The sequence below is a fragment of the Pseudorhizobium tarimense genome (assembly GCF_022968135.1).
Classification (GTDB): domain Bacteria; phylum Pseudomonadota; class Alphaproteobacteria; order Rhizobiales; family Rhizobiaceae; genus Neorhizobium; species Neorhizobium tarimense.
In genome coordinates, this window is record NZ_JALJRA010000003.1 from 111,069 (window position 1) to 166,405 (window position 55,337).

A 55,337-nucleotide genomic window follows, 5' to 3' on the forward strand; every position below is an offset into this window, starting at 1 on the left:
CGGCGGCGGCGCGATCCTGGTGCCGATCTTCTTCCACGTCTTCGGCATTCTTGGTGTGCCGGAGGAGGTACGCATGCATCTGGCGCTCGGCACCTCGCTCGCCATCATCGTGCCGACCTCGATCCGCTCCTTTCTTGCACACCGGCAGCGGGGGGCGGTGGACACCCAGTTGCTGAAGGGATGGATCGTCGCCGTGCCGCTCGGTGCGCTCCTGGCGGCGGCGATCGCGGCGGAAGCATCCAGCACGGAGCTCCGGCTGATCTTCGCCTTCATCGCGCTGGCGCTCGCCTTCCGGATGATCTTCAACCGTGCGAGCTGGCAGCTCGGCAAAGACTTGCCGCGCAATCCGTTCAAGTTTCTCGTCGGCGTGGGAATCGGGGTGCTGTCCGGCCTGATGGGGATCGGCGGTGGCGTGCTCAACAACACCTTCATGACGCTTTACGGGCGGCTGATTCACCAGGCAGTGGCGACGTCATCGGGCGTCGGTGTGCTTATCTCCCTGCCAGGACTGATCGGCTACATCATTGCAGGCTGGGGGGCGGCAGGCCTGCCGCCATTCTCCACCGGCTACATCAGTTGGCTGGCGGTGGCGCTGTTGATCCCGATCACGCTCTACATGGCGCCGCTTGGGGCGCGGCTGGCGCATGCCATGTCGAAGCGCCAGCTTGAGGTCGGCTTCGGGATCTTCCTGATCACCGTCTCGTTGCAGTTCTTCCTGACCGTCTTCGTCTGAGAGTCCGTCCGAGAATTCATGAGCGGCGTCCGATCCGTCTGACGAGGGTCATTATGGACGCGGCATAAAGGAAAGCCTTGGCGGACTTAATGGTCGCCTCCGGATCTTTCCAGAGGCGGCGGTTTCGGCTGATCCAGGCAAAGAAGCGCTCTACAACCCACCTCTTTGGATGCACGGCAAAGCCAACCTGATCCTTCGGCTTGCGGACGATCTCGACCTCGACCAGCGTTGCATTTTGCGGCCTGTCGCCTGAATAGCCCATGTCGGCGAATGCCTTTGCCACGAACGGAAAAGACTTCCGCGACAGTCGCAGAACAGGGATTGCACCATCGCGATCCTGAACGTCGGCCGGTTGAGGATCAAGCACGAGAGCGCGTCCATCCATGTCGACCATTGCTTGTCGCTTGCGACCTTTGATCTTTTTACCTGCATCATAGCCTCGCGGACCGCCGCTCTCGGTGGTTTTGACGCTCTGGCTGTCCAATACAGCAGCACTAGGAGAGGCCTGGCGGCCGGTCTGCTCCCGATCCATCATGACAAGGCGGTGATTGATGCGGGTGAAGACACCGGTGTCACGCCAGCGGCAGAAATAGCCGAACACAGTGCTCTTGGGCGGCAAGTCTTTTGGGATGAGTCGCCACGGAATTCCACCTCGTAGAACGTAAAAGATGGCGTTGATGATCTCTCGCAGGGGCCAAGCTGGCTTCCGCCCCCTTTGCGACGGCTGCGGAAGCAAGGACGCTATCACCGCCCATTCTGCATCCGTGAGATCGGTTTCGTATCGTGGCTGATTGCGACTATACTGCCGCCGGGTGGTCGGGTTCCACATGGCGCTTCCATTTAGGATTCAGACACCTCCTTGGAATCATCATCGGCCCGATCACTCAACCCTATTCTCGAAAAGGCTCTCAGCGCTCCTCTGTCTTGAAAAAATGGCCTGAAAGGGCTTCAACTTTAGGCATCAACTCGTTCGGTGCCAGCATGGCACCTTTTGTTGGACGGAAGAAGACTTGCCCTAGTAGACGCCCGTCTATTCCGAAGGGAAATATACAGGACTCAACCTCTTCAGATCGGAGACAGGAGAGCCCCTGTAAAGCGTCCGCCGGGAACATTTGGGGACTAGGTTTTGCATCCTCGAACGCCGAGAATACTGGATCCGGGACGGGAAGTTCGCCAGGAACTACGACGAGCAGCCGCGTTGCCGAGAAACCGTTTGTGGTAGGTCCACACAGTGCCTCTGGGATGGTTTTCCACCTGCAGTTTGAGGTCAAATTGTACCAGAAGCTCCCCAACCGATAGCGCCTTGGGCTTTCTTGGACGAACGCTGTCAATTCTCTTGATTGAGATTTATGGCGAGGATTCTTTGTAATAAAATTGCGGAGGGCATCCGGAAGGCCCGGCTCATCGAACTCAACCCCCACCGACCCTTCAATTGAAACGGAGAGCTTCACGCCATTCATCTCGACCGCCATTTTGGTGGGAAATTCGGCTCCTACGGTACGGTGGTCCCTAGCTTCGCCCGTCCTGCTAAACAGCGTTTTTACATCTTGAGCCACGTTGGGTGCAAATGCGAATACCACCAGAAGAAGGCCAACTGCTGCCAGTATTTTGAAGAGACCTTTCATTCAGGAGATGCTCGCGTTCGCATAAGATGTAGCTTTCGAAGCTGTGCTGGTCGGGCGGACTTTCCACTTATGCGTTGAGCCAACCGCTTTGACGGCAAAAGGTGGTCTCCAGTGACACCATTCTATCTCATCCTGAATGTCAGCCTGTGTCCGCTCCGTTAAAGTATCCGTCTTTGGATACCAACAACAACTGTAGTGCTTGATCGAGGGCGTTTTCCATCTGGTTGTCAATCAGCTACTAGTGACGTGATTACCAATTAGAGCCTTTCCGAGGACGGGGTCGAGTGATCGGGCCGATGATTATTCCAAGGAGGTGTCTGAAGCCTGAATGGAAGCTAAACCGACGCCTCTGGAGACCCCGAGGCGACCATTAAGTCCGCCAAGGGCTTCCTTTATGCCGCGTCCACAATGACACTCGTCAGACGGATCGGACGCCGCTCATGAATTCTCGGACGGACTCTGAGAAGGCCCCCAAGCTGGGCAAAACACACTGTTTTCGTTACGGGTATAGTCTCCCAGCCTGCCGATCCTATATTTGGCGCCACTTCCTTCAGTTCTTTTCGAAGATCCCCATGGCGCCCATCATATCCATTCGCAACCTGACGAAGACCTACGGCAACGGCTTTAAGGCGCTGAAAGGCGTCAACCTCGAGATTGAGGAAGGCGAGATCCTCGCCCTGCTCGGTCCAAATGGTGCAGGCAAGACAACGCTGATCTCGATCGTCTGCGGCCTCGTAAACCCGAGCGGCGGGCAGGTGCTGGTCGGCGGGCACGACGTGGTCAAGGACTTTCGCCAGACGCGTGCGATGATCGGCCTGGTGCCGCAGGAGCTGACAACCGACCAGTTCGAGACGGTCTGGAACACGGTGACCTTTTCGCGTGGCGTGCACGGAAAGAAGGAAGATCCGGCGCATATCGAGAGGGTCCTCAAGGACCTGTCGCTCTGGGAGAAGCGCGACAACATGATGCGCGAGCTTTCGGGCGGCATGAAGCGGCGCGTAATGATCGCCAAGGCGCTTTCCTACGAGCCGCGCATCCTGTTTCTTGACGAGCCCACAGCCGGCGTCGACGTCAACCTGCGGCGCGAGATGTGGCAGGTGGTCGAGCGGCTGCGCCAAAACGGCGTCACGATCATCCTGACGACCCATTACATCGAGGAGGCGGAGGAGATCGCCGACCGCGTCGGCGTCATCAACGGCGGCGAACTGCTGCTGGTGGAGGCGAAGACGGCCTTGATGAAGAAGCTCGGCCGCAAGGAACTGAGGCTCGAACTGACGAAGCCGATGGCGGCGCTGCCGGATGCGCTCGGCACCTACAACGTGGCGCTAGCTGAGAACGGGGGCGCGCTGATCTACGAATACCAGGGTGAAGCGGAGCAGGGCCGGATCGCCACGCTGCTGGGCACGCTCGCTGCCCAGGGCATAGAATACCGGGATCTTTCGACGCGGCAGAGCTCGCTCGAAGACATCTTCGTCGAACTGGTGGGGCAGAGAGCATGAATTTCGAAGCGATCAAGTCCATCTACCTGTTCGAGATGGCGCGCATGCGCCGCACGCTCCTGCAGAGCGTCGTCTCGCCGGTTCTGACGACGTCGCTCTATTTCATCGTCTTCGGAACGGCGATCGGATCGCGCATCGAGCAGATCGACGGCATTTCCTACGGCGCCTTCATAACGCCGGGGCTGATCATGCTGTCGCTTTTGACGCAATGCATCGCCAACGGCGCAATCGGCATCTACTTTCCGAAGTTCACCGGCACGATCTACGAGATCCTGTCGGCGCCGATCGCCATGACCGAAATTCTGCTGGGTTACGTCGGCGCAGCAGCGACCAAGGGGCTGATCATCGGGCTGATCATCCTGGCGACCGCGTCCTTTTTCGTCGACATCTCGATCGCGCATCCGGTGATGATGCTGGTCTTCCTGGTGCTGACGGCAGTCACTTTCAGCCTTGCGGGCTTCGTCATCGGCATCTGGGCCAAGAATTTCGAGCAGCTCAACATCATGCCGATGCTGGTGGTGCCGCCGCTTACCTTCCTCGGTGGCAGCTTCTATTCGATCGACATGCTGCCGCCCTTCTGGCAGACGGTCAGCCACTTCAACCCCGTCCTCTATCTGGTCAGCGGGTTCCGCTGGAGCTTCTACGAGATTGCCGACGTCAATCCCGCGATCAGCCTCGGAATGATCGGCCTGTTCCTCGTGCTCTGCCTGAGCCTCGTCGCCTGGATCTTCCGCACCGGCTACCGGTTGCGCAGCTAGTACGCCGTTAGAGGTAGTCCATAGACGCGGTTCTTCCGCGACGGCTTGATCTCTATCTGCTAACATTCGAGACCCACACGGGGGTGACTCGTTCGGCTGGAGCAAAGGCCGGCGGCACACCTGGGTTGCGGCGATGCCATGGAGAAATCGTTCTGCGATATACATACCCGAGTACCGGTGAGGTCAGCGAACCGGGCGTGACGAACAGCATGCGAAACGATCAGGAAACGAGGAGCTGACCGATGACGGCGGAGATCCGCAGGGGCATCGTGGAACGAGTGCTGGCGCGGCTGGAAGCGCGCGGGGCGCCGTTCGAGCGCGATCCGCAATTCCTGGCCCATATCGAGGACTGGGTTGATGGCAAGATCGACATGCAGGAGCTGCGCGGCCGGTATCTGGATTTCGCGCGTTCGCGGCGGGTGATGGTTGCACAGCAGGATGCTGACGACGAGGCCGCTAATCCGTAAGGCGCAACTCGTCCGTCTGGATCTGCAGCGAGCCGAGCGTCGACAGGAAGCTCATGCCCAGCAGGCTCTGATGGAGGCGGCCATCCTCGGTGACCATGGCGCGGACGCTGCGCCGTACGATCGGGCCGATGGCAATCTCATCCAACCGGACAGGTGCCGCCGTGGCGCGACCATTGGCGGTCTGGACGTTGATGGTGAAGGCGAGGCTTGTGGGATCGATGCCGATGCGCTCCGCATCGTCATAGGAAAGAACCACGGCGCTCGCGCCCGTGTCGACCAGCATTGATACAGGTTGACCGTTGATCGTTGCGTTGGTCGCAAAATGCCCGCCCATGCCGCGATGGATGATGACCGCGCTCCGGCCATCGACCGAGGTGACTTCCACGGCGCTGCCCGGCATCAGTCCGGCGGAAAGGCGTGCGCCGAAACCCTGGAGGTCGTAGCGGTAGAGGTAGACTGCGACCAGCGCCATGATGATCACCAGCCAGATCGCGATGTAGCGCAGGATTTGCCCGAGATTGCCGCGACGCCCGGCAAGAAGGCCGGCCGAAAGGAGGCCGGCGATCGGCAGGAGGTAGATCATCCGGCCGAAGTCCTCGTTGGCCATCCCGAAGGTCTGTCCGCTGTCGTGGTTGAAGACGAGCAGTGCGAGACCCGCGCCCAGAACCAGCAGCACGAAGGTTAGACCGTTCATGAGGAGGCCCGTTCCCGCGCCAGGCGCGTCCGCTTCGTTTCCCGCCGCGGCTTTCGCTCCACCGTTTCGAGGCGCGCCGGTAGCGTTTCCATGACGTCGCGGCGCTGCCTGTCCGTGAACGTTGTCCATGAGGCGATCTCGTCGCGGGTGCGCCCGCAGCCGAAACAGTAGCCGGTCCGATCATCGATGGCGCAGACGAGAATGCAGGGTGAGATCATGGCTGACATATCGGCGGTTCAGGCGGCAACCGCAAGGGCGGCGAGGAACACGATCTCGCCAGTCTGCTGCGCCGCGCCAATGGTGTCGCCCGTATGGCCACCGATGCGCCGGTCTGCGTGGCGGGTGAAGCCGTAGATGCCGAGCGCGGAAAGAGCGAGTGCGGCGAGCAGGGGCAGGAGCGAGACGACCGGCAGCAGCAGGAGGAGGCAGGCGAGGGCGGCGCTTGCGAGCGCGAACGTTCGCGCGTCTGCTTCCGGACGCCCGGCGCCTGCGGCCACGCCTCCTGCCCGCGCCGAGGCGAGCGCGTGCCAATGGGCAACCATGAGGGCGCGGCTGAATGCTGCCCCTGCCAGCAGCGCCAGCGGGGCGAGGCCGTCCGTGTACGCCGCAAGCGAGGCGAGCGCGGCGGCACGCAACCCGAACGACAGGATCAGTGCGATGACGCCGTAGCTGCCGGTTCGGCTGTCCTTCATGATCGCAAGCACGTGCTCCTTGTCGCGCCCGCCGCCGAAGCCATCGGCCGTGTCGGCCAAGCCGTCCTCGTGCAGCGCGCCGGACAGGAGCGTCAGGCCGGCGAGCGCGATCAGGGCAGCGAGCAGAGGCTCGGTTTCCCATTCCAACAGGATCCAGAGCAGGAGAGCGGGCGCCAGCGCCAGCACGAGGCCTGCCAGTGGAAACGCGCGCACCGCGCGGCTGACGGAGCCGTCATGGCCTTCAAAGAAGCGGGAGGGCACCGGCAGCCGGCTCAGAAAACCGAGGGAGCGGGCGAGGTCTGCGACAAATTCGGTCACGCTAGGCAGTTGTCCCTCCTTCAAGGCACGACTAAGAGTGCAGCAGAAAATCTTGATTTGCCGGCAAACACAAGCGCCGGAGCACGACGAGAAAGAAGATCCCGATGAGCATGAGCGGCCTGCCTTTCGACGACTTCCGCACCTTGCTGCAGAACCTGCCCGGGCCGGACTCCTGCGCGCTCGTTGCAGCACGCGAGCGCGATGCGCAGTTGACGAAGCCACCGGGGTCGCTGGGTCGGCTGGAGGAGATCGCCATGTGGCTGGCGGCCTGGACGGGGCGCCCACCAGCGGTGTCACGTCCGCTGGTGGCGATTTTTGCCGGCAATCACGGTGTGACCAAGCACGGCATCACGCCGTTTCCGCCGTCCGTGACGCAGCAGATGGTGGAGAATTTTGCCGCTGGCGGCGCGGCAATCAACCAGATCTGCGTGACCCACGATCTCGGGTTGAAGATCTTCGACCTGGCGCTTGACTATCCGACTGGTGACATCACCTGCGAGGCAGCTCTTTCCGAGAGGGACTGCGCAGCGACCATGGCCTTCGGCATGGAGGCGATTGCCGGCGGCACCGATCTGCTCTGCATCGGCGAGATGGGCATCGGCAACACGACGATTGCGGCGGCCATCAATCTGGCCCTTTATGGCGGCGAGGCGGAGGATTGGGTCGGGCCCGGGACCGGATCGCATGGCGAACTTCTGGAGCGGAAGATCGCTGCGGTGAAGACGGCAGTGGAGTTTCACAAGGACCATCTGAAGGATCCGCTGGAGGTGCTGCGGCGTCTCGGCGGGCGCGAGGTTGCGGCCATGGCCGGCGCGATCCTTGCGGCGCGGGTGGAGAAGATCCCGGTGCTGATCGACGGCTATGTCGCGACCGCGGCGGCTTCCATCCTCAAGGCCGCCAATCCGGCGGCCCTCGACCACTGCCTGATCGGCCATGTTTCGGCGGAACCGGGGCATCTCAAGGCCATCGAGAAGCTCGGCAAGACGCCGCTGCTGGCGCTTGGCATGCGGCTTGGTGAGGGCACCGGAGCTGCACTTGCCGCGGGCATTGTCAAGGCCGCTGCCGCCTGCCATTCCGGCATGGCGACCTTCGAGCAGGCTGGCGTCAGCGCGGGAGCCTGATCGTGGAGAAGGCGCCGCAGGAGAGCGGGATCGAGAAGGCAAGCGGGCCACGGCGGCTGCTCGCCGCGACGCGCTACTCCCTGCAGGGTCTCGCACGGGCCTGGCGGGAGGAAGCCTTCCGAACCGAGGCGGTGGCCTTCGTGTTCGGTCTCGTGCTGCTGATCGCGATTGGCGCCGAACTCATCGACTACCTCGTCTTCGTCATCCTGATGCTGGTGCTGTTTGCCGTTGAGGCGCTGAACACTGCGATCGAGGAACTGGTGGACCGGGTCTCCCCGGAAATCTCCACCGTCGGGCGTCACGCGAAGGACCTGGGATCGTTTGCCGTGTTCTGCGTTTCCTGTGCGGTGGGGCTGTTTCTGCTGTGGTGCGTTTGGACGCGGGTGCTGGGGTAGGTGCTGCGGACCCGATAAGCGTGTTATTGACTAAACTGTCTTCCTGTGGTTGTATTTTCGGCAGCAAATGGGGGCGTGAGATGTTGGCAATCTTCAGAGATCCCTGGCTCGAGGACCGTGAGACGCGACAGCGCGAGCAACGTGCGAAGCTGCTGGGAGAAATAGGGATACTTGGCGCAGGCTTCACTGCGCTTTTTCTGGTCCTCTCCCAGACGCCGCTTCACACAATCGGGATCGGCGGCCTAATATTAATGGCTGCCGCCGCTGCGGGAGCCGGCCTGGGCTTCCTCTAATCGGTTCCGCGGGTGCTCTCTGTGGGAGCAGCGGGTGCCCCGGGCGCCAAGTCGGCAATGCCCGTCGGTCTGCTAACGTCCGACACGAATTTAGAGAGAATATCTGAGTGGCTCACGATCATGATCGTCGCGGGGTAGGGCTCAGTCAGCTCACCTCGCTAGGGGAAGGTGTGCGCCAGTTCACAGCCTTCCTCGCCAGAGGTGGAAATTCGCAGGCGTTAGCTACTGCGGGCCCGTTCATCTTGGTCGTCGGGCTGGTTTCAGGCTTTGTCTTTCTCTACCTCTACACCCGCCTGTTTCTCTCACCGCTCTTCCTGCACGTTGAAAAGTTGATGAGCGATGTTGGCGACGAGGAGAACCTGATCGACACCGGAGAGATAAAGGAGATCGCGGAACGTCTCGCCGAAAAGAGCGGTAGTTCCTTTATGCGAAAGACTGCAGAGACCGACCGCCTGACGTTCGAGCAGACGATGCAGGTACTATCTGCGCTCCTGTACGAAAAGGACGGATATAAGCAGGTTCTCGAAATCGGTGAGAAGCTCAAAGATACTCATGCTTCAGAGATGGGGAGCTATTGGTTCCTCATGGCGGCGGCGAACGGACAGCGCTTCTCTAGCCTCCTAGAAGCGGGTACCGAACAAGAGAAATCGACTGCTCGTCAGGCAGTGCTCGACGCCAGCCGCCGCGCCGTCATGCTCGATCCGCAGTACAGGACTTACCTAGCTGAGCTCACCCGGGAACGGGGGAAGGACGATGATCTGAAAGCCTTCTCCGGCGACAAGGAATTCCTTCGAATAATTCGAAGTCGTTCCTAAGCAAACGTCCGGCGACGTCTCTCCACCGGGGCGGCGTCCTCGATGGCGGGCACGCTCTGGAGGATGCGGGTGGCGGGGAGGATGGCGATCGCCTCGGTGCCTTCGCGCAGCTTGGAGCGGAGCACGAACTGGCCGTCGTGCTTGGCGAGGATTGCCTGGACGATCGGCAGGCCGAGGCCGGTGCCCTGTTCGGCGCTCTTAATGGCGATGGAGCCCTGGCCGAAGGCGGAGAGCACGATCGGGATCTCCTCTTCAGGAATGCCTGGGCCGTTGTCCTTGATCGCCACATACTGCCCGCCGCCGGCCGTCCAGCCGACCTTGACGGTGACCTCGCCGCCCTGCGGCGTGAACTTCACGGCGTTGGACAGGAGGTTGAGGACGACCTGGCGGATCGCCTTTTCGTCGGCCCAGATCTGCGGCAGGGACGGTTCGAACTGCTGGTGGATGGTGATGCTCTTGCCGCTCGCGCGCAGCTGCACCATGCCGATGCAGTCTTCTGCGATCTCGAGCAGCGAGAGCGCGTCCTCGTTCAGCTCGTAGCGTCCGGCCTCGATCCGGGAAAGGTCGAGGATCTCGTTGATGAGGTCGAGGAGGTGCTGGCCGGAGCGGTGGATGTCGCCGGCATATTCGCGGTAGGTCGGATTTGAGAGCGGCCCCAGCACCTCGGAATTCATCACTTCGGAGAAGCCCAGGATGGCGTTCAGCGGCGTGCGCAGCTCGTGCGACATAGAGGCAAGAAAGCGCGATTTTGCGAGGTTGGCTTCCTCGGCACGGCGCCGTGCCTCGTCCGACATGGACTTGGCGACCTCCAGTTCGGCAATCAGATCGTCCTTCTCCGACTGGTAGGACATGAGCGTGAGATTGGAGCGGTACTGGCGGTCGGCGATATAGTGAAAGAAGACGACCGCGATGGCGGACATGGCGGCGAGGCCCACGTCGAGCATCTGCCGAGAGAGCGCTGCGGAGACCACGAGCGTCAGGATGAGCGGCAGGAAGCCGAACAGCACGCCTTGGCGCAACATCACGCCGTTCATGGCGCTGATGGAGATCGCCACGAGGATGACGGCTGCCTTGTAGAAATAGAAGCTGTCGCCCGAGCAGGTGGCGCAGGTTTGCAGCGAAAAGAGCGCCCAGCTGCAGCCGACCAGAACCTGTCCGGCCAGGAGGCGCCGGCGCCAGCGCACCGTGTCGGCGGCGGTGATCTCGACCCGGCTTGCCCGGCGCGCTGCCAGTACATTAATGGCATGGACGCTGAGGGCGAGCAGCGCCCAGCCGAGGAGGTCGGCGGCGGGATTGAGGTAAAGACCTATGGCGGAAACGGCAGCGACGAAGAGCGGGGTGACGAGCGCGCTCTGCAGCACGGCGTTGAGGTGCATGGCGAGGATGTCGCGGTCGAAGACCTTGGTGCTGCGACCGGTCGACTGCAGGCGCTCGCGCGTCGCGCGGACCGTCTTCGAAACAGCGCGATTGCGCTTGCTTCGCGACAGGTCGACGATGTTCTTGTCGGTCGAGGTGATGACGCCGTTACTCATAACCACTGGATCAAGGTCCCCAATGGTTGTGAGCCTAGGGCGCAAACCTTAAGAAGATGCTGCCGGGCAAGGATTTGTTTGCCATTTTTCTGAAGCTTCTGTTTCCGATTGAGGCGGGACCGTGACACCAATTTTCCGCAAGCTGCGCGACGCGGGTCTGCTGCTCGCCTTCGTATTCCTTGGCGCGCTGATCGCCAGCAAGCTCGACGAGGTCGCCTCGGTGCGCCTCGACGGTCCGTTTGTCGCAATCGACGGCGACACTTTGGCGGTAGGCGCCGAGCGGCTGCGACTGGAAGGGCTGGATGCGCCGGAGGCGCAGCAGGTCTGCCAGGACGGCAGCGGGCGCGACTGGGCCTGCGGGGAGGCGGCGCGTGAAGCACTCGAACGCCTTACTTCTGCCGCCTCGGTGGTGTGCAGCGGGGCGAGCCGCGACCGCTATGATCGGTTGCTGGTCCGCTGCCGCGACGGCGGGCTCAGCGTCAATGCGGAACTGGTGCGCCTCGGCCTCGCCGTTGCCTCCGGCGACTATGGGTCGGAGGAAGGTGAGGCGAAGAGCAAGGCGCAGGGATTGTGGGCCGGCTCCTTTGAGCGCCCGCGTGACTGGCGAGTGCGGCACGGCATGATGGAGGATCCGGCTGCTGCGGAAGGAATTCTGGCGTGGTTGAAAGGGCTGTTCGGCGGGTGAGGGCGGAAGAGGCATTCGATGTGCCGGCGGTGGCCAGCGAGGATGTGCTAGAGAACCTGCGCGCCACCATCGCGGCTTGCCGGATCTGCCGCGACGTGCCGGCGCGCGGAGCAGAGGACAGGCTGCCGCATGAGCCGCGGCCGGTTGCAGTGCTGTCCTCGCGAGCGAGGATCCTCATTGCCGGCCAGGCTCCGGGGCTTCGCGTCCACGAGAGCGGCTTGCCTTTCAACGATGCCTCGGGTGACCGGCTGCGTGACTGGCTCGGGGTCAGCCGCGACGCGTTCTACGACCGCGACCGGTTCGCCATCGTCCCGATGGGCTTCTGTTTTCCGGGATATGACGCCAAAGGCAGCGACTTGCCGCCGCGGCGCGAATGTGCGCCACTCTGGCGCCGGGCGGCGGTGGATACCATGCCGCAGATCGAACTGGTGCTGGCGATCGGGCAATATGCGCAGGCCTGGCATCTCGGGCCACGCCGCCGCAAGGGCATGACCGAGACAGTGCAGAACTGGCGCGAGTATTTCTTTGCCAACGACGGTCGAAAGATCCTGCCGCTACCGCATCCGAGCTGGCGCAATACCGGCTGGCTGAAGCGCAATCCCTGGTTCGAGGAAGAGGTTCTACCGGTCCTGAAGCAGCATGTGGATAGATTGACTCGTTAAAACAAAATACGCGAGTTCGTGTTAAAAGAGGCTATGCAGGAGAAAATCATTTCGAAGGACCGTGTGATGGATCGTCTCGACCGCAAAATCCTCCGTATCCTCCAGGAAGACTCGACGCTTGCCGTCGCCGATCTCGCCAAGAAGGTGGGGCTGTCGACCACGCCGTGCTGGCGCCGGATCCAGAGGATGGAAGAGGAGGGCGTGATCCGTCGCCGGGTTGCCTTGCTCGACCCGGTGAAGGTGAACACCAAGGTCACCGTTTTCGTCTCAATTCGTACGGCGAGCCATTCAATCGAGTGGCTGAAGCGCTTCTCCGAAGTGGTGGTGGATTTTCCTGAAGTGGTCGAGTTCTACCGCATGAGCGGCGACGTGGACTATCTGCTGCGCGTCGTCGTGCCGGATATCGCCGCCTATGACGCCTTCTACAAGCGGCTGATCGCCAAGATCGAGATCCGCGACGTTTCCTCCGCCTTTGCCATGGAGCAGATCAAGTACACGACCGAACTGCCGCTCGACTACATGGTGATCGACAACCAGAAGGCGGGCGAGGACTGATCTATTTCAGTCGGGCGAGGATCTTCTCGCTCGTCAGCTCGCGCACCGCATCCTTGCCGATCCAGCGTGCGGTCGGATCGCTGCTGGCAGAGAGCTTCTCCGCCAGAGATAGCGCCGGCCCGTGGCAGGAGCGGCTGCGCTTGCCGATGTTGCGCAGTGCCCAGTTGACCGCCTTCCTGACGAAGTTGCGCGGGTCTTCTGCGTGGCGCTCGATCAGCGGCAGGTAGGCGAGCATACTGTCGTCCGGTTCCTGCTTGTTATGCACGGTGGCGCCGGCGATCATGGAGAAGGCGGTGCGCCGGACGAATTCACGGTCGTCTTCAGCGAAGTCGTTCACGAGGTCGCGCCAGAAGGAGGTTTGGGTAAAGAGGTCGGCTGCGGTGTCGACAATCTCCCAGGAGTTGAAGTCTCCGGCCCAGCGGCGTGCCTCATCCTTTGTCAGCTGCTTCGGATCGGCCGTCAGGATGGCCGCCATGCGTGCGTCCCTGAGGCCGGTCGCCCACAGATCGAGCGCCCGCTGATGATCGCGCTTCACCTGGCGCGCGATCGTCTTCATCTGCGGGTTTGTGATGCCATATGCCGTCGTGGTGTCGATGCCGAAGCGGCTCATGCCGGCAATGTTGTCTTCGTTGCGCAGCGTCTTCAGATGCGCAACGATGTCTTCGGCAGATGATGACGGTGTCAGCGTCATTTTTCCAGGCGGGCCAGCAGCGAGGACGTGTCCCAGCGATTGCCGCCCATGCCCTGCACGTCGCCATAGAACTGGTCCACGAGGGCGGTGACCGGCAGCTTGGCGCCGTTGCGACGGGCTTCCGCCAGCACGATACCGAGATCCTTGCGCATCCAGTCGACCGCGAAGCCGAAGTCGTACTTGCCCTCATTCATCGTCTTGTGGCGGTTCTCCATTTGCCAGGAGCCAGCGGCGCCCTTGGAGATGACTTCGACAACCTTTTCAATGTCCAGGCCGGCTTTCTTGCCAAAATGAATCCCCTCCGACAGGCCCTGCACGAGGCCGGCGATGCAGATTTGGTTGATCATCTTGGTGAGCTGTCCGGCGCCGGCCGGTCCCATCAGCCCTACCATGCGGGCATAAGTTTCGATGACGGGTTTTGCGCGCTCAAATACTGGCTCGTCGCCGCCGCACATCACGGTGAGTACTCCGTTCTCGGCGCCGGCCTGGCCGCCGGAGACGGGGGCGTCGATGAAGTCGATGCCCTTTGCCTTCGCCGCTTCATGGAGTTCGCGGGCGACTTCGGCGCTGGCGGTGGTGTTGTCGATGAGCACACTCCCGGCCTTCATGCCGGCCAGCGCGCCCGTCTCCCCAAGCGTCACGGAGCGGAGATCGTCGTCATTGCCGACGCAGGTGAAGACGAAGTCGGCATCGCGGGCGGCCTCCGCAGGGGTTGCGGCCGATGCGCCGCCGAACTTCTTCACCCATTCCTCGGCTTTTGCCGCTGTACGGTTGTAGACGGTGACGTCGTGGCCGCCTTTCTGCGCCAGGTGTCCCGCCATCGGGAACCCCATGACGCCCAGCCCGATGAACGCTACCTTTGCCATGTCGCTTCCTCCTCGTTTTTCTGTTGCTGATGACCTAGCGGAAAGCTGATGCCGTCTCAATGGCGTCAGAACGGCTTGACGATGGCCAGCAGGACGACGACGACCACGGAGACCAGCACGATCGGCATGCCGAGGCGCACGAAGGCCGGCGGATCGAGATGCGGATCGGCTTCCATACGGCGCAGCCAGGCGCTCTGCATGCCGTGCAGCGCAGACAGCATGACCACGATCAGGAACTTGAAGCCGAACCAGCCGGTCGTGTACCAGCCGTACCAGACGGCGAGGATGATGCCGAAGAGCCAGGCGCCGCCGAGTGCCGTTGTGGTGACCCGGCGATCATAAGACCTCAGGGCGGAGATGACGCCGGTGCGGATGGTCGGCGGGACCATGGCGATGACGAAGGCGTTTATCAGCATGCCTCCGACCCAGACGATGTCGGAGATTATGTGCAAGGACTTCAGGACGAAATATAGCATTCTCAACTCCAGATGAGGGCTTCGGTGAAGCCCAGTTCGGCAAAGTCGGCGCGGCGCAGCGCCTGCTCCGACGGATCGGCGGGAAAGAATTCGTCGAGTTGCGGAGGCTTGACGCTCGTGCCCGACAGCATGGCGTGCACCTGACCGCGATGGTGGATCTGGTGCTGGAAAAGATGCATCAGCACCCGGTCATTCCGCTCGACCTGCACATGGGTTTCCCGAGGGATGCGTACTTCGGCCGCGAGCATGTCACGGTCGAGCAGCCGACAGTGGTCGATGAGACGGCGGTCTGCGGCATGCTGCTCGCGCTCCAGATCGACGATGCGCGGGAAGGGGATCTCCGGCTCGAAGGCCGCACGGCCCATGCAGTTGCCCTCGAGCGCGCTGATGTAGAGCCAGTCCACCGTCAGGATGTGGTTCAGCGTGTGGATGATGGAAGGAAAGAAGCCGGTGCGGGGTGCTGGAAGCTCGGCCTGCGGCAGTTGGCGGCAGGCGTTCAGCAGTCGGTGATTGGCCCAGGCGCTGTTATAGGCCTGGGCAAGAAGATAGCGCTGCGGCGTCATCGGGAGCCCTCCTGACGGAGAGCCTAGCCTTTGTATTTCGCGATGACCAGATGGCCTGGGCTCGGTTGCCCGTCCTGCATGCGCACGTTGATCTCCGTGATCTCCAAGAGTTCGAAACCGGTCTCGGTGAGGCGACTGCGGATATAGGTTTCCGAATGCAGGAAGCGCTGGTGCGGGCCGACGATGTAGCTGCGACCATCGTCCGCGGCCAAGGTTTCCGAGGAGAAGAGGAAGATCCCGCCGGGCACCATGTTCTCCGCTACCCCGAAAAACAGCGGCTCCAATGCGCCGAGATAGGGCAACACGTCGGTCGCGGTGATGAGGTCGAACGCCTCGTCGTCGTTGTCTTCGAGGAAGTCCTCGACCTCCGCGACATAGAGGGTCTCGTAGAGATCCTTTTCGTGGGCGATCTCCACCATGTTTTCGGAAATGTCGATGCCGGTGATGTCGTCGACCATGTCGCGCATGGTGCCGCCGGTAAGGCCTGTGCCGCAGCCGAGGTCCAGCATGCGCTTGAACGGGCCGAGCTTCAGGTCCTGCAGGCGCTGGCGCACCATGACGGGAACGGCATAGCCCAGCTGCTCGACGAGGATGTCCTCGAAGCTTTCCGCATGCTGATCGAAGAGGGTTTCCACATAGGCGTCCGGCGCCTTGGGCGGAGTTTCCCCTCGGCCGAGAGCGGCGATGCGCACGGCGGCGCCGCCATGGTCCTCCGGATCGATCTCCAGCACTTCGTGGTAAGCGGCAACGGCTGCGTCAACGTCGCCGGACTTTTCCAGCGCCAGGGCGCGGTCGTAAGCCTCGGCCAGTGCTTCCTCGTCGATCTTCTTCATCGGGCTACTCCGTTCCTGCGAGCGCTTTAGGCGCGTGGCGGGCATTTGGCAACGCCGCGGCATGGAACGGGCGAAGGTTCAATGCCGTTGAAGATGCACAATCGGCGTGCCTTGAGGCGCGCGGGAGGATCTCTATGTCCGCCACTCCGCAGCAGACAGCACTGGAGGAGAACATCGAGCGGCGCGCGCCGTCGCTGCCGATCACCTCGGCCGAAAAGGCCAACATGATCATCCACTACTATCGTGGCGAAATGGGGCGGATGACGAGCTGGCGCGATCGCATCGACCGGACGACGAACTGGGCCATCACCGTTGTTGCCGCATTGCTTTCCGTTTCACTATCGACGCCGACATCGCACCACGGCGTGGTGCTGTTCGGGATGCTGCTCGTCTCGCTGCTGCTCCTGATCGAGGCGCGACGCTACCGGTTCTTCGACGTCTACCGGGCGCGCGTGCGCAAGGTGGAGCGGCATTATTTTGCGCAGGCGCTCTATCCGCAGGCGGAACTGAAGCCGGACTGGGCGGAAGCGATTGCCAAGAGCTTGCGTAACCCCTGCTTCCTGATCAACTACCGGGAGGCGCTGTTCCGGCGCATCCGGCGGAACTATTGCTGGATGTACCTCATCCTGCTGATCGCCTGGGCGCTCAAGATCTCGACGCCGAAACTCCTGCCGGACGAGCGGAGCGCCGATGTCGTCTTTTCCTGGCGAGAGGCGGTGGAGAATGCGACATTCGGCCCGCTTCCCGGGTGGAGCGTGCTAGCGGGCGTTCTGGCACTCTACGCCTTCATCTTCTACGCCTCGATGCACCGGGCCTCTGACGAGGGCGAACTGGCGCATGGCGACGTGCATGTCTGACCGGCTCTAGTGCAGAATGAACTCGCCATTCAGCGCGCGCCATTCGCCGGCCGAGATCATCCTGCGGTGGACATAGCGGACGGAGTGCAGCGGCCCGTCCAGCTTCTCCTGCCAGAACTTCAGGAAGCCCTTCATCTCCGGGAAGTCCGGCGCCAGGTCGTATTCCTGCCAGACATAACTTTGCAGGACGACCGGATGGCCGGGGAGGCGATAGAAGATCTGGGCCGTGGTCAGCCCATAGCCTTTCAGCATCATTTCGATGTCGTTGGTCATATTCGTTCCCGCACTTGTACTTGTTGGCGACGCAGTTGCGTCATCCACAGGAGAACATCGCGCAGTTAACGAAATCTTAGAAGGCGAGCCTCTACAAGCTCTGCCCCCCTCACGTTCGGTGAGCGGTGTCAGCGATTCAAATGCCGGGTGAGGCGAGCTTCGAGCAGGCTCCAGACCTGGCGTAGCGTCTCGACGATCAGGAGATAGAGGATCGCGGCCCAGAGGTAGGTCTGGTAGTCGTAGGTCTGCGAAAAAGCGCGCCGCGTCTGTCCCATCAGGTCGTAGACGGTCACGATCGCGACGACGGCCGAACCCTTGATCATCAGGATGATTTCGTTGCCGTAGGGCCGCAGGGCGACGATCAGCGCCTGGGGCAGGACGATCTTGCGGAAGGTGACAGCCTTGGAGATGCCGAGTGCGGCCGCCCCCTCACGCTGTCCGCGCGGAACGCTCTCGATGGCGCCGCGCAGGATTTCCGCCTGGTAGGCGGCGGTGTTCAGCGTCAGCGAAAAGAGCCCGCAATACCAGGCCTCGCGAAAGAACCACCAGAGGCCGACCGTCTCCAGTTGCGGCCGAAAGCTGCCGAGGCCGTAGTAGATGAGGAAGAGCTGCGCCAGAAGGGGCGTGCTGCGAAAGACATAGACGTAGGAATAGGCAATCGTGTTCAAAAGGCGATTGGACGACATGCGGGCAAACGCGATCGGCAGGGAAAGCAGGGCGCCGAAGACAATCGACAGCCCCACGATGGAAAGCGTGGTCCACAGCCCGTCGAGGTAGCGCGGGGCGTAACGCTGGAACTTGGCATAATCCCAGCCCTCGATCATCATCAGAACGAGCGCGGCAGCAAGCAGCAGCCAAAGCGCGAGTATGCCGATGCCGAGCGCGCGGGAGGCGGGGTGCCGCCTTTCGGCACCAGCCGGTGCCGGGCGCGGGGGAATGAGGTCCTGAACGGCGCTCATCTGACAGTCTCCGACCGCTTGGCCCAGCGCTCGACAAAGCCGAGGCCGAAGGAAGAGATCATCGCCAGGACGAGGTAGAGCAGGCAGGCGATCCCGTAGAAGAAGAAGGCTTCCTTCGTCACGCGTGCGGCAACTCCCGTTTGCCGCACGATGTCCGCCAGACCGATGACCGAGACGTAGGAAGTGTCCTTTAGCAGGATCAGCCAGAGATTGGTGAGGCCGGGCAGAGCGATGCGCACGAGCTGCGGCAGGATGATCAGCGTCATGGTGCGCGTGCGGCTGAGGCCCAGCGCATCACCGGCTTCGTATTGGCCGCGCGGAATGGCACGGAATGCCGACAGCAGGACTTCTGATGCATAGGACGAGAAGACGACGGCAAGTGCCACCAGGCCAGCCAGGAACGCGTTGATCTCTATGCCTCCATCGTAGCCGACGGTTGAAAGGATGGACTGGATACCGAGCTGTGCGCCGTAATAGACGATGAAGAGGGTGAGCAGTTCGGGAAGGCCACGAAAGATCGTCGTGTAGATGCCGACCGCCGTCCGCAGGAGCTTGTCCTGCGATTGTGCGGCGAGCGCAATGAGGAAGCCGAGCAGCAGACCGACGGGCAGCGTCGCGAGCGCCAGCGTGATTGTCACCTTGACCCCGAAGGCAATCTCGTCGCCCCAGCCGGCGTCGCCACAGGCGACCAGGCTGTTCTGGCCGAAAAGCGAGAAGATGCCGACCGGACCGCAGAGCGGATCGAGGGCCGTGGTGAGGGCGGAGAGCCATCCGCTCATCAGACTGTTTTCCCCTGGCGGCTTGGCCGCCTGTTATCGTTCGTCCGTTTAAAAGAGAAAATCGGCGGGAGGGCAACCCTCCCGCCGATCTGATAACGCGCAATCCTGCGATTACTCGCCGCCGTAGACGTCGAAGTCGAAGTACTGGTCGTTGATTTCCTTGTAGGTGCCGTTTTCGCGGATGGCGGCAATTGCATTGGTGAAGCGATCAGCGAGATCGGTTTCGCCCTTGCGCACCGCGATGCCTGCGCCCTGGCCGTTGATCTCTTCGTCAACCGGCAGCGCACCGAGCACCTTACAGCAGGCGCCGGCATCGGACTTCACCCACTCGGAGAGGACGACTATATCGTCGATCACGGCATCGATACGGCCGTTCTCGAGGTCGAGCTTGTATTCGTCAGCCGTTGGATAAAGTTTCAGGTCCGACTCTGACATGTGCTTCTCGGCATAGTTCGAATGGGTGGTCGACCCCTGGGCGCCGAGCGCCTTGCCGGCAAGCGCTTCCGGCGTGGCTTCGGTGATGTTGGAATCCTTCGGCACGGCGATTGCCGGCGGGGTGTTGTAGTACTTCTTAGAGAAGTCGACCTGCTCCAGGCGTTCCGGGGTGATCGACATGGAGGCGATGATAGCGTCGAACTTCTTTGCCTGGAGCGCCGGAATGATGCCGTCCCAGTCGTTGGTGACGAATTCGCACTCGACCTTCATCTGCTCGCAGAGCGCCTTGGCGATGTCGATGTCGAAGCCGGTCAGGGTGCCGTCAGCCTCGAGGCTGTTGAAGGGCGGGTAGGCGCCTTCGGTGCCGATGACGATCTTTTCCTGAGCCGAGACAGAACCGGCAAACAGGGCGACCGCAGCAATCGAGGCGGCGGCGAAAAACTTGGTGGCAATACGCATGATGATCCTCTCTGTTGGCTGCCAGCGCGGCTGTTGATCTTGTCTTCTCCACGCGCGTGGCGGGTTCGGAGCAGGCTCCGACCGTGCCTTTTTTTAGATACCGGGGCGGCTGAAATTGCAACGGCATTTTACGTGCACGGCGGTTATCGGATGAGCGGAGCCGAGGCGGTTTCCCTGCGTTCACACAAGGTTCAGCCGCCATCACGCAGTCTGTTTGGAACAAATGCGGCAGCGTGCCGTTGAGCCGCCGCGCTGCCTGCGCCGACGTCCGGACAACAAGGACGCGTGAAGAAGGGACGACATCCCAAGTCGAGGAGATATCGATGTCAACGAGATTCAGACTGTTCGCCAGTGTCGCTGCGCCGCTTGTGTCGCTGCCGCTGATCGTTCAGCCAGCGATTGCCATGCCGCCGAAGGCCATGGTCCAGAGCGCCGGCGAAGGCGACGTCATCCGTGTTCAGGAACAACTGATCCTGCCGCCGGGTGCAGCTCCGGAGGGCGAACAGCCGCCGGCCGAGGAAGCGCCTGCGGAAGAGCCGCCGGCCGAGGAAGCGCCCGCAGAGCCAGCGCCTGAACCTGCTCCGGAAGCGCAGCAGGAGGCACCAGCCGAGGTGCAGCCGGAAGCGCCAGCACCCGAGCCGGAAGCGGCGCCGGAGCCAGAAGCTGCTCCTGAACCGGAGGCTGCCCCTGAGCCAGAAGCGGCCCCTGAAGCGCCGGCGGAAGAAGCACCAGCCGAAGAAGTCCCGGCTGAGGAAGCCCCGGCTGAGGAAGCTCCTGCAGCTGAAGAGCCGGCTGCTGAACAGGCACCCGCAGAGGAAGCTCCTGCCGAAGAGGCGCCTGCCGCAGAAGCTCCTGCCGAAGAGGCTCCCGCTCCGGAAGAACAGGCTCCTGCTGCGAGCGAAGAGCAGCCTGCCGAAGAGGCTGCGCCGAGCGAGGAAACACCTCCGGCTGCCGACGCGACCGAACAGCCTGCAGAACCGGCCACGGGTGAAGAAGCTCCCGCAGCGGATGCACCGGCCACAGAGGCGCCGGCTGCTGAAACCGAAGGCGCCACCGAAGCCGCACCCGCCGAGGGCACGACTGACGGTGCTGCCGAAGCCCCGGCCGACGCTGCCATCCAAGACGGTACTGCAGCAGGAATGGACGCGCCAGCACTGGCCGAAGAGCCTGCAGTGGCGACCACGCCGGAAGAAGTGGAGCGTGCGCGCGTGATCGCCGAGGATCCGAGTGCTGCTCAGGAAGGCGAGACTGCCGTGCTGCCTGTTGAGAATGGTGCCGCCATCCTCGATAGCCAGAAGGAAGCCGCACCGGCAAGCACCACGACTACAACGACAACAACCACCACGATGACCGAGGGACAGGCTCCTGCTCCGGCGCAAGCCGCGGCTCCTGCCACTCCGCCGACGTCCGATGCCGAAGCCCAGGCTCCGCTACAGGAAAGGGGCCGCGTCGAACTGCGCGCCGCAACCGCGGAAGAAGGACAGCGGATCGACGGACGTCCGGATTACCGCCGCCTGGACGGCTGGGACTATCGGGACGGCGACCGACGTGACCGCCGCGACGATGATGGCGATACCCGCATCATCATCTCGATCGGCGACCGCGCCTTCGTGCGGGGCGACGATACCCGCCGCTTCTACCGCGATGGTGGCGACGTCTACTACGAACGGCTGCCAGGCGACCGCTATCGCGAAGTGGTAGAACGTCCAGGTGGCGTACAGGTCGTAACCATCCGCAACAGCGCCGGTGTTGTCATTCAGCGTTCGCGCATCGTGGATGGTGAGGAGTATGTCCTGTACTACGCACCTGAGCTTTATGACGACGAGGATTATGTCTGGCGTGATCCGGGCCGCGAGCTGCCGCCGATGCGGCTGACCGTTCCGCTCGACGACTACATCATCGACACGTCAACGGATCCGGATCGCGACTATTACGAGTTCCTGCAACTGCCGCCTGTTGAACGGGTGGAGCGCGTTTATTCGTTGGATGAGGTCCGTTACTCGGCTCGTATCCGCGATAAGGCCCGCCGCATCGATCTCGACACGATCACGTTTGCGACCGGCAGCGCCGAGATCCCGATGAACCAGGCAAAGTCGCTGCGAAAGGTGGCCGAGGCGATGAACAAGATCCTCGAGCAGAACCCTGCAGAGACCTTCCTGATCGAGGGCCATACCGACGCCGTGGGTTCGGACGAGAGCAACCTTGTTCTCTCTGACGAGCGTGCGGAATCGGTGGCCGTGGTCCTGACGGAGGCCTTCGGCATTCCGCCGGAAAACCTCGCGACCCAGGGTTATGGCGAGCGGTACTTGAAGATCAAGACCGAGGGTGCCGAGCAGGAGAACCGCCGCGTCACCATCCGTCGGATCACGCCGCTGGTGAAGCCAGTCGCGTCCAACCAGTAACCGCCCTCAGACGTGAAAACACAGGCCGCCGGAGCGATCGGGCGGCCTTCGTCATTTGGGCGCGAGCTTCGTCAGCAACGCGATGAAATCCGCGATGGCGACTGTGTCGTCCAAGTCGAAGACCGGGAGGGCGGTATCCGTCATCGGATGGTCTGCTGCGATTGCCATGATATGCGGGTCGGAGGGCGCAAGCGGCTCCCGCTTGCTCGCCTCAAGCCGCCTTGCCTCAATCTTCGGCACCGGCTCGCGCTTGTAGCCCTCGATCAGCACGAGGTCGCACGGGGCAAGGCGGGCAAGGATTTCTTCGAATGGCGGCTCCGGCTCCTCACGCAGTTCATGCATGATGGCGAAGCGGGTGCCGGAGACCAGTGCCACTTCGTGCGCGCCGGCCTGCCGGTGGCGGTAGCTGTCGGCGCCAACCTTGTCGATGTCGAAGTCGTGGTGGGCGTGCTTGATCGTCGAGATGCGGTAGCCGCGGCGGGTGAATTCCTTGACCAGCCGCACGGCAAGACCAGTCTTGCCGGAATTCTTCCAGCCGGCGATGCCGAACACGCGAGGTGAGGTCATCGCATGGCCTCCAGATAACGCCGTGCTGCCTCAAGATTGTCGGGCGTGTTGAGGTTGATGAAGGGGTCCAGCGGTCCGACCGGTGTCTCGACGCTCTGCCAATGCACGGCGACGGTTGGGTGGCGGGCCAGGAAGGCGGAGAGACGACGGTTGTCAGGCTCGGTGAGCCAGGTTTCGAGATCGTCCGCGGCAGACACCGGCCAGAGCCCGAAGACGGGATGGGTGCGTCCCTCCGAACTCGCAACCGCAATGATGTCGGGTGCCGATGCCGCGGCCTGAAGGCGTGCGGCGAGATCATCGGGGAAGAAGGGGGCATCCGATGGCACCGTCAGGAGATGGCTCGTCCCCGGCTGCCTGGCTGCTATATCATGGAGGCCCGCCAGCACACCACCAAGGGGCCCGGGCTGGCCGGGCAGCGTGTCAGGAACACGCCGGAAGGCCGGTGGCAGAGGCATCGAGGAGGGTGCATTGACCGCGACTTCGGACACCTGCGGCGCCAGTCGCTGCGCAATGTGTGACAGGAGCGTGCCGCTGCCGAAGGGCAGCAGGAGCTTGTCGGAGCCCATCCGGCTTGACCGGCCGCCGGCGAGGACGAGGGCAGGGGGAGGAACCTCTGTCACCTCAGGTTCTCCTGCGCCAACTCGCCTTCGCGGCGGTCGATCAAACGGACGTACTCCGTCGCGAGAAGCGCGAGGAGGGCGGTGACGGTCATCACCACCAGCAAGGGCAGGGTCCCGCCGTCGGCGTGCAGTACCGCGCCTGCAACGACCGATAGTGCCGCGCCTCCACCCAGCATGATCGCGCCGCCGAGACCGGAGGCAGAGCCGGCGAGATGCGGTCGCACGCTTACCATGCCGGCATTGGCGCTAGGCAGCGTCAGCCCGTTGCCGACGCCGATCAGCGAAAGAGGCCCGAAGAAGGCGAGGGGATGTGCGGCGTCAAGGACGGAGAGCAGAAAGGCTAGCGCCAGGCCGATGACGTTGACGATGTTGCCGGACACCATCATCGGGCCAATGCCAAAGCGGCGGGCATAGCGGCCGGAGAGGTAATTGCCAAGCATGTAGCCGGCGGCCATGCCGAAGAAGTACAGCCCAAGCGCAGCCGGCGATAGCTGAAAGAGAACAGTGCCGACGAAGGGTGCGCCACCCAGGAAGCTGAAGAAGACGCCGGACGAGAATGTGGCCGTCAGCGTGTAGCCCCAGAACCGGCGGGATGTCAGCAACTGCGGCCAGCTGCGGAACTGGGCGCCAAAACTCGCCGACTGCGCCGTGTTTGTCTCGCCTAGGTCCCGCCATACGAGAGCTAGGACGAGGAGACCGGAGATCAGGAGGGCGAAGAAGCTGGCCTGCCAGCCGAACAGGTCGTTCAATAGACCGCCAAGCGTCGGCGCGATCATTGGAACGACCGACATGCCCATGGTGACGTACCCGATCATGGAGGCGGCCTCGTCCATAGGCACCATGTCGCGGACGATGGCGCGCGACAGGACGATTCCGGCGACCACACCGGTCTGGATCATGCGGCCGGCCATGAAGACGGCGATGTTGGGGGCAAAGGCGCAGATCAGCGTTCCGAGGAGCAGCAGCACGATCCCGCCGATCATGACCGGGCGCCGGCCGAAGATGTCCGACAGCGGGCCGATAGCGATCTGGATCGCAGCGGTGCCGGCGAGATAGCCGGAGACGGCGAACTGCATCACCGCGTAGCTCGTGCCGAAGTGGTCGGCCATCGCGGCAAGAGAAGGCAGGAAGATGTTCATCGACATGGCTGCAAGCCCGGCCGCAAGCACGAGTGTCGCGATATGCGGCGGCGTCCCGCGGTCGAGGAAGCGGCGCGTGCCGGCAGACTGCTCTCTTCCGTTAAGCGTCGTCATTCCGTCACCGGACGGACCGGGCCGGCCTCTGCGGCAATGCGGCGCCGGCGCTGGCTTTCGCGGTAGAAGCTGTAAAGGCCGGAGCCGATGATGATGGCGGCGCCGAGGAAGACGAAGACGTCCGGACGTTCGCCGAAGAAGAGGACACCGATGATCAGGCCCCAGATCAAACCGGTGTAGCGGAAGGGCGCGACGAAGGAGATCTCGCCGGTGCGCATCGACATGATCACCGCCTGGTAGCCGGAGAAGACGAGCAGGGCCGCGATGACCAGCGGCAGGAGGGTCGCGAGCTCCATCGGCTGCCACCCGCCCATTGGGACGATCAGGATTGCGCCGACGACGGTGTTGGCGGCGGCGGTGAAGAGGGTGATGGTGAGCGAGGGGACGTCGGCCACGATCCGGCGAGTGACGAGGTCGCGGCCCGAGGTGAAGAAGACGGCCGCCAGAAGCAGGAGGGATGCTGGGGCAAATCCATCAGCTGTGGGTCTCAGGATGATCAGCACGCCGAGGAAGCCGACGATGATGGCGGTCCAGCGCCGCCAACCCACAGGTTCTTGCAGAAACAGCGCCGCCCCGAGCGTCACCGCCAGCGGCAGCGATTGCATGATCGAGGACACGTTGGCGAAGTCAATGCGGCCGAGCGCGCTGATGAAGGTGAGCGTCGCGCCGATTTCGAAGAAGGTGCGCAGCAGAATGAGCGGCTGCATGACGACGCGCAGCGGACGCAGTGCCCCGAGGTGGCGGGCGACGAAGAACACCAGCACCGTTGTCATGATGCCGCGCACGGTGATGATCTGCGCGACGCTGAGCGAAGAGGTGACGGATTTTACCAGGGCATCGTTGCAGGTGAAGGAGGCCATGGCGAGCGACATGAAAAGCGCGCCGCGGGAATTGTCGGAGGATGCCATGCGTGATTCCTTGCCACTGCAGCGGAACCTTCTACTCCAATGCCGGAGATGCGGCCAGACCAGTTGCGGCGTGCCGGGTACGTTTGGCGAGCGCAGCGGGTTATGACTGTTCAAAATCTCGGCAGGTCATTTCGCAGCTGCGAAATTAACCGATGTTCAACGGATATGACTGACTGTGCGGGCGATCCGGCATGACGCAGGAGTCTCCACCCGGCCCCTTGCAGATGTTTGGCAAGCTCGGCGGACGTCATACCGGAGCCCGCATGTCCTTCATCGACAGTCTTCTCCAGAGCCGCCGGATCGTCACCAAGGTTCTGCTTTTCGTCGTTCCTCTCGTGCTGCTGATCGCCGGCGTCGGACTGGCCGGCTACTATACGGCGAACATGCTGAACGGCCACATGACGGTCACCCGTGCAACGATCGAGAACATCGCCGACTTCGACAATCTGCAGTCGGCGCTGCAGGATTTCGCAGAGCGGCCTGACGACGCGACCCTCGCTGCGCTGCAGGAGGGAATCAACCGGCAGGAGAAGGGGGTGGACGTGCTGGAGGACCTGCTCGCAACCGACGAGGACCGCGAGCGGATCGAGCCGGTGACGAAGCTTGCTGCTGCCATGCGCGAGCGGACGGAGGCGCTGTGGGCGATCAAGCAGCAGCGGGACGAAAACCGGGCGGAGATCGCAACACAACTGGCGGCCGTGAAGGACCTTTCTGCGGCCATCGACCAACGTCTCGGCAACCTGCGCAAGAAGTTCGAGGGGCAGGAGCGATTCGCCAAGAGCGCGCTGTTTGAATCGTTCGCCTACAAGACTATCGCCGAGCGGATCGAGACTCTGCGCAATGCCGTGCGCAACGCGAACTCCGACGAGGGCACCGTCAAGGCTGCGGAGGTTCAGGCCAAGGCACTGCTGGACGGATTTGAGTCGATCAAGTCTGTTGTCAGCGAGAAGATCATAGACGCGATGAACCCGATCCGTGAGGCTGCAGACGGACTGCTGGCCGTCGTTGCGAGCGACGCCGTTGATGCAGACAAGGCGCAGTCGCTCAGGATCGCGGCCAGCGGCTTCATGCGCTTCCAGAGCGAGTTGCAGCAGAACGTGCTGAAGAAGTCCGGCGACGCAGCCGAGCGCTTTGCAACGCTTGAAGGCGATGTCACCATGCTGAAGAACCTGCTGGCGCAGGTGGAAACATCGTTGACGCTCAGTGATGCGCTGCAGCTTCACATGGAGCGGCTGCGCGGACAGCTGACGGATGACGCGCGCCAGGTTGTGCTGGACGACATTTCCGCGCTGCGCGCATCGAGCACGAAGGTTTCGGAGCTCGGCAACACCAACGGTGCGATGAGCGCCTTTGCGGGCGAACTTGAGGTTCCGCTGGCCGCATTAGAGCAGGCTTCGGCCGACATGCTGGCCATTGAAACAGCCTGGAACGAGGCCCGCGCGGCTGCGTCTCAGACACTTTCCGCCGGTATGGCAGGGCTGCAGGCATTCATCGCGCAGGCTCAGGAAGTGGGCAAGGAAGACAGCGAGCGGTCGGCCAACCTTTCAGTCATCGCCATGGTCGTCGGGACGTTGCTGGCGATCGCCGGCGGACTGATGCTGGTCGAGACGCTGCGCGGCCCGCTGCGTCGTGTGACCGACGTCATGAAGCGGCTGGCCGAAGGCGACCTTGACGTCAGCATCGAAGGGCGCGAGCGTGGCGATGAGATCGGCGACATGGTGCGTTCGGTGACGGTCTTCCGCGATGCAGCCCTGGAGAACATCCGGCTCGAGCAGCAGGCCGCCACGGCCCGCGACCAATCCAACGCCGAGGCCGCACGTCGGGCAGAGGAGCGTGCACGGATCGCCGCGGAGCAGCATGTGGCCCTGACGGCGCTCGCCGATGCGCTGACACAGCTTGCCGATGGCGACCTGCAGCGGACGATGAGCGAAAACCTCGCGAGCGACTTCGTGCCGATGGCAAAGACCTACAACACCGCTGTGGAGGCGCTGCGGGCGACGCTCGCCGATGTGCGGGCGACCACGGAAGAGATCAACGGCGGTACCGGCAACCTCGCGGCTTCAGCCGACGACCTGGCGCGGCGGACCGAACAGCAGGCGGCGGCACTGGAGCAGAGTTCGCGAGCGCTGCGCCATCTGAGCGACCTCGTTCGCTCCACGGCCACGAGCGCACAGCAGACGGCGGCGTCTGTGAACGAAACCGAGGAGTTTGCGGTACGCTCGGGTGAGGTGGTGTCGCGTGCCGTGGGAGCCATGGGCGAGATCAGCCGCTCGTCGGAAAAGATTGCCACCATCATCGGCGTGATCGACGAGATCGCCTTCCAGACGAACCTTCTGGCGCTCAATGCGGGTGTGGAAGCGGCGCGCGCCGGAGAAGCCGGTCGCGGCTTTGCTGTGGTTGCGCAGGAAGTTCGGGAGCTGGCGCAGCGCTGCGCCGGTGCGGCGCGCGAGATCAAGGAGTTGATCTCCGCAAGCTCGACGCAGGTCAGCAACGGCGTTCATCTGGTCGAGCAGACCGGCGAGGCGCTCAACCAGATCATCACGCATGTGACCGACGTGCGCAAATTGGTGGCGGCAATCTCGTCTGCAACGAGCGAGCAGTCGACCGGCATCAATGAGGTGACGCATGCGGTTCACGAGGTGGAGCTGATCACGCAACAGAACGCTGCGATGGTCGAGGAGAACAACGCCGAGATCCACGGGCTGCGCAGGCGGGTGGAGACCCTTGCCGACAAAATCGAGCGGTTCAAGACAGGTGAGGAGCATTCCGGCTATTCGACCCACGCTGGGCGAGCGGCCTGAGGCTCACACCTCGTTCGCTCAGGCCGCCGCGGGTTCAGGGGCGCGTCGGTCGGGCGCCGCAGGACCAGCCGCTGCGGGTTCGATCTTGAAGACGTCATCGCCAACAAAGACGATGAGATAGCCGCCTGACGCTTCCGCCTCGGCCGCCATGTGCGCAAGGGCTCCGGCATACGGGGCTCGCCGCCAGGCATCGGGGAAATCCGGATCGACCAGCACGGTCGTCTGTGGCCCCTGCTCGTAAATCATCATGTGGGCCAGCGTCGGATCCCATTCCGGACCGAGGGTGGAAGACTTCATCCAGCTGCAGAGGAAATCGCGGCAAAGCTCTGGCCTATCCGCGTAAATGGTGCAGCCTTCCGACGCAACGCAGTGCCTGCACCAGGTGTTGGCCGGCTTTTCAAGGGCGTCGATATCGGGAAGCCGGCAGCACAGGGTGCAGGTGCCGCACTGGCGGCCTCCGGGGCTGGGAGCTGTCTGCACGTTCTGGATCAGCCGCCGGTCACGCTCATGTGGCGGGCGACGGCGGGGCGCTGATGGGTGCGGTCGATGATGAAGTCGTGGCCCTTGGGCTTGCGCTGGATCGCTTCGTTGATCGCCGTCGACAGAAAGGAATCGTCATCAGAGGCCCGCAAGGCCGTGCGCAGGTCGGCAGCGTCGTTCTGGCCCAGGCACATGTAGAGCGTTCCGGTGCAGGTCAGTCGCACGCGATTGCAGCCCTCGCAGAAGTTGTGCGTCATCGGCGTGATGAAGCCGAGGCGGCCGCCGGTTTCGGCGACCTCTACATATCGGGCCGGACCGCCGGTCTTGAAGGGGATGTCGGTCAGCGTGAACTGCTGTTCGAGATCGGCGCGAAGCTTGGAAAGCGGCAGGTAACGATCCGTGCGATCTTCCTCAATCTCGCCCATCGGCATGGTTTCAATGACGGTGAGATCCATTCCCCGGTCGTGCGCCCAGCGCATCATCTCCGGGATCTCGGTTTCATTGAAGTCCTTGAGTGCGACGGCGTTGAGCTTGATCTTCAGTCCCGCCATGCGAGCGGCCTCGATGCCTTCCATCACACGAGCAAAATCGCCCCAGCGGGTGATCTCCTTGAACTTGTCCGGGTCGAGCGTGTCGAGCGAGACGTTGATGCGGCGCACGCCGCAATCATAGAGCCCGGAAGCATAGCGGACGAGCTGGGAGCCGTTGGTGGTCAGCGTCAGTTCGTCCAGATCGCCCGCATCAATGTGGCGGCCGAGCGCCCGCACCAGGTGCATGATGTTCTTGCGCACCAGCGGTTCGCCGCCGGTGAGGCGCAGCTTACGGACCCCCTTGGCGATGAAGGCGGAACAGAGACGATCCAGTTCCTCCAGTGTCAGAAGATCCTTCTTCGGCAGGAAGGTCATGTTCTCCGCCATGCAATAGGTGCAGCGGAAGTCGCAACGGTCTGTGACGGAGACGCGCAAATAGGTGACCGAACGGCCGAAGCGGTCGATCATCGGCGTCTTTCCGCCCTGGAGCGGTCGGGCGTTGCCCAGTGGTCCTGCCAGTGTGTTCAAGGATCGTCCTCCTGAACGGTGAAAGTGGGCGGCATCGGCGCGAACGTCAAGGGCTGCATCCGGGTTGCGGCGTGGGTAGCAAGCTTCTAATCGTGAGGACTTAGCGAATACAGGACCAGATGCACATGACCGATTTATGGCCGACCGAGCTGCGGGTATCGAAGGACCGGCGTATCCTCAACGTCACCTTCAATGACGGGCGGAGCTATCCGCTACCTGCCGAGATGCTGCGCGTCCTCTCACCTTCTGCAGAGGTACAGGGGCACGGGCCGGGCCAGAAGGTCACGGTGCCGGGCAAGCGGGAGGTTGCCATCGGCAGTCTTACCCCAACGGGACATTATGCAGTGCGGATCGGCTTCGACGACGGGCACAGCAGCGGCATTTATACCTGGACCTATCTTCGAGAGCTCGGCGAGGACGGCGAGCGGCTATTTGCCGAATACGAGCGGGAGCTTGCAGAGAAAGGCTTGAGCCGCGAGCCGGTTGCCCGTGGCGGACGCTAGCCCGACTCCGCACCGCCATCGTCCTCCATCTGCAGCGCTGCGATGATCCGCTCCATTTGAGCGCCAATCGCCGAGCAGTCCTCGAGCGGTGTCCTGGACAAGCTCCGGTCTATGAGGGCGGTCTGAATCTGCATCGCGCGGAGCGCCAGCGCCTCGCCCTCCGCGGTCAGAAAGAGGCGGAGAACTCGCTTGTCGCGGCTATCGCCCCGCCGCTCTATCAGTCCACGACGCTCCATCTGCGGCAGCGTCATGCTGATGTTCGAGCGGCCCACGAGCAGCTTGCGGGCCAATTCCTGCTGCGAGAGCCCCGCGTGGCGGTAGAGATTCGCCAAGATGTCGAGATGCGGCGGCTTGAGGTCGAGCGGCGCGAGCTCCCGGGTGAGCGCGGACTGCATCATCTGGCACGCCCGCGCTACGCTCACCCAGCTCCTGAAGCGCGGATGGTCCCAGGGAAGGAATTGCTTTTTGTTCATCGTTGTACTTTATTGTTCAAGGTTGAACATTGTAAGGCAGTCCCACCATGCCATCATTCGCGTTAAAGATCATCCGTCCTTTCTTTTCCATCGGCAGTAGCCTGGCGCCGAGGATCACCAGCGGCATCGCGTTCGCGCTGTTCTGCCTGACCCCGTCCCGAAGGCCCGTCGGCGTCAGGGCGGAGAAGGTTCATGCGGAAGGTCAAAAGCGTCTCGATGCCACGCAAGCCATGCCTTTCCCGCTGGGGAAGACGACCGTGATGGCTTACCGCTTCAATGGCGGCGTTCAGTCATCTGGGCGTCGCTTCCTCGTGGTGCACGGCTGGGGATCGGCGGCGGCCTATATCTCGGCTCTTGCGGAAGGACTGGCGGCGGAGGGGGACGAAGTGGTCGTTCTGGACTTTCCCGGGCACGGACGATCGAGCGGACGGCAGTTGCACATGCGCATGGCGGTCGATGCCATCGTCGAAGCCGAACGGCGCTTTGGACCCTTCGACGGAGCGGTCGGTCATTCGTTCGGCGGCGCGAGCCTGATGCTCGCGGCAGGTGGCGTGATACAGGGAGCCGGCAGGATCTCACCGCCGCGCCTTGCCATCATCGGGGCGCCGAGCCGCATCGAATGGCTGTTTGATGCCTTTGCTGCCGCACTCGGTCTGGGAGTTAAGGCGAAGCAGGGATTGATCCGGCATGCGGAGGAAATTGCGGGCGCCCGGCTTGCCGATTTCGATACCGTTGTCGTGGCCCGCAAGATCCGAACGCCGCTACTGGTCGTCCATGCGGAGGACGACAAGGAAGTGGATGCTGCGCATGCACAACGCTTTTCGGCGGTTCCCACTGCAGTAATCCACTGGGCCAATGGGCTTGGTCATCGCCGGATCATCAGCGATGGCGAGGTGATTGCAAGGATCCGCTCCTTTTTGCGGGAAGGGTCTGCGGAAAGCGCCCATACATCGGCTGCATGAGTGATTGCATGGTCCCGCACGCCGCTGTAGCGTCCTTCCGCAACAGGCGTGGAAACGGTACGGCATGACGATCATCACCAGCATTGAACAGCTGAAGCAGATTTATGGTGACGCCAGCGAGGCGTCGATGGTGAAGGTCACCCGTTCACTCACCGCAGAATACCAGCGGATGATCGAGGCCTCTCCGTTCGTGGCTCTCTCGACGGTCGGACCTGAAGGGCTGGACTGCTCGCCTCGTGGTGACGCCGGCAGCTGTGTGCGGGTCAAGGACAAGACGACGCTGCTTCTGCCGGATTGGCGGGGCAACAACCGGATCGATTCGCTCCTCAACATCGTCCGCGACCCACGGGTGGCGCTGATGTTCCTGATCCCGGGTTCCAGCACGGCCATGCGCGTCAATGGGAAGGCCGTGGTGTCCGTTGAGCCAGATCTGTTGCAGAGCTTCGGGATGGACGGCCGGCATCCACGCACCGTGGTGGTGATCACCATCGTCGAGGTCTACTTCCAGTGCGCCCGCGCAATCATGCGTGCCGAGCTCTGGAATCCGCAGCGTTATGTCGACGCGAACAGTCTGCCTTCGCCGGGCATGCTGCTGAAGGCGGCGAAGGCTGACTTCGATCAGGAGACCTACGACCGGGAATGGGCAGGCCGCGCCGCCGCAACGATGTGGTGACGATCAGCCGCGATAAATGAGCCAGTTCTTCCCGGCATAGTCGCCCCTGAGCGACTCGTCGAAGAGGACGGTCCGATTCCTGCCCGTGTGCTTTGCGTGGTAGAGGGCGATGTCCGCATTGGCGTAGAGTGCTCCGGCGTCCGCCGCCTGTGAGCCCATGGAATAGCCGAGCGATATCGTGATCGGGCCATATTGCACGCCGGATCTGGAGTTGCGGAAGCTGCGGGTTTCGAGGGCGCAGCGGATGCGCTCGCAGATCAGCATCACCTCGTCGGCCGTGTTGCCCTCGACGATGATGGCGAACTCCTCGCCGCCCGTGCGCGCAACAAAGAGATCCTTGCGGACATTGGCGCGGATGACGGAGGCGACGCTGGACAGGATCTTGTCGCCGACGGGGTGGCCGAAGCTGTCGTTGATCTTCTTGAAGTTGTCGATGTCGGCGAGGATGAGGGCCGCAACTGGCAGATTAGGCGCCGCATCGTAAAGTGCCGCCAGGCGCTCGTCGAAGGCGCGGCGGTTCGCCAGCCGGGTCAGGGAGTCGGTGTTGGCGATGCGCTTGTATTCGTCGAGTTCGCGCCGGACCTGGTCCATTTCCTGCGAATGCTCGACCATGCTGCCGACGGTGCGCTCGCCTTGGGCCATCTGATCGCCGGTAGCGTCTGTCAGAAGCTTGATCGCATTGCGGATGATGTCGGTCGAATAGTTCGCCTTGGAATTGATGCGCGTTGCCGTTTCACCGAGCAGGCGGGTGTAGCTTTCCATCGACTGCTGTTCCTGACGCAGGAGAGTCAGCAGGCCTTCCAGCTCGACGAGCAGCTTGTCGTGGACACGCTCGATCACCTCCACCTGAGCCGTACCGAGAAATTCGGCCGCGAGGTCATCGAGTTCCTCCTGGCTTGCGTAACTCCCCAGTGCGGCCAAGCGCTGGGTCAGGGCGCCGTTGGCGCCGATATAGGCTTCGTAGAAGAGCTGGTAGTTTCGCGGGATTGGCGCGACACCCATCGCCCGCAATGCATAGACGATCTGACCGACCACGTCGGTCGCCTGCGTCTTCGACGCATTGGCCGCTGCCATCCAAGCCCCCCATGGCTCTCACAATTCATGCTTTAGGATTGGGTTATATGAGAAATATTGGAAAAGAATTAAGGGGGTACCGTCTGCTGGCGTACATTGGGAAGGCCGCGGAGCGCAGAACAGACGGGATTATCTATTCGGAAACAAGAGCTTGCAAGATGACGCTCTGTTCCATGCGAACGGGAGAAAGAAATTTGCAGCAACTAGAGGGCGAATTTTCCCTCGAGTTGCTGCCTCGGATCGGGCGGTGGTTAAATTCCCGTTAGCGTGGACCGATCATGTTTTCGGGGCGCACGTACTGGTCGAACTCCTCGTTCGTCAGGTAGCCGCCGCCGACAGCCTCTTCGCGCAGCGTCGTGCCGTTCTTGTGGGCGGTCTTCGCTATCTTGGCGCATGTGTCGTAGCCGAGCTTGCTGTTCAGTGCCGTCACCAGCATCAGCGAGTTCTCGACGCCGCGCTTGATGTTGTCTTCGCGTGCCTCGATCCCGACGACGCAGTTATCGGTGAAGGACACGGCTGCGTCGCCCAGCAACTGAACCGACTGGAGGAAGTTGTAGGCCATCATCGGGTTGTAGACATTGAGCTCGAAATGGCCCTGGCTGCCGGCAAAGGTGATGGCCGCATGGTTGCCGAAGATGTGGGCGCAAACCTGCGTCATCGCTTCCGACTGAGTGGGATTGACCTTGCCCGGCATGATCGACGAGCCAGGCTCGTTTTCCGGCAGGGCCAGTTCGCCGAGACCGGCGCGCGGGCCGGAACCGAGGAATCGGATGTCGTTGGCGATCTTGAAGAGCGCTGCCGCGGCGGCGTTGATCGCGCCATGGGCGAAGACCATGGCGTCGTGCGCGGCAAGCGCCTCGAACTTGTTAGGCGCGCTGATGAAGGGCAGGCCGGTGATCTTCGCGATCTCCTCCGCCACCTTCTCGGCGAAGCCGACTGGGGCGTTCAGGCCCGTGCCGACGGCCGTGCCGCCCTGGGCGAGTTCGTAGAGGCCGGAGAGCGTAAGCTCGATCCGCTTGATGGCCGAGGCGACCTGGGCAGTATAGCCACCGAACTCCTGCCCGAGCGTCAGCGGGGTCGCATCCTGCGTATGTGTGCGGCCGATCTTGATGATGTGGGCAAAGGCCTTCGACTTGGCGTCGAGCGCTGCGTGCAGGTGCTTCAGGCTTGGCAGGAGATGGCGCACGATTTCTTCGGCGCAGGCGATGTGCATGGCCGTCGGATACGTGTCGTTGGACGACTGGCTCATGTTGACGTGGTCGTTCGGGTGCACCGGCTTCTTGGAGCCCATCGTGCCACCGAGCAGTTCGATCGCCCGGTTCGAGATGACCTCGTTGGCATTCATGTTGGATTGGGTGCCCGACCCCGTCTGCCAAACGACCAGCGGGAAGTGCTCGTTGAGCTTGCCTTCGATGACCTCCTGGGCAGCATCGACGATCGCCTTGCCGAGATCCTCGTCGAGGGCACCTAGATCCATGTTCGCACGCGCCGCTGCCTGCTTGACGATGCCGAGTGCGCGGATGACGGCGACCGGCTGCTTCTCCCAGCCGATCTTGAAGTTGCCGAGCGAACGCTGCGCCTGAGCGCCCCAATAGCGGTCGCTGGCGACGTCGATCGGTCCAAAGGTATCGGTTTCGGTGCGGGTCGATGCCATGTTTCTGCCTCTGCTGCGCGAGATGATAGCGCTGGAGTTATTCGACAAAACGCCGTGGTGCAAGGCCGCGCGCTGATTCGTAGACCAATGTCGGACAGATGTGCGTCGACCCCTGACAAAGAGGAGAAAGAGCACCATGTGCCGTGCCATTTATACCACGACACGGAGAATTTGGCCTTTCGGTATTGCAGCACCGCACCGTCGATCACCGCCCGAATGAGTAAAAATTTAACGAATAGTTTCTTAACCTTGTGCCGGTGGATGGGGTCGCTCTCGCGGTAGCGAAGCATGCCGCCGGCGACCTGCCGCTTCCTTTCCATACACCATGCGTTCCGCTAGAGCGGAGCGCGAAAGCGCTGAATGGCCGCACCAGCCGACGGGGATTACATTTGCAGATCACATCCAAAAAAACTTCGATCGCGCTGGCGTTCGTTTCCGCCTTCTCCACGTTCGCCACCGGAGTGGCGCCGGCACAGGCGATCACCCTTATGGACATCATCCGCGGTGGGCCCGGCCGGCGCGAGCCTGTTATCGATAGGGAGCTTCCCGGCGTCATTTCGCGTGATCGACGCGCCGAGCGCGATATCGATCCGCAGCCGCTGCCGAAGGTTATTGGGCCGCAGTATCACGTCTATCGGGCCGACCCAATGCGTGCGGTGAAAACGGAGGGTTTCGCCGCTGCCGCTGCAACCGGTGCGGAGCGCTTTATCGCCGATGCCAAGGTTTCAGCCCCAGGCGATGTAGCCGATGCGCTGGAAGGCTTCTACCGCAAGACGACCAAGCCACTGTGGGTCGCGGACGGGGACGTCAACGAGAAGGCGAGGGGGGTGCTTTCCCTTCTGGAGCGCGCTGGCGACTACGGTCTTCATCCGGCGGACTACCGGGTTGCCAAACCTGAGCTGGTGACGGCGAGCGTCGAGACGGCCTCTCTGGCTAACGATGCGGCGGTTCCCTCGGCGTCCGAGAACCGCGAGCGGGCGCTGATGCAGTTCGAGCTTGCGCTCTCTGCAAAGGCACTGATGTTCGCGCAGGACATGGTGCGCGGTCGCCTCGACCCCAACCGCATCTCGGGCTACCACGATTTCAAGCGCAAGGCGGTGAAGCTTTCCTTCGTGCTGCCGTTCATCAAGTCGGATGACAATGCTGCTGCCTATCTCGAAAGCCTAGCCCCGCAAGGATCGCAGTTCCTGGCGCTGAAGAGCGAGCTCGCCAAGCTGCATGCGGAGGAGGGGGACGATGGTCAGCGGATCGTGCTGCCGGAGAAGCTGCTGCTCAAGCCCGGGACCAGCAGTCCGGAAGTGGCCAATGTTGTCGCAGCGATCCGCAAGCATGGCTCGGACGAGTTGAAGGCAAGCCATTCGGCGACGTTCGCAAGCTACCAGACCGGCAGCGACTACACGCCGGAGATCGTCGACCTCGTGAAGGATTTCCAGAAGGAGTCGGGGCTAAAATCAGACGGCGTCGTCGGCCCGGCGACCGTGCGCGCCATGGTCGGGGACTCGCTTGAAGCAAAGATCGACAAGGTTGTCGTGGCGATGGAACAGGCACGCTGGCTGCCGGCGGATCTAGGCGACCGCTATGTGTTTATCAACCAGCCGGCCTACACCGTCTACTACCATGACAAGAGCGCGGAGCAGTTCTCCATGCGCGTGGTCGTCGGCTCCAAGGCGAACCAGACTTATTTCTTCCAGGACCAGATCGAAACCGTAGAGTTCAACCCGTACTGGGGCGTGCCGCAGTCGATTATCATCAACGAGATGCTGCCGCATCTGCGTTCAGACCCCTCCTATCTCGACCGCATGGGCTACCAGGTTGAGGTGAACGGGCGGCCGGTCTCTTCAACCAGCGTCAACTGGTACGGCTCGACGCAGTCGATCTCCGTGCGTCAACCGCCGTCGAGCGACAATGCGCTGGGCGAGCTGAAGATCTTGTTTCCGAACGCGCATGCGATCTACATGCATGACACGCCTTCGAAGAGCTTCTTCAAGCGTGACATGCGCGCGCTCAGCCATGGCTGCGTGCGCCTGGCCGATCCGCGCAAGATGGCGGCCGCCGTGCTCGGCATCACCGAGCAGGATGTGGCGGGAAAGATCGCACAGGGGAAGAATGTCGGCGAGAAGGTCACCGCCACGATCCCTGTCTACGTCGCCTATTTCACCGCCTGGCCCAACAAGGACGGCGTGGTTGAGTACTTCGACGACATGTACGACCGGGATGCCGCGACCCTGAAAGCGCTGAAGGCGACGAGCGAAGCTCGGGCATAACGGGGGCTTCAGTCTCTAAATGCAAAGAAAGGGCGGCTTCACGGCCGCCTTTTTCTATTCAACCGCAGTGTTTGCCTGCAGGCGTGCTTGGATCAGCCCTTGGATCAGGTCGATCGTCAGGTCGTCGAAGGTTTCGATCACATGATCGGGCTGCAGCTCCGCGACCGGTACGTCCGAATAGCCGAAGGTGACGGCGATCGAGGGAATACCGGCATTGCGGGCGGCGAGGATGTCATTGACGCTGTCGCCAATCATGACGGTCTGCCGCAGATCGCCGTCGGCCCTCTCGACCGTTCCGAGGATATGCCGCGCATCCGGTTTTCTGACGGGGAAGGTGTCGCCGCCGGTGACGACCGAGAAGCGGTCGGCAAGCCCGAGCTTCTCGATCAGCGGCAGGGCCAGCTCCTCCAGTTTGTTGGTGCAGACCGCAGCCGTCATCCCGGCACCCGAGATCCGGTCGAGCGCCTCCAGAAGCCCAGGATAGGGTTTGCTGGCGCCCGGCATCTCCCGCTTATAATGCGCCAGGAAGCGCTCCAACAGAGGCTCGACCTCCTGCTCTCCGATACAATGTCCGCGTAGCTCGAAAGCGCGGCGGATCATCACGCGCGCACCCTGGCCGACCAAGTGCGTCAGATCCTGGTAGCTAACGGGTGCGAGATCGGCAGCTGCAATCGTATGGTTGAGGCTGGTAACCAGATCCTGTGCAGTGTCGATCAGTGTTCCGTCTAGATCAAAAATCACCAGTGGGGCAGTCATCTCGCTCTCCAGTCTCACAGTCGGTGCTCTCGGCAGTAGATTGGCAGAGCCGCAAATGCAAATCGGCAGGAGCGGGAAGGGACTTTCCCTCGCAGGGGCAGGCGTGTAAACAGCATCGGCGAAACAGCGGGGAGCTTCTGGCGCATGGACGCCCGGGAAATGAAGGTTAAGGCCGCGGAAGCGGCTCTGGCACATGTTGAGGACGGGATGCGGCTGGGGATCGGGACCGGCTCGACGGCCGAGGAATTCGTTCGGCTTCTGGCGGAAAAGGTCGCCGACGGTCTTCAGGTTCAGGGTGTGCCGACGTCTGAACGCACGGCCCGGCTCTGCCTCGAGCTCGGCGTCCCGCTGAAGTCGCTCGACGAGTTGCCGGAACTCGACCTGACGATCGACGGCGCCGACGAGGTTGACAGTCAGCTGCGGCTCATCAAGGGCGGCGGCGGGGCACTGCTGCGCGAAAAGATCGTCGCGGCCGCATCTTCCTGCATGATCGTGATTGCCGACGAGACCAAGGTGGTCGAAACGCTCGGCCGCTTTCCGCTCCCGGTGGAGGTCAATGCCTTCGGGCTGACCTCCACCCGAATGGCCGTCGAACGCGCCGCATCCCGCCTCGGGCTGAACGGCGAAATCAAGTTGCGCAAGTCCGGCGAAGATACGTTCACGACGGACGGCGGTCACCACATTCTGGACGCATCTTTTAGCCGTATTCCTGATGCAGAGGCTCTCGCGAACCAACTTAATCTAATACCGGGTGTGGTCGAGCACGGGCTGTTCATCAACCTCGCCTCGTTTGCGATCATCGCCGGCGAGGCTGGCGCACGGACGTTGAAGGCACAATGAAAGACAGGAGCATTATTTCCATGACCAAATTCGCGATTTTCGGGCGCGCTACCGCTCTTGCCGTCATCGTTGCAGGCAGCCTTTCGCTGCCGGTTCGCGCCCAGGAGATCCCGGAGGCGCATCTGAACGCCGCCCGCGATGCGATTGCTGCTATCAACGCGACCGACCGCTATGACAACATCCTGCCGGGCCTCGCCGAACGGTTGAAGGCGCAGTACATCCAGGCAAACCCGAACTTCCAGCAACAGATCGGCCAGGTCGTCGACGAACAGGCCCTGGCTCTTGCCGCGCGCCGCTCGGATCTGGAGCGGGAAGCGGCGACGATCTACGCCAAGGCCTTCACGCAGGAAGAACTGCAGGCGATCTCGGCATTCTATGCCACCGAGGCGGGCAAGAAGCTCCTGTCTACCGGTCCTCTGGTTGCACGCGAACTCACCAAGGCCGCCGAGATCTGGGCGAACGGCATCTCCCGTGACCTCACAAACCAGAGCTCGGAGCAGCTGCGGACAATCATCGACGCCAACCCGGTCGAAGCCCCGGCGGCGGAGATTGAAGCCCCTGCGGAAGCGCCTGCGCAGCAGTAAGCGCGGCGCGCCCAATTCCATCAACTGCAAGCCCGGAGCGTTCCGGGCTTTTGCTTTTGCGGTGCACCCTTTATATGGGCCTCGTCCCATCTGACGAAGGAGCCTCCCGATGACTGCATTCGACTACGACCTTTTCGTGATCGGCGGTGGCTCCGGCGGTGTTCGTGCCGCACGGCTTGCCGGCTCGCTCGGAAAGAGAGTGGCGATCGCAGAAGAATACCGCTTTGGCGGCACCTGCGTCATCCGCGGCTGCGTGCCGAAGAAGCTCTTCGTCTACGCTTCGCAGTTCCCCGAGCACTTCGAGGATTCGGCCGGCTTCGGATGGCACGTCGGCGAGATAGGTTTCGACTGGAAGAAGCTGGTTTCGGCAAAGGATCGTGAGATTACGCGGCTTGAGGGAATCTATCGCCGCAACCTGGAAAACGCTGGTGTCGAGGTTCTTCAAACGCGGGCGGAGCTCGTCGACGCCCACACGATCCGGTTGGTCACCACCGGCCAGAGGGTCACGGCCAACAGGATCGTCATCGCGGCCGGTGGATCGGCCAATCCGCATGCGTCACTTCCCGGCCACGAGCTTTGCATCACATCCAATGAAGCCTTCGACCTGCCGGAACTGCCGCGCTCGATCCTGATCGCCGGCGGTGGCTATATTGCGGTGGAGTTCGCCAACATCTTCCACGGGCTCGGCGTCGACACGACGCTGATCTATCGTGGCAAGGAAATCCTGTCGCGCTTTGATTGCGACATGCGCCAGGGTCTCCATCATGCGATGGAGGAGAAGGGCATCCGCATCATTTGCACCGACGTTATCGAAGAGGTGCAAAAGGCGCCGGCCGGGGGTCTCGTCGCCCGGACGTTGGACGGGCAGGCGCTTGCCGTCGATGCAGTGATGCTTGCCCTTGGGCGTGACCCGAACACGCAGGGGCTGGGCCTGGAGGCGGCTGGCGTTGAGGTGAACGAAAGGGGCGCGATTGTCGTCGACGATTATTCCCGCACGAACGTGTCGCACATCTACGCGCTGGGCGATGTCACCGACCGGGTACAGCTGACGCCGGTCGCGATCCATGAGGCCATGTGCTTCATCGAGACCGAGTTCAAGAACAATCCGACGAAGCCGGACCACGACCTGATCGCAACGGCCGTCTTTTCGCAGCCGGAGATCGGTACCGTTGGTCTGTCGGAGGAGGAGGCCTGTAAGCGCTTCCCTGAGATCGAGGTCTACCGCGCCGAGTTCCGCCCGATGAAGGCAACGCTCTCGGGGCGCGCGGAAAAGATGATCATGAAGCTCGTCATCGACGCTGCAAGCCGCAGGGTGGTCGGGGCCCATGTGCTTGGGCATGACGCCGGTGAAATGGCGCAGCTTCTCGGGATATCGCTCAAGGCCGGCTGCACCAAGGACGAGTTCGATCGCACCATGGCCGTGCATCCGACGGCGGCCGAGGAGCTGGTGACCATGTACCAGCCAAGCTACCGGGTTCGCAACGGCGAGCGCATCTGAAGCTGCGGCAGTCCGAAAAGGTCGCATCGTGCCGCCGATCGTGCCATAAATGTGTCACAGGTGGCGGCGCGAAAGCTGCAGATACGGGTTAGCTTCTAGGCAAGCCGGGCCGGACGGTTTATAAGCCGCCGCAAATTCCCAGAAAGACAGCCGGGTCAACGAACCTCGGCGGAAACAGGTAGTGAGATGGCACAAAATTGGACCCCGAACACGTGGCGGCAAAAACCGATCCAGCAGGTTCCGGATTATCCGGATGCCGCAGCGCTGGCCGCGACCGAGGCACAGCTTGCCACCTTCCCGCCGCTCGTCTTTGCCGGCGAGGCCCGTCGCCTGAAGAAGCATCTCGCCAATGTCGCGGAAGGAAGCGGCTTCCTGCTGCAGGGCGGCGACTGCGCCGAAAGCTTCATGGAGCACGGCGCAGATACCATCCGCGACTTCTTCCGCGCCTTCCTGCAGATGGCGGTTGTCTTGACCTTCGGTGCGCAGCAGCCGGTGGTGAAGGTTGGCCGGATCGCCGGCCAGTTCGCCAAGCCGCGTTCGTCGAACATCGAGAAGCAGGGTGACGTCGAGCTGCCGAGCTATCGCGGGGACATCATCAACGGCATCGAGTTCAATGCCGACGCCCGTATTCCGAACCCGGAGCGGCAGCTTATGGCCTATCGCCAGTCGGCTGCGACGTTGAATCTCCTGCGCGCCTTCGCGATGGGTGGCTATGCCAATCTTGAAAACGTGCACCAGTGGATGCTTGGCTTCGTCAAGGACTCACCGCAGGGCGAGCGCTACAAGAAGCTCGCCGACCGCATCACCGAAACGATGGACTTCATGAAGGCCGTCGGCATCAATGCGGACAACAACCCCAGCCTGCGCGAAACCGACTTCTTCACCAGCCACGAGGCGCTGCTTTTGGGTTACGAAGAAGCGTTGACCCGCGTCGACTCCACTTCCGGCGACTGGTACGCCACCTCCGGCCACATGATCTGGATCGGCGACCGGACGCGCCAGGTGGACCATGCGCACGTCGAATACTGCCGCGGCATCAAGAACCCCATCGGGCTGAAATGCGGTCCGTCGCTGCAGCCCGACAATTTGATTGAGCTGATCGACGCACTGAACCCGGCGAACGAAGCCGGTCGCCTGACGCTAATCTGCCGTTTCGGCCACGACAAGGTCGCCGACCACCTGCCGAAGCTGATCCGGGCCGTCGAGCGCGAGGGCCGCAAGGTCGTCTGGTCGTGTGATCCGATGCATGGCAACACCATCACGCTCAACAACTACAAGACGCGACCTTTCGATCGTGTCCTGTCGGAAGTCGAGAGCTTCTTCCAGATCCACCGGGCCGAGGGCACACATCCCGGCGGCATCCACATCGAGATGACGGGCAAGGACGTGACCGAGTGCACGGGCGGCGCGCGCGCCGTTTCGGCCAGCGACCTGCAGGATCGCTACCACACCCATTGCGACCCGCGGCTCAACGCGGACCAGGCCCTGGAGCTTGCCTTCCTGCTCGCCGAGCGGATGAAGACCGGTCGCGACGAGAAGCGGATGGTCGTCAACGGCTGATCCGTCGCCAGCTATCAGTTAAGGAAAAAGGGCTGGCGGTTGCCGGCCCTTTCTGCATCTGGCATCAGTTCTCTTGAACTTTAGGCTCAGCTGAAGGCGTTTGACGTCACTCCAGAAAGTCCTAGGCTCGCGCCACCGTGAACGGGAGGGGTGAGATGGAGCAGCGCAACAGCGGCGGATGTCTTTGCGGCGGCGTGCGGTTCGAGACGACCGGCAGGCTCAGGGAGGTCATCGGTTGCCACTGCTCGCAGTGCCGTCGCCAGACGGGGCTCTATTATGCCGCGACGAATGTGGCGGTGGATCATTTTCGATTGGTGGAGGAGGGAACGCTCTCCTGGTATCGCGCAAGCGATATGGCAGCCCGCGGCTTCTGTTCTAGGTGCGGATCAGCCCTGTTCTGGAAGGCCGATGGCAGCGAGAAGATCTCGGTGCTTGCAGGTGCCTTCGATCAGCCGAGCGGGCTGAAGATGGGCTACCATATCTACTGCGATGACAAACCTGACTTCTACGAGATCCCGGAGGATGGGCTCCCGCGACATCCACAAGGGCGCGGTTGAGCAGAGGTGCCCGCAGTCATTGTGAGCGGGATCGGGCGTTGCAGCCTCCTGTCATTCCCGCTAGCACCGTCTCATGTTTGAGGTGCGCAGCGGGAGAGAGATATGCCACGAAGCTCGATCGAGATCTTCGACCTGGACAGCCGCAAGAGCGAAGTTGTGTGGGAAACGGAGGCACTTTTCGAGGCGCCCAACTGGTCGCCCTGCGGCAGCTACCTGCTGCTCAACAGCGAAGGCAGGATGTATCGGCTGATGCTAGACGGCGCAGTGGCACCGGAGGTGGTCGACACCGGCTTTGCGGTCGAGTGCAAAAACGACCACGGAATCTCGCCCGATGGCGAGTGGCTTGCGGTCTCCGACAAGATCGTCTTTGACAAGTCCGCGATCTACATCCTGCCCGCCGTTGGTGGAGAGCCGCGGCTGGTGACGGACAACCTGCCATCCTACTGGCACGGCTGGTCACCCGACGGCCGGAGGTTCGCCTATTGCGGCATCAGAGACGTTTTCTTCGACATCTACACGATCGGCATAGACGGTGGAGACGAACAGCGGCTGACCTTTGGCGAGGAACGCAGTGACGGGCCGGACTATTCGCCCGACGGAAGATGGATCTACTTCAATTCGAGCCGCAGCGGGCGGATGCAGATCTGGCGGGTCCCTGCAGAGGGCGGGCCAGCCGAGCGGATCACGGACAGCTCCTATGCCGACTGGTTTCCGCATCCGTCACCGGCTGGCGACAAGATCGTCTTCCTGTCCTATGACGGCGATGTCTTCGATCATCCGCGCGATCTTCATGTCAGGATCCGCATGATGGATACGGACGGATCGAACGCCGAAACGCTGTTCGAGCTGTTCGGTGGGCAGGGGACGATGAACTTGCCCAACTGGGCGCCAAATGGACGGCAGTTCGCCTATGTCCGCTATTTCCCGGTGGCATGAAGGCTTGAAGTGAAGCCGCTGGCAAGGCATGCATAACAGGTCAGGTGCCAGCCAAGTGCTGGAGAATCGGGAAGCCGGTGCAAATCCGGCACGTGCCCACCGCTGTGAGGCGGACGGCTGCTGCAGAAGACAGCCACTGGAGTTTTCCGCGAAGGCGGCGGCAGGCGGATAAAGCCGGGTCAGAAGACCGGCCTGACGGGATAGGCCGAACCGCGCGGACGGCGGTAGGATTGTTTGGCAGCCGAAGGCTTGCGCCTCGGACGCCAGCATTGGGGATGAACGATGCGACCTGAACCAGGCGGGCAGCGATGCGGCCCCGTGACCGCTGCCACGTTTTCCGATGAGGAGCGCCTAGCCGTCTACAAGGCGATCGAAACGCGCCGGGACGTGCGCGACCAGTTCCTTCCCGATCCGCTGCCGGAGGATCTCGTTCGGCGGCTTCTCCATGCTGCTCATGCGGCGCCGTCGGTGGGGTTCATGCAGCCGTGGAATTTCCTGCTGATCCGTGACCAGGATGTGTTGGAGCGGGCACATCAGGCGTTTCAGCGAGCCAATGATGAAGCGGCGGAGATGTTCGCCGACGACAGGCAGGCGCTCTACCGCAGCCTGAAGCTCGAAGGCATTCGCAAGGCGCCGCTCAGCATCTGCCTCACCTGCGATGCGGACCGGGCAGGGCCTGTGGTGCTGGGGCGCACGCACAATCCGCGCATGGATGTCTACTCGACCGTCTGCGCGGTCCAGAACCTTTGGCTCGCGGCTCGCGCCGAGGGGGTGGGCGTCGGCTGGGTGAGCATTTTCCACGAAGCGGACATCCGCTCGCTATTGGGCATTCCCGAGCGCGTAGAAATCGTCGCCTGGCTGTGTCTCGGCTATGTCAGCGAGCTTTACGAGCAGCCGGAGCTTGCGGTGAAGGGATGGCGGCAGAGGCTGCCGCTCGACGAACTCGTCTTCCACGACCGCTGGGGCGAGCGCTGATCCTATTGCCGGGGCCGGGCACCGTCGGAAGCCGGATTAGCGAGATCGATCGAGCTGTCGTTTGGAAGGAAGACGGGGCCGACCGTGCGGACCTTCTGCGATGGATCATAGGCTCGCTCTGGGGGTGGCGGAAGAGGCGCCTCGGCAGTTTCCGTCGATGTGTTCGCCTTCACGTCTGTGATGCTGGAACTGGAACGGCCAGGAAGGGAAGGCCCAGGCGGTATCTGCGGCTCCGCCCCCCGGTTGTCCGGCAGCGCGACGACCTCGTCAAAACACCGGTTCTGCTGCATGGCAGACAGGATCGCATTGCGTTCGCCATTCGGCCGGACCATGGAGACGGATGCGGCGCGCCTGGAACGGATCGCGTCCCGTTCGGCCTCCGCCTGGCGCAGCTCTCGCTTCATCTCGCTGCACATATCGCCTGACCGGCCAAAGGATACGATGCTGCCGGCGCCACAGCCGGCGCGGCGCATCTCAGATCGCAGATAGCGAATTTCGTCCTCCTGGCTCCGTAGCGCCTCGGCATGGCGGCGTACTTCCGACGTGCTACCGATTACTTCCGGGATCGCCACCAGCCGACGGTTGAGAGACTGGCAAAGCGTCGACTGGTCCGCCCATGCAGCGTTCTGCAGCAGCAGCAGGACCACGGCGATGGCGGCGAGGCTCTTCTTCATGATCGTTTCCCGGTGGCTTGTTGTGCCCGATATGATCGGGTTCGCCGGTTGAGAATATCATAAATCCTGCGGCTTAGGCGTTCGATGCCTCAACGACGGCGAGTGCCGCCATGTTGACCACGCCTCGAGATGTCACTGATGGAGACAAAATATGCGCCGGCAGTGCCGTGCCGAGCAGGATCGGCCCGACGTGCAACGCATCCATCATGTTGCGGACGATGCCTAGAGAGATGTTGGCGGCATCGAGGCTCGGGAAGACGAGGAGGTTTGCCTCACCGGTCAGCGTGCTGTTCGGCATCGCCCGCTTGCGCAGCGGCTCCGACAGCGCCGAGCCCGCTTGCATCTCGCCATCCACCTCAAGCTCAGGAGCACGCTGGCGTAGCAGCGCCAGCGCTTCGCGCATCTTCTGTGCGCTGCCGGAATTGCGCGAACCGAAGTTCGAGTGGCTGACCAGTGCGGCCTTGGGGATGATGCCGAAACGCTGGATCGCTTCTGCGGCCAGGATGGTCATCTCGGCGATTTCCGCCGCGGTCGGATCGTAAGTCACGAAGGTGTCGGTAAAGAAGATCGCGCCGCGTTGCGAGATCAGGAGGCTCATGCCGGAGAAGGCGCAGACGCCTTCACGCTTGCCGATGATCTGGTTGACGTCGCGCAGGTGCCGGTCATAGCGTCCCTCGACGCCGCAGATCAGTGCGTCCGCCTCGTCGCGCTTGACCGCCAGGGCACCGATGACGGTGTTGTTGGTACGCACGATCGTGCGGGCGGCCTCCGGGTTGACGCCGGCGCGGCCAACTAAGGCGAAGTAATCGTCGACATAGTCGCGGTAGCGCGGGTCGTCCTCGGGATTCACCACCTCGAAGTCGACATTCGGGCGAATGCGGATGCCGAAACGCTTTAGGCGCGCCTCGATGACGCTTGGGCGGCCGATCAGGATCGGACGTGCCGTCTTTTCCTCCAGCAGGACCTGGGCTGCACGCAGGACCCGCTCATCCTCGCCCTCGGCAAAGATGACGCGGTTCTTCTCCGCCTTCTTGGCGGAATTGAAGATCGGCTTCATGACAAAGCCCGAGCGCCAGACGAAGCGGTTCAACTCGTCCAGATAGGCGTCGAAATCCCGGATGGGACGACCGGCTACCCCGGTCTCCGCGGCCGCGCGGGCGACCGCAGGAGCGATTCGCAGGATCAGCCGCGGGTCGAACGGCGAGGGGATGAGGTAGTCTGGGCCGAAGATCGGCGTCTCGCCGGAATAGGCGCGAGCGGCGACGTCGGAGACTTCCTCACGCGCGAGAGCTGCGATGGCGCGCACAGCCGCCATCTTCATTTCTTCGTTGATGGTGCAGGCGCCGCAGTCCAACGCACCCCTGAAAATATAGGGGAAGCAGAGCACGTTGTTGACCTGGTTCGGGAAATCCGAGCGTCCGGTGCAGATCATCGCATCCGGTCGGGCAGCGCGGGCGAGCTCCGGCATGATCTCCGGCGTCGGATTGGCGAGCGCCATGATCAGCGGCTTGTCCGCCATCTTTGCCAGTAGCCCCGGCTTGAGAACGCCGGCTGCCGAGAGGCCGAGGAAGACGTCTGCGCCTTCGATGTTCTCGGCCAGCGTGCGCATCTCGCTCTTGCGGGCGTAGACGGCCTTCCATTCGTCCATCAGTACGGTGCGACCCTCGTAGACCAGGCCTTCGATGTCGTGGACCCAGATGTTCTCCCGCCGCGCGCCGAGTTCCACCAGGAGGTTGAGGCAGGCAAGCGCCGCAGCACCTGCGCCGGATGCGACGATCTTGACGTCGGAAAGGTTCTTTCCGGCAAGTTCCAGACCGTTCAGAATGGCAGCCGCAACGATAATGGCGGTGCCATGCTGGTCGTCGTGGAAAACCGGGATGTTCATCTTCTGGCGCAGCTGGCGCTCGACCTCAAAGCATTCCGGCGCCTTGATGTCCTCAAGGTTGATGCCGCCGAAGGTGGGCTCCAGCGCCGAAATGGTGGAGACCATCGATTCGATGCTCTGCGCGTCGATCTCGATGTCGAAGACGTCGATGGCAGCAAACTTCTTGAAGAGAACCGCCTTGCCTTCCATCACCGGCTTGGAGGCGAGTGGGCCGATGTTGCCGAGCCCGAGGACTGCGGTGCCGTTAGAAACGACAGCCACCAGATTGGAGCGGCCGGTATAATCGGCTGCGGTGTTGGGATCGTCGCGGATTGCAAGGCAGGGGGCTGCGACGCCGGGCGAGTAGGCCAGCGCCAGGTCGCGCTGGTTGCCCAGCGGCTTTGTCGGCTGGATTTCAAGCTTACCCGGGCGCGGATACCGGTGGAAGAACAGGGCCTGTTCATCGAGATCGCCGGACTTCGTCGTGCCGTTCGCGTTCGCGTCGTCTTGCATGCCCTTGGCGCCTCCGGTGATCACGTCTTTCGTCGACTAGTCGGTTGTGCCTCCTTACAACAAACCGCGGCTTGGAACAGCTTTATTTCCTCTGGATTGCCCTCGACCTGGACACGCGTTCACCGCGTGCGACCCCCCTTGTCATGCTCCTGATACACGACTCTGGTTTTGGAATGGGGGCTAAAACGTGTAGGCAAGAGGGACCCGTGACCGTGATGGCAAACAGCAGGCACTTCCGGACGATCTTCATCTCCGATGTCCACCTCGGCTCGAAGGCAGCACAGACGGACCTTCTGCTCGATTTCCTGCGGCACCACGAGGCCGACACGATCATCTTGGTCGGGGACATCGTCGACGGCTGGCGGCTGAAGCGCAGCTGGCATTGGCCGCAGGGCTGCAATGACGTCGTCCAGAAGCTGCTGCGCAAGGCACGCAAGGGCTGCCGCATCGTCTACATTCCTGGCAACCACGATGAATTCCTCCGCGACTTTCCGGGCACCCATTTCGGCGGCATCGAAGTGGCCGAGCGGATGATCCACGATGCGGCGGACGGCAAGAAGTATCTGGTGCTGCATGGCGACGAGTTCGACGTCGTGGTTCGCAATGCCCGCCTGCTCGCCTATCTCGGCGACTGGGCCTATGACGCCGCCATCGCGCTGAACGTGGTTCTGGCGGCGGTACGGCGCCGGCTCGGCATGCCCTACTGGTCGTTCTCCGCCTGGGCAAAGCTGCAGGTGAAGCAGGCCGTCAACTTCATTGGCGAGTTCCAGAATGTTGTCGCCGAAGAGGCGCGCAAGAACGACGTGGACGGGGTCATCTGCGGCCATATCCATCATGCGGTAATGGAAGAAATCAACGGTATCCAGTACATCAACACGGGTGACTGGGTGGAAAGCTGTACAGCCGTTGTCGAGCGCCATGACGGAACAATGGAGATGATCACCTGGCAGAAGCCGGCGGCCGTCACGACGCTACAGCCGCTGACGCCGGAGCTTATCGAGGACATGAAGGCCGCGTAAGGGCGGGCGTTTCTAGCTAGTCATGGCAAATCTGCCATAGGAGCCAGGCAGGGCGCGTGCTAGACCATTCGCATCCTGTCCGATTCAGTTGCTCCCGTGACAACAGCCAATGTGACCGAGCCGCCGCCGCGGCGATTCCAATTGCGTTGCGCGCTCGCTTATGCAGCGCCGATCGGCGTCAATGGCATCATGCTGCCCTATTTCCCGGTGTGGTTGAACTCGCTTCATTTCAGCGAGTTCGAGATCGGGATCATTCTCGCCATTCCGATGATCGTGCGCATCATCGCCGCGCCCGTTGTCGGCGCGATCGCCGACCGTCTGCAGGAGCGCACACGGGTGCTGTTCTGGTCCGGCGGTCTCTCGCTTCTCACAGCAATCGCGCTCTACTTCGCCACAGATTTCTGGCCGGTGCTGCTGATCTATTGCCTGCAGGCGGCCGTCTTCGCCGCCTATGTGCCGGTCGTCGATTCGATCGCGGTCAGTGGCGTGAGACGTTGGGGCTTCCAGTATGGCTCGCTAAGAGTATGGGGTTCCGTCGGCTTCGTCGCAATGAGCCTGCTGATGGGGGAGTTAATCGGTCTCTGGGGCGGCGGCGTGCTTCCGACGGTTGCCAGCATTGCCTTTGCCACTACGCTTCTGGCGGCCTATGTGGCGCCGCGCCTTGGCCCGGCTCGCCGCAACACGTCCTTGAGCGGTGTCGGGCGCTTCAAGGGCCTAGGTGCATGGGGCAGGGTCGACCTTCATCTGATTATGATCGGCGCCTCGATCGCCCAGGCAAGCCACGCCATGTTCTATGCTTTTGGCGCCATTCACTGGCAGGAACAAGGGTTTGGTGGCACCCAGATCGGCATCCTATGGAGCACGGCCGTCATTGCCGAGATCCTGGTCTTCTTCGCCTCCGGCGTCATCGCGCGGCGGCTGACACCCTGGACGCAGATGCGGATCGGCTGCGCGGCCGGCGTGCTGCGCTGGGTGCTCTTCCCCATGCCCTTCGGCTTCTGGGGCTACTTCCTGCTGCAATCCATGCACGCCTTCACCTTCACGTTCCTCCACATCGGCGTACAGCTCAAGCTGGTCGAGATGGTGCAGGAGGATCAGGAATCGTCGATGCAGGGCGCCTATTTCTTCTACAACGGCGCTTTTCTCGCGCTTGCGACGTTCGTTTCCGGCATCCTCTACCGCCATTACGGGGCGGCAAGTTTCCCGGCGATGGCGCTTGCAGCGGTTGCGGGTCTGCTCACCATCGCGCTTGCGGCGCGGCTTCAGCCCCAGAGAGCCGGCGCAGGCGGGAACACGGTCGATCCCTCGTAGCGCAGGCCCGGCTGTCGGTCGCGGGCCAGCAGCAGCGGCCCATCGAGGTCGGCGTATTCGGCATCCTGCGCCAGCAGGACTGCTGGCGCTATGGCCAGAGAGGTGCCGACCATGCAGCCGACCATGATGTCGAAGTCGAGCCGCTTCGCCTCCGCCTTCATGCGCAGCGCCTCTGTGAGGCCGCCCGTCTTATCGAGCTTGATGTTGACGGCATCGTAACGGTCGCGCAGCGCTTCCAGATCGTCTGTCGCATGCACGCTTTCGTCGGCGCACACCGGCACCAGGCGTTCGATCTGCGCGAGCTTGGCGTCCTGGCCGGCGGGGAGCGGCTGTTCGATCAGCGAAATCTGCAGCTGACGCGCGAGCCGAAGATGGTGCTCTATGTTGTCGTCGGTCCAGCCCTCGTTGGCATCAACGATGATGCGGGTGGTCGGGGCTGCCTGGCGCACCGCTCGCATCCGCGACTCATCGTCTTCCGTACCGAGCTTGACCTTGAGGAGCGGGCGCTTAGCGTTCTTTGCCGCTTCGGCCGCCATCGAGGCGGCATCGCCGAGTGAAAGGGTGAAGGCGGTAGTAATCGGGCGCGGCGAGAGGTTGAGGGCATCCGCGACCGTCACTTTACCCTGCTTCGCTTCGAGATCCCAAAGAGCACAGTCGACGGCGTTGCGGGCAGCACCTGGCTTCAGCAGCCGCAGGAGCTCGGCGCGCCCAGCGCCTTCTGTCACCGCTGCCGAAATGGAGCGAATTTCGGCCACGACGGCCTCGATCGACTCGCCATAGCGCCGATAGGGGACGCATTCGCCGCGGCCTGAGATCTCACCCAACGAAATCGTGCAGGTCACCACCTCGGCCTCTGTCTTCGACCCGCGCGAGATGGTGAACATGCCTGTGATCGGGAAAGTCTCTATTGTGGCTTCGAGGTTACGTCGCATGCTTTTGAACGCCCTGTCGTGGTATTTCTTCGGCAGCTGTTTATATTGCCGCTTGCCGTATTGCATCAATGTTCACGGCAACGCCCGCCACCGAACCATGAAAGATACCAGTGCCGTCACCGAACACTGAAACCCAGGCCGCCGCAATGGCGTCACAACAGCTGCCTGGGGGCGATGGCGAGCGCCTGATCGCGCGGGGTGACTGGCGTAACCACAGCGTTGGAAAGGTCTTGCCGACGCTCGTGGAGCTGGAAGGGGCAGCCGGGAAGGGGCGCGTCGAAATCGACGTATCGGCCGTTCAGGCCATCGACACGGCAGGAGGCTGGTTGATCCGAAAGCTGATCACCGCCAAGCAGGCCCAGGGCCGGGAGGTGGCGCTGGTCGGCGCAGCCGCTAACATAGACGAACTGATCGCCGTTCTGCCGGAGAAGGCGCCGGCGCCACCCGCGTCTTCAGGTCCAGGGGCCTCGCTTTTCGAACGCGCCTTTGCGCCGCTCGGCCGGATGGTGAGCGAAACGGCCGGCGATATGGTGGCGGCGATGCACATTCTCGGTTCCGCCGTTCGCGGAGCGCAGATGAAGCTCGGTCGCGGCGGTGGTGTTTCGCCCGCATCCGTGGTCAACCAGATCGACCACATGGGCGTTCGGGCCGTTCCCATCGTTGCACTGATGTCGTTCCTCATCGGCGCCATCATTGCCCAGCAGGGCGCGTTCCAGTTGCGCTACTTCGGCGCCGAGATCTTCGTCGTGGACCTTGTGGGCATCCTGCAGCTTCGAGAAGTGGGGGTGCTTTTGACCGCGATCATGATTGCGGGACGGTCGGGCAGTGCCATCACTGCCGAGATCGGCTCCATGAAGATGCGCGAAGAGATTGATGCGTTGACGGTGATCGGCCTCAACCCTGTTGGCGTGCTGATCTTTCCGCGGCTGGTGGCACTGACGATCATCCTGCCGCTCTTGACGATCATTTCCAACTTTGCCGCTCTCTACGGCGCGGCCGTGGTCACCTTGACTTATTCCGGCATCACGTTCGACACGTTTCTCTCGCGGCTTCATGAAGCCATCGACCATACTTCCGTCGCATCCGGCATGATAAAGGCGCCGTTCATGGCGCTCGCCATTGGCATTGTTGCTGCCGTGGAGGGCATGAAGGTGGGCGGCAGCGCCGAATCGCTCGGCCAACATGTGACCGCCTCCGTGGTGAAGTCGATCTTCGCGGTTATCGTGATGGATGCCTTCTTCGCGATCTTCTATTCGGCCATCGATTTCTAGGAGCGGCGGATTGCAAGAGTCGGCGAACAAAACTCCGCAACGAGAGAAGAGGCAGGTGGTGCTGTCGGTGCGCGACGTGACCGTCGGCTTCGGCTCCAACATCGTCCTCGACAACCTCAACCTTGATATCTACCGCGGTGAGATCCTGGGATTCGTCGGCGCCTCGGGAACGGGAAAGTCAGTCCTGATGCGGACGGTGCTGCGGCTTCTTCCTCGGCGGTCCGGAAAGATCGAGATCCTCGGGACCGACTACGACTCGGCCGACGATGCGCAGCGGATGGAGCTCGATACGCGGCTTGGCGTGCTCTTCCAGCACGGTGCGCTGTTTTCCTCGCTCACCGTGAAGGAGAACATCCAGCTGCCGATGCGCGAATATCTCGACCTGCCGCAGTCGCTGATGGACGAGCTCGCGTATCTGAAGATCGAGATGGTCGGCTTGGCACCCGATGCGGCCGACAAATATCCGTCGGAGCTCTCCGGCGGCATGATCAAGCGTGCGGCGCTGGCACGAGCGCTGGCACTCGATCCGGATCTCGTCTTCCTCGACGAACCGACCTCCGGTCTCGACCCGATCGGAGCTGCGGAGTTCGACATGCTGATCGCCAGGCTGCGCGACACGCTGGGGCTCACCGTCTACATGGTAACCCACGATCTCGATAGCCTTTTTTCCGTTTGCGACCGTATTGCCGTGCTGGGTCAGAAGCGGGTATTGGTCGAAGGTACGCTGGACGATATGTTCGCCTTCGACGACCCGTGGGTTCAAGCCTACTTCCGCGGCAAGCGGGCCCGTTCCGTGGTGACCACGGAAGAGGACGCTGCACAACTGCAGAAAAGTGACTGAGGCCATGGAAACCAAAGCCAATTACGCGATCGTCGGGTTCTTCACTCTGCTGGTGATCGCAGCCGCATTCGGTTTCGTCTACTGGATGGCGCAGTCCGGCAGAGGCGGGCCAACGGCGGAGCTTGCCATCCGCATTCCGGGCTCGGCCAACGGGCTTTCGGTCGGCTCGCCGGTGCGCTTCAACGGCATCCCCGTCGGGTCAGTGCGCAGTCTGTCAATCGACCCGGAAGATCCGCAATACTCGATTGCCTTTACCGAAGTGCGCGCCGATGCCCCGGTCTATCCTTCGACGAAGGCGGTTCTCGAGGTGCAGGGCCTGACTGGCGCGGCCTATATCGAGCTTTCCGGCGGCAACAAAGGCGAAGAGAACATCCTCCAGAAGGCGATCGAGCAAGAGCGGCCGGCGGTGCTGATCGCCGACCAGTCGAGCGTGACGAACCTTCTGGCGACGGCCGACAAGATCCTCGACCGCGCCAATCAGGCCATTGGCGACCTTCAGGGGTTTGTGGCCGACGCGCGTGGACCGTTGACCCAGACAATTCGCAACGCAGAGACGTTTACTGGCGCGCTTGCCAGCAATTCCGGCGCGATTGACCAGTTCCTGGAGAGCATGTCGACGCTCGCCGTCACCTTCAACAGCGTTTCGGAGCGGCTGGATTCGACGCTTGCCGCTGCCGACCAGCTTGTCAGAGCCATCGACGCAGACAAGGTCAACGCTGTGGTCTCCAACGCCGAGCGGGTGACGCGCAACGTCGCCGACGCCTCCGACAACCTCGACGAGATCGCCCAGAACATCCGCCAGGCGGCCTCGGGCTTCGAACAAGTTACGACGGATGCCCAGTCGGTGATCCGTCGCGCGGATACTCTCATGGCGGCGATCAGCCCAGACAATATCGGCACGGCCGTCAACAACATCACTGCGGCAAGCGAAGATGCCCGCAGCGCGCTTTCCTCGGCGCGTGAGGTGGTGGACAATGTTGCGGATCGGCGCGAAGACATCAATCGGGCGATCGGCGATTTTACGGACCTCGCACAGAAGCTCAACAACGCCTCCAACCGCGTCGACGGCATCCTGGCGAAGGTGGACACGATGCTGTCGGGGGGCGACTCGGAGTCTCTTTTCGCCGAAGCGCGGCGGACGCTGGAATCTTTCAGGACCGTCGCAGACAACATCAATGCGCGGGTGGGACCGATTGCTGACAGCCTCCAGCGCTTTTCCGCCACTGGGCTCAGGGACATCCAGTCACTGGTCGAGGACACGCGCCGCACGGTCAACAGCCTCGACAACACGATCAACAACTTTGACGAGAACCCGCAGCGGCTGATCTTTGGCGGCGAGACGGTGAAACAATATGATGGCAGAACGCGGCGATAGGCGGATTGATAATGACCGATTGGACCTTCTCGAACTTGCCCCTGGGTCGCGCCGCCAGCGTCATAACGCTGCCGCTGGTTGCGATCCTTGCCGTCGGCTGCGGC

Annotated in this window: 59 protein-coding genes and 1 riboswitch (2 of these 60 cut by a window edge); of the genes, 31 read left to right on the top strand and 28 right to left on the bottom strand. The window is 62.5% G+C overall.

Annotated elements, in window-relative coordinates:
• On the top strand, positions 1-733 hold the 3' portion of the coding sequence (locus MUU54_RS04480; RefSeq protein WP_247242840.1) for a sulfite exporter TauE/SafE family protein. It extends 89 nt beyond the left edge of the window; only the last 733 of its 822 coding nucleotides appear in the window; the start codon falls outside the window, past its left edge; it ends in the stop codon at positions 731-733.
• Positions 734-749: 16 nt separating this feature from the next.
• Here MUU54_RS04480 and MUU54_RS04485 read toward each other — a convergent pair whose 3' ends face one another.
• Positions 750-1,562, bottom strand: a complete 813-nt coding sequence (locus MUU54_RS04485; RefSeq protein ID WP_247242841.1) for an IS5 family transposase — start codon at positions 1,560-1,562, stop codon at positions 750-752.
• A 79-nt stretch (positions 1,563-1,641) separates the two neighbouring features.
• A complete protein-coding gene (locus MUU54_RS04490) occupies positions 1,642-2,358 on the bottom strand; it encodes a hypothetical protein (protein WP_247242842.1) in 717 nt (238 codons plus the stop codon).
• A gap of 572 nt (positions 2,359-2,930) precedes the next feature.
• Between MUU54_RS04490 and MUU54_RS04500 the strand changes: the two genes are divergently transcribed.
• The 3 genes from MUU54_RS04500 to MUU54_RS04510 all read left to right on the top strand — a co-directional run bounded on the left by MUU54_RS04500 (position 2,931) and on the right by MUU54_RS04510 (position 5,082).
• Positions 2,931-3,857 carry an ABC transporter ATP-binding protein gene (locus MUU54_RS04500; RefSeq protein ID WP_247242843.1) on the top strand — a complete coding sequence of 309 codons (927 nt, stop codon included), beginning with the start codon at positions 2,931-2,933 and terminating at the stop codon, positions 3,855-3,857.
• Positions 3,854-4,615, top strand: coding sequence for an ABC transporter permease (locus MUU54_RS04505; protein ID WP_247242844.1), 762 nt, complete (start codon positions 3,854-3,856; stop codon positions 4,613-4,615). Before MUU54_RS04500 ends, MUU54_RS04505 begins: the two co-directional genes overlap by 4 nt.
• Before the next feature lie 242 nt (positions 4,616-4,857).
• Entirely contained in the window at positions 4,858-5,082 is a 225-nt protein-coding gene (locus MUU54_RS04510) for a hypothetical protein (protein WP_247242845.1), read from the top strand.
• Here the strand turns inward: MUU54_RS04510 and MUU54_RS04515 are convergent.
• The 3 genes from MUU54_RS04515 to MUU54_RS04525 are packed head-to-tail and all read right to left on the bottom strand — an operon-like array spanning position 5,072 to position 6,795.
• Positions 5,072-5,776 (bottom strand): retropepsin-like aspartic protease family protein, encoded by a 705-nt coding sequence (locus MUU54_RS04515; protein ID WP_247242846.1) that lies wholly within the window; start codon positions 5,774-5,776, stop codon positions 5,072-5,074. The two genes, MUU54_RS04510 and MUU54_RS04515, sit on opposite strands and share 11 nt — an antisense overlap.
• Positions 5,773-5,994 carry a DUF1289 domain-containing protein gene (locus MUU54_RS04520; protein ID WP_247242847.1) on the bottom strand — a complete coding sequence of 74 codons (222 nt, stop codon included), beginning with the start codon at positions 5,992-5,994 and terminating at the stop codon, positions 5,773-5,775. The genes MUU54_RS04515 and MUU54_RS04520 overlap by 4 nt, the downstream gene beginning before the upstream one ends.
• 18 nt (positions 5,995-6,012) lie before the next feature.
• Positions 6,013-6,795: an adenosylcobinamide-GDP ribazoletransferase gene (locus MUU54_RS04525; protein WP_247243003.1), complete on the bottom strand. Its 783-nt coding sequence runs from the start codon at positions 6,793-6,795 to the stop codon at positions 6,013-6,015.
• 95 nt (positions 6,796-6,890) lie between these two features.
• On the opposite strand from MUU54_RS04525, the gene cobT reads away from it, so the two are divergent.
• From cobT to MUU54_RS04545, 4 genes are all read left to right on the top strand, one after another.
• A complete protein-coding gene (gene cobT, locus MUU54_RS04530; protein WP_247242848.1) occupies positions 6,891-7,907 on the top strand; it encodes a nicotinate-nucleotide--dimethylbenzimidazole phosphoribosyltransferase in 1,017 nt (338 codons plus the stop codon).
• 2 nt (positions 7,908-7,909) lie between these two features.
• Entirely contained in the window at positions 7,910-8,302 is a 393-nt protein-coding gene (locus MUU54_RS04535; RefSeq protein WP_247242849.1) for a diacylglycerol kinase, read from the top strand.
• A gap of 80 nt (positions 8,303-8,382) precedes the next feature.
• Positions 8,383-8,595 carry a hypothetical protein gene (locus MUU54_RS04540; protein WP_247242850.1) on the top strand — a complete coding sequence of 71 codons (213 nt, stop codon included), beginning with the start codon at positions 8,383-8,385 and terminating at the stop codon, positions 8,593-8,595.
• A gap of 242 nt (positions 8,596-8,837) precedes the next feature.
• Positions 8,838-9,410, top strand: coding sequence for a hypothetical protein (locus MUU54_RS04545; protein WP_247242851.1), 573 nt, complete (start codon positions 8,838-8,840; stop codon positions 9,408-9,410).
• On the opposite strand, the gene MUU54_RS04550 is transcribed toward MUU54_RS04545, so the two are convergent.
• Positions 9,407-10,942: a sensor histidine kinase gene (locus MUU54_RS04550; RefSeq protein ID WP_247242852.1), complete on the bottom strand. Its 1,536-nt coding sequence runs from the start codon at positions 10,940-10,942 to the stop codon at positions 9,407-9,409. The genes MUU54_RS04545 and MUU54_RS04550 overlap by 4 nt on opposite strands.
• 121 nt (positions 10,943-11,063) lie before the next feature.
• On the opposite strand from MUU54_RS04550, the gene MUU54_RS04555 reads away from it, so the two are divergent.
• The 3 genes from MUU54_RS04555 (at position 11,064) to MUU54_RS04565 (ending at position 12,844) form a co-directional block, all read left to right on the top strand.
• The gene (locus MUU54_RS04555; protein ID WP_247242853.1) at positions 11,064-11,627 is read left to right on the top strand and encodes a thermonuclease family protein; all 564 of its coding nucleotides are present in this window, start codon (positions 11,064-11,066) and stop codon (positions 11,625-11,627) included.
• A gap of 29 nt (positions 11,628-11,656) precedes the next feature.
• Positions 11,657-12,289, top strand: coding sequence for a uracil-DNA glycosylase family protein (locus MUU54_RS04560; protein WP_376742051.1), 633 nt, complete (start codon positions 11,657-11,659; stop codon positions 12,287-12,289).
• A gap of 66 nt (positions 12,290-12,355) precedes the next feature.
• Positions 12,356-12,844, top strand: a complete 489-nt coding sequence (locus MUU54_RS04565) for an Lrp/AsnC family transcriptional regulator (RefSeq protein ID WP_247243005.1) — start codon at positions 12,356-12,358, stop codon at positions 12,842-12,844.
• A gap of 1 nt (position 12,845) precedes the next feature.
• Here the strand turns inward: MUU54_RS04565 and MUU54_RS04570 are convergent, their stop codons facing one another.
• Genes MUU54_RS04570 through MUU54_RS04590 form a run of 5 tightly spaced genes read right to left on the bottom strand, consistent with a single transcriptional unit; the run spans position 12,846 to position 16,273 of the window.
• Complete coding sequence (locus tag MUU54_RS04570; RefSeq protein ID WP_247242854.1) at positions 12,846-13,535, bottom strand: DNA alkylation repair protein; 690 nt, start codon at positions 13,533-13,535, stop codon at positions 12,846-12,848.
• Positions 13,532-14,461 (bottom strand): NAD(P)-dependent oxidoreductase, encoded by a 930-nt coding sequence (locus tag MUU54_RS04575; RefSeq protein WP_281433214.1) that lies wholly within the window; start codon positions 14,459-14,461, stop codon positions 13,532-13,534. The genes MUU54_RS04570 and MUU54_RS04575 overlap by 4 nt, the downstream gene beginning before the upstream one ends.
• A 5-nt stretch (positions 14,462-14,466) precedes the next feature.
• The gene (locus tag MUU54_RS04580; protein ID WP_247242856.1) at positions 14,467-14,877 is read right to left on the bottom strand and encodes a CopD family protein; all 411 of its coding nucleotides are present in this window, start codon (positions 14,875-14,877) and stop codon (positions 14,467-14,469) included.
• 2 nt (positions 14,878-14,879) lie between these two features.
• Complete coding sequence (locus MUU54_RS04585) at positions 14,880-15,440, bottom strand: DinB family protein (RefSeq protein ID WP_247242857.1); 561 nt, start codon at positions 15,438-15,440, stop codon at positions 14,880-14,882.
• A 23-nt stretch (positions 15,441-15,463) separates the two neighbouring features.
• Entirely contained in the window at positions 15,464-16,273 is an 810-nt protein-coding gene (locus MUU54_RS04590; RefSeq protein ID WP_247242858.1) for a class I SAM-dependent DNA methyltransferase, read from the bottom strand.
• Positions 16,274-16,407: 134 nt separating this feature from the next.
• On the opposite strand from MUU54_RS04590, the gene MUU54_RS04595 reads away from it, so the two are divergent.
• Complete coding sequence (locus tag MUU54_RS04595; protein ID WP_247242859.1) at positions 16,408-17,130, top strand: DUF2270 domain-containing protein; 723 nt, start codon at positions 16,408-16,410, stop codon at positions 17,128-17,130.
• Between the two features lie 6 nt (positions 17,131-17,136).
• On the opposite strand, the gene MUU54_RS04600 is transcribed toward MUU54_RS04595, so the two are convergent.
• The 4 genes from MUU54_RS04600 to MUU54_RS04615 form a co-directional block, all read right to left on the bottom strand.
• The gene (locus tag MUU54_RS04600; protein WP_247242860.1) at positions 17,137-17,403 is read right to left on the bottom strand and encodes an usg protein; all 267 of its coding nucleotides are present in this window, start codon (positions 17,401-17,403) and stop codon (positions 17,137-17,139) included.
• Positions 17,404-17,531: 128 nt separating this feature from the next.
• Positions 17,532-18,362 carry an ABC transporter permease gene (locus MUU54_RS04605; RefSeq protein WP_247242861.1) on the bottom strand — a complete coding sequence of 277 codons (831 nt, stop codon included), beginning with the start codon at positions 18,360-18,362 and terminating at the stop codon, positions 17,532-17,534.
• Positions 18,359-19,141 carry an ABC transporter permease gene (locus MUU54_RS04610; RefSeq protein ID WP_247242862.1) on the bottom strand — a complete coding sequence of 261 codons (783 nt, stop codon included), beginning with the start codon at positions 19,139-19,141 and terminating at the stop codon, positions 18,359-18,361. Before MUU54_RS04610 ends, MUU54_RS04605 begins: the two co-directional genes overlap by 4 nt.
• A 111-nt stretch (positions 19,142-19,252) precedes the next feature.
• On the bottom strand, positions 19,253-20,035 hold the full coding sequence (locus tag MUU54_RS04615) for an ABC transporter substrate-binding protein (protein WP_247242863.1): 783 nt from the start codon (positions 20,033-20,035) through the stop codon (positions 19,253-19,255).
• 323 nt (positions 20,036-20,358) lie between these two features.
• Between MUU54_RS04615 and MUU54_RS04620 the strand changes: the two genes are divergently transcribed.
• A complete protein-coding gene (locus MUU54_RS04620; RefSeq protein WP_247242864.1) occupies positions 20,359-22,437 on the top strand; it encodes an OmpA family protein in 2,079 nt (692 codons plus the stop codon).
• 51 nt (positions 22,438-22,488) lie between these two features.
• Here MUU54_RS04620 and mobB read toward each other — a convergent pair whose 3' ends face one another.
• From mobB to MUU54_RS04640, 4 genes are read right to left on the bottom strand one after another with little or no spacing between them, the layout of a single operon-like run.
• Positions 22,489-23,004, bottom strand: a complete 516-nt coding sequence (mobB, locus tag MUU54_RS04625; RefSeq protein ID WP_247242865.1) for a molybdopterin-guanine dinucleotide biosynthesis protein B — start codon at positions 23,002-23,004, stop codon at positions 22,489-22,491.
• Positions 23,001-23,624 (bottom strand): molybdenum cofactor guanylyltransferase MobA, encoded by a 624-nt coding sequence (gene mobA / locus MUU54_RS04630; protein WP_312038801.1) that lies wholly within the window; start codon positions 23,622-23,624, stop codon positions 23,001-23,003. The genes mobB and mobA overlap by 4 nt, the downstream gene beginning before the upstream one ends.
• A complete protein-coding gene (locus MUU54_RS04635) occupies positions 23,621-24,877 on the bottom strand; it encodes a multidrug effflux MFS transporter (protein ID WP_247242866.1) in 1,257 nt (418 codons plus the stop codon). The genes mobA and MUU54_RS04635 overlap by 4 nt, the downstream gene beginning before the upstream one ends.
• Positions 24,874-25,785, bottom strand: coding sequence for a DMT family transporter (locus tag MUU54_RS04640; RefSeq protein ID WP_247242867.1), 912 nt, complete (start codon positions 25,783-25,785; stop codon positions 24,874-24,876). Before MUU54_RS04640 ends, MUU54_RS04635 begins: the two co-directional genes overlap by 4 nt.
• Positions 25,786-26,048: 263 nt before the next feature.
• Between MUU54_RS04640 and MUU54_RS04645 the strand changes: the two genes are divergently transcribed.
• On the top strand, positions 26,049-28,586 hold the full coding sequence (locus MUU54_RS04645; protein WP_247243007.1) for a methyl-accepting chemotaxis protein: 2,538 nt from the start codon (positions 26,049-26,051) through the stop codon (positions 28,584-28,586).
• 18 nt (positions 28,587-28,604) lie between these two features.
• Here the strand turns inward: MUU54_RS04645 and MUU54_RS04650 are convergent, their stop codons facing one another.
• Positions 28,605-28,883 carry a hypothetical protein gene (locus MUU54_RS04650; RefSeq protein WP_247242868.1) on the bottom strand — a complete coding sequence of 93 codons (279 nt, stop codon included), beginning with the start codon at positions 28,881-28,883 and terminating at the stop codon, positions 28,605-28,607.
• 191 nt (positions 28,884-29,074) lie between these two features.
• Positions 29,075-30,124 carry a GTP 3',8-cyclase MoaA gene (moaA, locus tag MUU54_RS04655; RefSeq protein WP_247242869.1) on the bottom strand — a complete coding sequence of 350 codons (1,050 nt, stop codon included), beginning with the start codon at positions 30,122-30,124 and terminating at the stop codon, positions 29,075-29,077.
• Between the two features lie 125 nt (positions 30,125-30,249).
• On the opposite strand from moaA, the gene MUU54_RS04660 reads away from it, so the two are divergent.
• Positions 30,250-30,627, top strand: a complete 378-nt coding sequence (locus tag MUU54_RS04660; RefSeq protein WP_247242870.1) for a gamma-butyrobetaine hydroxylase family protein — start codon at positions 30,250-30,252, stop codon at positions 30,625-30,627.
• Here the strand turns inward: MUU54_RS04660 and MUU54_RS04665 are convergent.
• The gene (locus MUU54_RS04665; protein ID WP_247242871.1) at positions 30,624-31,100 is read right to left on the bottom strand and encodes a MarR family winged helix-turn-helix transcriptional regulator; all 477 of its coding nucleotides are present in this window, start codon (positions 31,098-31,100) and stop codon (positions 30,624-30,626) included. The two genes, MUU54_RS04660 and MUU54_RS04665, sit on opposite strands and share 4 nt — an antisense overlap.
• A gap of 47 nt (positions 31,101-31,147) precedes the next feature.
• Here MUU54_RS04665 and MUU54_RS04670 point away from each other — a divergent pair, with 47 nt between their 5' ends.
• Together MUU54_RS04670 and MUU54_RS04675 are read left to right on the top strand one after the other, a co-directional pair.
• Positions 31,148-32,062: an alpha/beta fold hydrolase gene (locus MUU54_RS04670; protein WP_247242872.1), complete on the top strand. Its 915-nt coding sequence runs from the start codon at positions 31,148-31,150 to the stop codon at positions 32,060-32,062.
• A 64-nt stretch (positions 32,063-32,126) separates the two neighbouring features.
• The gene (locus MUU54_RS04675; protein WP_247242873.1) at positions 32,127-32,735 is read left to right on the top strand and encodes a pyridoxamine 5'-phosphate oxidase family protein; all 609 of its coding nucleotides are present in this window, start codon (positions 32,127-32,129) and stop codon (positions 32,733-32,735) included.
• Between the two features lie 3 nt (positions 32,736-32,738).
• Here MUU54_RS04675 and MUU54_RS04680 read toward each other — a convergent pair whose 3' ends face one another.
• The gene (locus tag MUU54_RS04680; RefSeq protein WP_247242874.1) at positions 32,739-33,809 is read right to left on the bottom strand and encodes a GGDEF domain-containing protein; all 1,071 of its coding nucleotides are present in this window, start codon (positions 33,807-33,809) and stop codon (positions 32,739-32,741) included.
• Between the two features lie 262 nt (positions 33,810-34,071).
• On the bottom strand, positions 34,072-35,463 hold the full coding sequence (gene fumC, locus MUU54_RS04685) for a class II fumarate hydratase (RefSeq protein WP_247242875.1): 1,392 nt from the start codon (positions 35,461-35,463) through the stop codon (positions 34,072-34,074).
• 389 nt (positions 35,464-35,852) lie between these two features.
• Between fumC and MUU54_RS04690 the strand changes: the two genes are divergently transcribed.
• On the top strand, positions 35,853-37,727 hold the full coding sequence (locus tag MUU54_RS04690) for a L,D-transpeptidase family protein (protein WP_494338234.1): 1,875 nt from the start codon (positions 35,853-35,855) through the stop codon (positions 37,725-37,727).
• Positions 37,728-37,781: 54 nt separating this feature from the next.
• Here MUU54_RS04690 and MUU54_RS04695 read toward each other — a convergent pair whose 3' ends face one another.
• Positions 37,782-38,495, bottom strand: coding sequence for an HAD family hydrolase (locus tag MUU54_RS04695; RefSeq protein WP_376742052.1), 714 nt, complete (start codon positions 38,493-38,495; stop codon positions 37,782-37,784).
• A gap of 132 nt (positions 38,496-38,627) precedes the next feature.
• Between MUU54_RS04695 and rpiA the strand changes: the two genes are divergently transcribed.
• From rpiA to bluB, 7 genes are all read left to right on the top strand, one after another.
• Positions 38,628-39,323 carry a ribose-5-phosphate isomerase RpiA gene (gene rpiA, locus MUU54_RS04700; RefSeq protein ID WP_247242877.1) on the top strand — a complete coding sequence of 232 codons (696 nt, stop codon included), beginning with the start codon at positions 38,628-38,630 and terminating at the stop codon, positions 39,321-39,323.
• Positions 39,324-39,343: 20 nt separating this feature from the next.
• Positions 39,344-39,907, top strand: a complete 564-nt coding sequence (locus tag MUU54_RS04705; protein ID WP_247242878.1) for a DUF2059 domain-containing protein — start codon at positions 39,344-39,346, stop codon at positions 39,905-39,907.
• 109 nt (positions 39,908-40,016) lie between these two features.
• On the top strand, positions 40,017-41,405 hold the full coding sequence (gor, locus tag MUU54_RS04710) for a glutathione-disulfide reductase (protein ID WP_247242879.1): 1,389 nt from the start codon (positions 40,017-40,019) through the stop codon (positions 41,403-41,405).
• Positions 41,406-41,591: 186 nt separating this feature from the next.
• Positions 41,592-42,965 carry a class II 3-deoxy-7-phosphoheptulonate synthase gene (locus MUU54_RS04715; protein WP_247242880.1) on the top strand — a complete coding sequence of 458 codons (1,374 nt, stop codon included), beginning with the start codon at positions 41,592-41,594 and terminating at the stop codon, positions 42,963-42,965.
• Between the two features lie 155 nt (positions 42,966-43,120).
• Positions 43,121-43,522, top strand: a complete 402-nt coding sequence (locus tag MUU54_RS04720; protein WP_247242881.1) for a GFA family protein — start codon at positions 43,121-43,123, stop codon at positions 43,520-43,522.
• A 102-nt stretch (positions 43,523-43,624) separates the two neighbouring features.
• Complete coding sequence (locus MUU54_RS04725; RefSeq protein ID WP_247242882.1) at positions 43,625-44,458, top strand: TolB family protein; 834 nt, start codon at positions 43,625-43,627, stop codon at positions 44,456-44,458.
• Between the two features lie 25 nt (positions 44,459-44,483).
• A riboswitch (cobalamin riboswitch) is annotated at positions 44,484-44,668 on the top strand.
• A gap of 72 nt (positions 44,669-44,740) precedes the next feature.
• Entirely contained in the window at positions 44,741-45,433 is a 693-nt protein-coding gene (gene bluB / locus MUU54_RS04730) for a 5,6-dimethylbenzimidazole synthase (RefSeq protein ID WP_247242883.1), read from the top strand.
• A gap of 2 nt (positions 45,434-45,435) precedes the next feature.
• Here bluB and MUU54_RS04735 read toward each other — a convergent pair whose 3' ends face one another.
• On the bottom strand, positions 45,436-46,107 hold the full coding sequence (locus MUU54_RS04735) for a hypothetical protein (RefSeq protein ID WP_247242884.1): 672 nt from the start codon (positions 46,105-46,107) through the stop codon (positions 45,436-45,438).
• A gap of 73 nt (positions 46,108-46,180) precedes the next feature.
• Complete coding sequence (locus MUU54_RS04740) at positions 46,181-48,484, bottom strand: NADP-dependent malic enzyme (protein WP_247242885.1); 2,304 nt, start codon at positions 48,482-48,484, stop codon at positions 46,181-46,183.
• Positions 48,485-48,699: 215 nt separating this feature from the next.
• On the opposite strand from MUU54_RS04740, the gene MUU54_RS04745 reads away from it, so the two are divergent.
• The gene (locus MUU54_RS04745; RefSeq protein ID WP_247243009.1) at positions 48,700-49,503 is read left to right on the top strand and encodes a UDP-2,3-diacylglucosamine diphosphatase; all 804 of its coding nucleotides are present in this window, start codon (positions 48,700-48,702) and stop codon (positions 49,501-49,503) included.
• A 96-nt stretch (positions 49,504-49,599) separates the two neighbouring features.
• Positions 49,600-50,814: an MFS transporter gene (locus MUU54_RS04750; protein ID WP_247242886.1), complete on the top strand. Its 1,215-nt coding sequence runs from the start codon at positions 49,600-49,602 to the stop codon at positions 50,812-50,814.
• Here MUU54_RS04750 and dgcA read toward each other — a convergent pair.
• Entirely contained in the window at positions 50,766-51,746 is a 981-nt protein-coding gene (dgcA, locus tag MUU54_RS04755; RefSeq protein ID WP_247242887.1) for an N-acetyl-D-Glu racemase DgcA, read from the bottom strand. The genes MUU54_RS04750 and dgcA overlap by 49 nt on opposite strands.
• Positions 51,747-51,892: 146 nt before the next feature.
• Here dgcA and MUU54_RS04760 point away from each other — a divergent pair, with 146 nt between their 5' ends.
• The 4 genes in view from MUU54_RS04760 to MUU54_RS04775 are tightly spaced (at most 55 nt apart) and all read left to right on the top strand, a layout consistent with a single transcriptional unit that may run on beyond the window.
• A complete protein-coding gene (locus tag MUU54_RS04760; RefSeq protein WP_247242888.1) occupies positions 51,893-53,017 on the top strand; it encodes an ABC transporter permease in 1,125 nt (374 codons plus the stop codon).
• 55 nt (positions 53,018-53,072) lie between these two features.
• Positions 53,073-53,858 carry an ABC transporter ATP-binding protein gene (locus MUU54_RS04765; protein WP_247242889.1) on the top strand — a complete coding sequence of 262 codons (786 nt, stop codon included), beginning with the start codon at positions 53,073-53,075 and terminating at the stop codon, positions 53,856-53,858.
• 4 nt (positions 53,859-53,862) lie between these two features.
• Complete coding sequence (locus MUU54_RS04770) at positions 53,863-55,233, top strand: MlaD family protein (RefSeq protein ID WP_247242890.1); 1,371 nt, start codon at positions 53,863-53,865, stop codon at positions 55,231-55,233.
• Positions 55,234-55,244: 11 nt separating this feature from the next.
• Positions 55,245-55,337, top strand: partial view of an ABC-type transport auxiliary lipoprotein family protein gene (locus MUU54_RS04775; RefSeq protein WP_247242891.1) — the start only. Its footprint extends 522 nt past the window's final position; only the first 93 of its 615 coding nucleotides appear in the window; the start codon lies at positions 55,245-55,247; the stop codon falls past the right edge of the window.

Bases quoted from the DNA above. Each gene is read 5' to 3' on its own strand.
- MUU54_RS04640 (WP_247242867.1), bottom strand. From the start codon at position 25,785: ATGGCATCCTCCGACAATTCCCGCGGCGCGCTTTTCATGTCGCTCGCC.
- MUU54_RS04620 (WP_247242864.1), top strand. From the start codon at position 20,359: ATGTCAACGAGATTCAGACTGTTCGCCAGTGTCGCTGCGCCGCTTGTG.
- MUU54_RS04510 (WP_247242845.1), top strand. From the start codon at position 4,858: ATGACGGCGGAGATCCGCAGGGGCATCGTGGAACGAGTGCTGGCGCGG.
- bluB (WP_247242883.1), top strand. From the start codon at position 44,741: ATGCGACCTGAACCAGGCGGGCAGCGATGCGGCCCCGTGACCGCTGCC.
- MUU54_RS04680 (WP_247242874.1), bottom strand. From the start codon at position 33,809: ATGGCAGCGGCCAATGCGTCGAAGACGCAGGCGACCGACGTGGTCGGT.
- MUU54_RS04605 (WP_247242861.1), bottom strand. From the start codon at position 18,362: ATGAGCGCCGTTCAGGACCTCATTCCCCCGCGCCCGGCACCGGCTGGT.
- MUU54_RS04645 (WP_247243007.1), top strand. From the start codon at position 26,049: ATGTCCTTCATCGACAGTCTTCTCCAGAGCCGCCGGATCGTCACCAAG.
- MUU54_RS04705 (WP_247242878.1), top strand. From the start codon at position 39,344: ATGACCAAATTCGCGATTTTCGGGCGCGCTACCGCTCTTGCCGTCATC.
- cobT (WP_247242848.1), top strand. From the start codon at position 6,891: ATGAGCATGAGCGGCCTGCCTTTCGACGACTTCCGCACCTTGCTGCAG.
- MUU54_RS04610 (WP_247242862.1), bottom strand. From the start codon at position 19,141: ATGAGCGGATGGCTCTCCGCCCTCACCACGGCCCTCGATCCGCTCTGC.
- MUU54_RS04660 (WP_247242870.1), top strand. From the start codon at position 30,250: ATGACCGATTTATGGCCGACCGAGCTGCGGGTATCGAAGGACCGGCGT.
- MUU54_RS04520 (WP_247242847.1), bottom strand. From the start codon at position 5,994: ATGATCTCACCCTGCATTCTCGTCTGCGCCATCGATGATCGGACCGGC.
- MUU54_RS04550 (WP_247242852.1), bottom strand. From the start codon at position 10,942: ATGAGTAACGGCGTCATCACCTCGACCGACAAGAACATCGTCGACCTG.
- MUU54_RS04595 (WP_247242859.1), top strand. From the start codon at position 16,408: ATGTCCGCCACTCCGCAGCAGACAGCACTGGAGGAGAACATCGAGCGG.
- MUU54_RS04500 (WP_247242843.1), top strand. From the start codon at position 2,931: ATGGCGCCCATCATATCCATTCGCAACCTGACGAAGACCTACGGCAAC.
- MUU54_RS04715 (WP_247242880.1), top strand. From the start codon at position 41,592: ATGGCACAAAATTGGACCCCGAACACGTGGCGGCAAAAACCGATCCAG.
- MUU54_RS04585 (WP_247242857.1), bottom strand. From the start codon at position 15,440: ATGACGCCGCAGCGCTATCTTCTTGCCCAGGCCTATAACAGCGCCTGG.
- MUU54_RS04760 (WP_247242888.1), top strand. From the start codon at position 51,893: ATGGCGTCACAACAGCTGCCTGGGGGCGATGGCGAGCGCCTGATCGCG.
- MUU54_RS04770 (WP_247242890.1), top strand. From the start codon at position 53,863: ATGGAAACCAAAGCCAATTACGCGATCGTCGGGTTCTTCACTCTGCTG.
- MUU54_RS04565 (WP_247243005.1), top strand. From the start codon at position 12,356: ATGGATCGTCTCGACCGCAAAATCCTCCGTATCCTCCAGGAAGACTCG.
- MUU54_RS04490 (WP_247242842.1), bottom strand. From the start codon at position 2,358: ATGAAAGGTCTCTTCAAAATACTGGCAGCAGTTGGCCTTCTTCTGGTG.
- MUU54_RS04635 (WP_247242866.1), bottom strand. From the start codon at position 24,877: ATGACGACGCTTAACGGAAGAGAGCAGTCTGCCGGCACGCGCCGCTTC.
- MUU54_RS04740 (WP_247242885.1), bottom strand. From the start codon at position 48,484: ATGCAAGACGACGCGAACGCGAACGGCACGACGAAGTCCGGCGATCTC.
- MUU54_RS04670 (WP_247242872.1), top strand. From the start codon at position 31,148: ATGCCATCATTCGCGTTAAAGATCATCCGTCCTTTCTTTTCCATCGGC.
- MUU54_RS04580 (WP_247242856.1), bottom strand. From the start codon at position 14,877: ATGCTATATTTCGTCCTGAAGTCCTTGCACATAATCTCCGACATCGTC.
- gor (WP_247242879.1), top strand. From the start codon at position 40,017: ATGACTGCATTCGACTACGACCTTTTCGTGATCGGCGGTGGCTCCGGC.
- MUU54_RS04745 (WP_247243009.1), top strand. From the start codon at position 48,700: ATGGCAAACAGCAGGCACTTCCGGACGATCTTCATCTCCGATGTCCAC.
- MUU54_RS04665 (WP_247242871.1), bottom strand. From the start codon at position 31,100: ATGAACAAAAAGCAATTCCTTCCCTGGGACCATCCGCGCTTCAGGAGC.
- fumC (WP_247242875.1), bottom strand. From the start codon at position 35,463: ATGGCATCGACCCGCACCGAAACCGATACCTTTGGACCGATCGACGTC.
- MUU54_RS04540 (WP_247242850.1), top strand. From the start codon at position 8,383: ATGTTGGCAATCTTCAGAGATCCCTGGCTCGAGGACCGTGAGACGCGA.
- mobB (WP_247242865.1), bottom strand. From the start codon at position 23,004: ATGACCTCACCTCGCGTGTTCGGCATCGCCGGCTGGAAGAATTCCGGC.
- MUU54_RS04725 (WP_247242882.1), top strand. From the start codon at position 43,625: ATGCCACGAAGCTCGATCGAGATCTTCGACCTGGACAGCCGCAAGAGC.
- MUU54_RS04600 (WP_247242860.1), bottom strand. From the start codon at position 17,403: ATGACCAACGACATCGAAATGATGCTGAAAGGCTATGGGCTGACCACG.
- MUU54_RS04735 (WP_247242884.1), bottom strand. From the start codon at position 46,107: ATGAAGAAGAGCCTCGCCGCCATCGCCGTGGTCCTGCTGCTGCTGCAG.
- MUU54_RS04720 (WP_247242881.1), top strand. From the start codon at position 43,121: ATGGAGCAGCGCAACAGCGGCGGATGTCTTTGCGGCGGCGTGCGGTTC.
- MUU54_RS04485 (WP_247242841.1), bottom strand. From the start codon at position 1,562: ATGTGGAACCCGACCACCCGGCGGCAGTATAGTCGCAATCAGCCACGA.
- MUU54_RS04650 (WP_247242868.1), bottom strand. From the start codon at position 28,883: ATGAAGTCTTCCACCCTCGGTCCGGAATGGGATCCGACGCTGGCCCAC.
- rpiA (WP_247242877.1), top strand. From the start codon at position 38,628: ATGGACGCCCGGGAAATGAAGGTTAAGGCCGCGGAAGCGGCTCTGGCA.
- MUU54_RS04570 (WP_247242854.1), bottom strand. From the start codon at position 13,535: ATGACGCTGACACCGTCATCATCTGCCGAAGACATCGTTGCGCATCTG.
- MUU54_RS04615 (WP_247242863.1), bottom strand. From the start codon at position 20,035: ATGCGTATTGCCACCAAGTTTTTCGCCGCCGCCTCGATTGCTGCGGTC.
- MUU54_RS04515 (WP_247242846.1), bottom strand. From the start codon at position 5,776: ATGAACGGTCTAACCTTCGTGCTGCTGGTTCTGGGCGCGGGTCTCGCA.
- dgcA (WP_247242887.1), bottom strand. From the start codon at position 51,746: ATGCGACGTAACCTCGAAGCCACAATAGAGACTTTCCCGATCACAGGC.
- MUU54_RS04590 (WP_247242858.1), bottom strand. From the start codon at position 16,273: ATGAAGAAGATCGACGAGGAAGCACTGGCCGAGGCTTACGACCGCGCC.
- MUU54_RS04675 (WP_247242873.1), top strand. From the start codon at position 32,127: ATGACGATCATCACCAGCATTGAACAGCTGAAGCAGATTTATGGTGAC.
- MUU54_RS04505 (WP_247242844.1), top strand. From the start codon at position 3,854: ATGAATTTCGAAGCGATCAAGTCCATCTACCTGTTCGAGATGGCGCGC.